Origin of the sequence: Streptomyces sp. NPDC085900 (assembly GCF_044540925.1) — a bacterium.
GTDB lineage: Bacteria > Actinomycetota > Actinomycetes > Streptomycetales > Streptomycetaceae > Streptomyces > Streptomyces gilvifuscus.
Window position 1 is genome coordinate 706,834 of record NZ_JBITSP010000004.1, and the last position, 54,284, is coordinate 761,117.

Below are 54,284 nucleotides of genomic sequence, written 5' to 3' on the forward strand. Positions count from 1 at the left end.
CGGCCGGGACCGGACCACCGCCGGGACCGGACGCACCCCCGGAGCCGGACCGCCTTGAAGGGACCGGACGCACTCCCGTCGCCGGGCCACGCCCCCGGGACCGGACCACATTGCCGGGACCGGGCCGCACTGCCGGGACCGGGCCGGGTTGCCGGTGCTGAGCCTCAGCCGGTCCGCACCGCCGTGTGCACCGTGTGCGCCGCGAGGACGAACAGGTCCCGGCGGTGGTGCACGCCCGCCTTGTCGTCGGGGTCCAGGAGACGGTCGAGGGTGACGCGGTCGTCGGCGTCGAGCCGGTCCCCGTAGGCCTCCCGGAACCGGCCGAGGGAGTCGGCGACGTAGGCACGGGCCCGGTCGGAGGCGGGCGCGGGCAGGTCGAGGAGGAAGCTGCGCGTGCGGGCGTGGGTCAGTCCCGCGCCGCTCAGCAGCGCCGGCCAGTCCTCCACCTCGTCGACCGAGCCGGGCAGGTCGGCCCGCATCCGGGCGAACCACTCCGCTTCCAGCGCGTCCAGGCGCGCCTGCAGGCCGGGGCGGCCGAAGCCGAGGTCGCGCGGCAGGAACCGGGCCGGCAGGCCGCCCTCCATGATCGCCAGCGTCCCGCCGGGCGCCAGCCGCTGTGCGAAGGCCCCGAGGGCGGCCCGCTGGTCACCGAGGTGGTGCAGACTGCGGCCGGCCCACAGCAGATCGGCCGGATAGTCCAACTCCTCCAGCACCTGCGGCAGTTCACCGGTCAGGGTGTCGAACCGGTCGGCGTGGCCCAATCGCTCGGCGCGCTCCCGGGCGCGTTCCAGCAGCGGTGCGGAGCCGTCGACGGCCACGACGCGGGCGCCGGGGAAGGTCTCGGCGAACAGACAGGCGACGACGCCGGGGCCGCTGCCCGCGTCGACGATCAGCCCCGGCTCGGTCACCTCCCTGCCGAGCCAGTTCAGGGCGCGCTCGTACAGCGGCGCGAACAGCTCGGCCTGCGCCTCCAGGTGCGGGGCCATCTCGGCCCAGTCGATGTCGGTGTCGTGGCCGTGCCGGTGACCCTCTTGGTGGTGACCGTGTCCGTGGTGGTGCTCGTGCGCCATGGTCGTCAGCCTCTCGTCCGGGATGCCGCCAGCGTGCTCCGACGCACCGGGCGAGGGCCACTTCTGTTGCCGGGGCGGCAAAAACCGGATGCGGGCCGGACGCCGCGTCTCGCAGGATGGCCCGATGGACGACAGGCTGGTGGAGCGCTTCCTCGCGGACGGTTTCGTGAAGATCGAGGGGGCCTTTCCGCGCAGGGTCGCCGAGGACTGCGCGCGGCTGCTGTGGCGGGAGACGGGGTACGACCCCGAGGACCCGGCCACCTGGAAGGAACCGGTGGTCCGGGTGGGCGACATGGCCCAGGGCCCGTTCGCCGCGGCCGCCAACTCCCCTGTGCTGCATGAGGCGTTCGACCTGCTGGTGGGCGAGGGCCGGTGGCTGCCGCGCTACTCGCTGGGCACCTTTCCGCTGCGGTTCCCGCACGAGCGGGAACCGGACGACGCGGGCTGGCACATCGAGGGCAGCTACCTCCCGGAGGGGGAGAGCTGGTTCTTCACGAACCTCCGTTCCAAGGGCCGTGCCCTGCTGATGCTGTTCCTGTTCAGCGAAGTGACCGAGACGGACGCCCCGACCCGTGTCCGTGTCGGCTCCCACCTGGACGTGCCCCCGCTGCTGGAACCGTACGGCGAGACGGGAGTCTCGGGTCTCGAGATCGCGCCCAAGTTGGTCGAGGCCTCCGCCGACCGTCCCCTGGCGTACGCCACCGGCAGCCCCGGCGACGTCTACCTGTGCCACCCCTTCCTGGTCCACGCCGCCCAGCCCCACCACGGCACCCGCCCCCGCTTCATGGCCCAGCCCCCGCTGATGCCGGCGGTCCCCTACGAACTGGACCGCCGGGACGGCGACTACTCCGCGGTGGAGTACGCGATCCGCCAAGGTCTGTCCGACCAAGGGTGACCCCCGCGCCCCGAAGAGGCGCGGGGAACTGCGCGGCCAGCCACGACCGGCCCCGCAGCCGCAATGAATCCGCGACCTACAACGACCTACAACGGCGGGTACGCGTTCTGCATCAGCTGCTGGAACTGCGCCGAGAACCAGTGCCCCGACAGCGGAGCGTTCGGCAGCGCACCCGACATGTTGTTGCCGTTGCGGGCGTTGCCCGTGTACGTCGGGTCGCACATCCGGTCGAAGCCCTTGCCCTCGTCGTTGGCGATGGCGGTGCTGGAGCCGTCCGACTCACCCGGAGGCTTCATCCACACGTAGGCGTCGATCCCGCTCGCCGGGTTGGCCTGCGGGCGCTCGCCGAGACCGGCACCGGACTGGTTGCACCAGTTGCCGACATGGATCCGGCGGTCGTAGCGGCCGCCGTCGACGTAGGTGTCCACGCTGGTCTTCGCGCCGGGGCCGGTGGGACGCGCGGTGCCGCCCCAGCCGTTCCTGGAGGTGTCGATCAGCATGCCGATACCGGAGTTGAAGCCGACGGAGACCAGTTCGTTCCGCATGGCCTGCGCGTACGACAGCTCGTCCACGTAGCGGTTCCAGTCGACCCACTTCGACTGCCGCACGGAGGTGCCGTTCACCGTGTCGTTGACGGTGAAGTTGTCCTCCTTCAGGGCGCTGTAGTTGGCCGTGTTGGTGATGAAGCCCTGTACGTCGTCGACGGTCGCGCCCTCGCTGGTCGCCGCCTGCTTGAACAGGTTGGCGGAGGGTGCGAAGTTGTCGTCCCAGCCGAGCCAGCCATGGTGGCCGGCGTCGATGTAGTTGTAGACGTTCGGGATCGCGCCGAGCTTGGCGAGCGCGTAGCCGACGCCCTTCACGTAGTTGCCGTTGGCGAGCATGGTGTCGCAGTTGGCGGTGGCGGTGGCGCGGCTGCCGGTGTTGGTGACCAGGTTGGGCAGCGAGTCGATCTCGATGGTGGTGACGATCCGCAGCGAGCTGTACTTGCTGTCGGCGAGGATCGCCGCGATGGGGTCGATGAACTGCGTCTTGTACTTGTCGATCTCCGTCGGGCCGAGTTCGCCGTTGGAGGCGAGAGCCGCGCAGTCCCGTCCGGGGAGGTCGTAGATGACCAGCTGGACGACCTCCTCGCCGCTGCCCTTCTGCTGCAGGGCCGCGTCGAGGTGGGCGCGCAGGCCCATGCCGCCGTTCACGCCGTCGATGGCGGCGATACGGTCGAGCCAGACACCGGTGGGCTGGTTGGAGACGCGGCTGCCGCCCGGTTCGGCGGCCGCCTTCGCGGACCACTCGGGGTTCACGTACACCTTGGCGCCGGCGTAGGGGTTGTCGACGCGGCTGCCGGTGCCACCACCGCCCGTGCCGCCACCTGTACCGCCGCCCGTACCGCCACCCGTACCGCCACCCGTGCCGCCGCCGCTTCCGTCGTCGACGTTGCAGGTCACGCCGTCGAGGGTGAACGTCGTCGGGAGCGCGTTGGTGCCGCTGTAGGAGCCGTTGAAGCCGAAGCTGACCGAACCGCCGGTGGCCAGCGTGCCGTTGTAGGTCTCGTTGGCGGCGGTGACGGCGGCACCGCTCTGGCTGACCTTGGCGTTCCAGTAGCTGGTGATCTTCTGGTTGCCGGCGTACGACCACTTCAGCGACCAACTGCTCTTGGCCGTGCTGTTGTTGGTGACCGTGACGGCGGCGGTGAAGCCGGTGTCCCACTGGTTCTGCACCTTGTAGTCGACGGTGCAGGGGACGGCCTGGATTCCGATGTCCCCGGGGACGACGGCCGTCGCGGTTCCGGCGGTCCCGGCGACCAGCGCCAGGGCGGCGAGTAACGCTGTTCTGGTACGACTCATGAGTGCGGGTTTCCCTCTCCGATACGGGGGTTACGGGTTCACGGCGCGCAGGTGATCGCGCAGCCCGATGCCGTACGACGTGGGAGTTCCGTCGTAGTTGGAGATGAGCGAGGGACCGGAGGAGCAGTCCCAGGTGTTCCAGGTCCAGCCCAGATAGGACAGGTTGTGGTCGTCGAACCACTTCATGGCCTGGTCGATGAACCCGTGCGAGCAGGTGTTCTCGCCTATCTCCCCTGCCACCAGCGGCACTTGGGCCGCGACGGGGGCGAGGGTGGAGTTCCAGCAGCTCTCGCTCGCGCAGGCGTTGAAGTTGTACCCGTGGTAGGCGGCGACGAGGTTGCCCGCCGGATCACTGGGCTTGTACGTCAGCCACTGGCTCAGGTCGTTCGAGTAGGCCAGGCCGCCCGCGAGCACGACGTTCTTTGCGCCGGTGGCGCGCACGGCGTCGACGAGGTCCTGCATGCCGGCGACCTGGTACCCGATGCCGGGGCAAGTGCCGCCGTAGCGCCAGCACTGCCACGCCTGGGTGGTCGTGGAGGTCGCGCGGTCCGGGTAGGGCTCGTTGAACAGGTCGAAGGCGACGGCCTGGTCGCCCTTGAAGGTGTTCGCCACCGAGGACCAGAAGGACGGCGCGTACTGCGCGTCCGGCATCGGCTTCTGGCAGGTGGCGTGGACGTCGGAGCAGCCGGCGGAGTTGCCGGTGTACTGGCCGTAGGTCCAGTGCAGTTCGACGATCGGCGTCATGCCGTGTGCCTCGACGCGAGCCACCAGGTCCTTGACGGCGCTGATGTAGGCGGCGCCGCCGTACTCGGACTTGATGTTGGAAAGCCCCAGCCAGCACTCCTCGTTGAGCGGGATGCGGACCGCGTCGGCCTTCCAGTCGGCGATCGCCTTGACCGCCGCGTCGTCGACCGGGCCGTCCCAGATGCCACGGCCCTGCACGCACATGAACTCGCCGCCGGAGCGGTTCACGCCGAGCAGTCGGCGCGTGGCGCCCGAGGCGTCCACGAGCTTGTTGCCCGAGACGTGCAGCGCGGGTGCCGTGCCCGTCGCCGGAGGGTCCGTCGGGGTGGGTGACGGCTCCGGATCGACGTTGCACGTGGTGCCGTTGAGCTTGAACGACGCAGGTACGGCGTTGCTCCCCGATGCCGGCCGGGAGGCGAGGAACCCGGCGCTGACGCTCGCGCCGGTGGCCAGCGAGCCGTTGTAGCTCTCGTTGGCGGCGGTCACCGTCGTGCCGGACTGGGACCACTTGGCGTTCCAGCCCTGGGTGACCTTCTGGCCGTCGGCGAAGTCGAAGGTCAGGCTCCAACTGCTCAGGGCGGCCGTGTTGTTGGTGATCTTCACGGCACCCTGAAACCCGGTGCCCCACTGGCCGGTGACCGAGTACTCCACCGAGCAGGGAGGCGTGGCTCCCTGTGCCGTCACGACCGGAACGGTCATGGCCCCGACAAGGGCGACCGCGCCGGTGACGGCTAAAAGTACTGAACGCGAGGGGTGTCGCATGAGCGACTCCTTGCAGGTCAGGCGCATCGTGACGGACGCGTCGACTGATGGAATCGCTCCCACTGGTGTCAACGAAGCTAGCGCCAAGTGACAGCGAAGGACAGAGGGGTCGCGGAGTTTCCTGACTTTCCCTCAGCCGAAACGGAGTCGAATCATTTCGACTCTTCAAGCACCTTGACCGCCCCCACCCCCATCCCCACTATGGGAGCGCTCCCACTGGTTCAAGGCTTGTTGCTCCTCCCCCACTTCGCTCGAGCCGCAAGGAGGAACCAGCACCATGCATCCAAGACGCAGACGCCGCGGGACGCGGCGGCTGTGGACCGCCGCAATGGCGGCCCTCGCCCTTCCGCTCACCATGCTCGGCACCGGCACGACTCCCGCCCAAGCGGCGGCACTTCAGTGCAGTGTCGACTACAAGACCAATGACTGGGGCTCCGGCTTCACCGCGGATCTGACCATCACCAACCGCGGCACGGACACCATCGACGGCTGGACGCTGACCTACAGCTACTCGGGCAACCAGAAGCTCAGCAACGGCTGGAACGGCACGTGGTCGCAGTCCGGTTCGGCGATCACCGTGCGGGACGCGGGCTACAACGGGAAGATCGCCGCGAACGCCGCCGTCTCCACCGGCGCGCAGTTCAGCTACAGCGGCACCAACACCGCTCCGACGAACTTCGCGATCAACGGCACCACCTGCGCCGGCGCGCACCAGCCGCCGGTCACCGTGCTGACCAGCCCCACGGCCGGCGCGGTCTACACGCAGGGCACCGCCGTCCCGCTCGCGGCCACCGCCGCCGCGGCCGACAACGCGACGATCAGCAAGGTCGAGTTCTACGACGACACGACCCTGCTGGGCACCGACACCAGCGCGCCGTACACCCTGTCCGCCTCCGCGCTCGCGGTGGGCAGCCACTCCCTGGTGGCGAAGGCGTACGACAGTCTGGGCGCCTCCGCCGCGTCGACGCCGGTCGGCATCACCGTCGCCTCCGGCCCGGCCGTGGTCGCCTCACCCACCCAACTGGGCGTCCAGCAGGGCAAGTCGGGGACGTACGCGGTGAAGCTGTCGTCACAGCCCTCGTCGAACGTGACGGTGACGACGGCCCGCGCGAGCGGCAACTCCGGTCTGTCGGTGACGGGCGGGGCGAGCCTCACCTTCACCCCCTCGAACTGGAACACCGCGCAGAACGTGACCGTCACCGCCGACTCCTCCGGCACCGGTGCGGCGTCCTTCGAGTCGACGGCCACGGGCTTCACCAAGGCGACGGTCACCGTGACGGAGCTGGCGGCCTCGAAGGCGTACGACGCCCGCTTCCTGGACCTGTACGGGAAGATCACGAACCCGGCGAACGGCTACTTCTCGCCGGACGGCGTCCCCTACCACTCGGTGGAGACGCTGATTGTCGAGGCGCCGGACCAGGGTCACGAGACCACTTCGGAGGCCTACAGCTATCTGCTGTGGCTGCAGGCGATGTACGGCAAGGTCAGCGGTGACTGGTCCAAGTTCAACAGCGCGTGGGCCCTCATGGAGAAGTACATGATCCCCACCCACGCCGACCAGCCCACCAACTCCTTCTACAACGCCTCCAAGCCGGCCACCTACGCTCCCGAGCTGGACACCCCCAACGAGTACCCGGCGAAGCTGGACACCTCCGTGTCCGTGGGTTCGGACCCGATCGCGGGTGAGCTGAAGAGCACGTACGGCACGGACGACGTCTACGGCATGCACTGGCTGCAGGACGTCGACAACGTCTACGGCTACGGCGACACGCCCGGCGGCACCTGCGAGGGCGGCCCGACGGCGAAGGGACCGTCGTACATCAACACCTTCCAGCGCGGCGCGCAGGAGTCGGTGTGGGAGACGGTGCCGCAGCCGACCTGCGACGCCTTCAAGTACGGCGGCAGCAACGGCTACCTGGACCTGTTCACCGGCGACTCGTCCTACGCCAAGCAGTGGAAGTACACGGACGCCCCGGACGCCGACGCGCGTGCGGTGCAGGCCGCGTACTGGGCGGACGTGTGGGCCAAGCAGCAGGGCAAGGGCAGTGACGTCTCCGCGACCGTCGGCAAGGCCGCGAAGATGGGCGACTACCTGCGCTACGCCATGTACGACAAGTACTTCAAGAAGATCGGCAACTGCGTCGGCCCGTCCAGCTGTGCGGCCGGGACCGGCAAGGACGCCTCGCACTACCTGCTGTCCTGGTACTACGCGTGGGGCGGCGCGACCGACACCAGTGCCGGCTGGGCCTGGCGGATCGGGTCGAGCCATGTGCACGGCGGCTACCAGAACCCGCTGGCCGCGTACGCGCTGAGCTCCTACGCCGACCTGGAGCCCAAGTCGGCCACCGGCACCTCGGACTGGGCCAAGTCGCTGCAGCGGCAGCTGGAGTTCTACCAGTGGCTGCAGTCGTCCGAGGGCGCCATCGCGGGCGGCGCGACGAACAGCTGGGCCGGCCGGTACGCGACTCCGCCGTCCGGTACGTCGACCTTCTACGGCATGTACTACGACCAGCAGCCCGTCTACCACGACCCGCCGTCCAACCAGTGGTTCGGCTTCCAGGCCTGGTCGATGGAACGCGTCGCCGAGTACTACCAGCAGACGGGGAACACCACCGCGAAGGCGATCCTCGACAAGTGGGTCAAGTGGGCGCTGTCCAAGACCACGATCAACCCGGACGGCACCTACCAGATCCCGTCGACGCTGCAGTGGTCCGGCCAGCCCGACACCTGGAACGCCTCCAGCCCCGGCTCCAACAGCGGGCTGCACGTCACCGTCGCCGACTACACCAACGACGTCGGCGTGGCGGCCGCGTACGCCAAGACCCTGACGTACTACGGCGCCAAGTCCGGTGACGCGAACGCCAAGTCGACGGCGAAGGCGCTCCTCGACGGCATGTGGAACAACTACCAGGACAGCCTGGGCATCGCCGTCCCGGAGACCAGGGCGGACTACAACCGCTTCGACGACAGCGTGTACGTCCCGAGCGGCTTCAGCGGCAAGATGCCGAACGGCGACGCCGTCAACTCCTCGTCGACGTTCATCTCGCTCAGGTCGTTCTACAAGAACGACCCGGCCTGGTCGAAGATCGAGGCGTACCTCAAGGGCGGCGCCGCGCCGTCGTTCACGTACCACCGGTTCTGGGCCCAGGCGGACATCGCCATGGCCATGGGTTCGTACGCGGAGCTTCTCGAATAGCCCCCGCCGGGCGCTCCGCGGGACGGGCGGTGCGCGCGCCTCTTTGGGGCGCGCGCACCCACCGCCCCTCTCGCGGTACCGCCCGAAGGCTTCGCGTGCGTGGCTCCGTCACCTGACGACGGAGCCGTCCCGCCGGGCGGCCCCCCACCCGCACAGGGGGCCGCCCGGCGACTCTCGTATGACATGGAAAGCGCTTGCCCCACCCTTCCGAAACCCCCACCCGGAGAGGAACCCCCCGTGCGAAGAACCCGCATTCTCACGGCCGTGCTGGCGCTCGCGGCCGGCCTGCTGGCGGGCGTCCCGCCCGCCCTCGCCACGGGCGCCGCGCGAACGACGCTCGCCGCCGACACCTACACCTGGAAGAACGCCCGCATCGACGGCGGCGGTTTCGTTCCGGGGATCGTCTTCAACCGCACCGAGAAGAACCTCGCCTACGCGCGCACGGACATCGGCGGCGCCTACCGCTGGCAGCAGTCGACGAAGACCTGGACGCCGTTGCTGGACTCGGTCGGCTGGAACGAGTGGGGGCACACCGGCGTGGTCAGCCTCGCCTCCGACTCCGTGAACCCGGACAAGGTGTACGCGGCCGTAGGGACGTACACCAACAGCTGGGACCCGACGAACGGTGCCGTGCTGCGGTCCGCCGACCGGGGCGCGAGCTGGCAGAAGAGCGACCTGCCCTTCAAGCTGGGCGGCAACATGCCCGGCCGTGGCATGGGCGAGCGGCTGGCGATCGACCCCAACAAGGACAGCGTGCTGTACCTGGGCGCACCCAGCGGCAAGGGCCTGTGGCGGTCGACGGACTCCGGGGTTACCTGGTCGCAGGTGACGAACTTCCCCAATGTCGGCAACTACCAGCAGGATCCGAGCGACACGACGGGGTACGCCGGCGACAACCAGGGCATCGTCTGGATCACCTTCGACGAGTCCACCGGCACGTCCGGGAGCGCCACGAAGACGATCTACGTCGGGGTCGCCGACAAGGACAACGCGGTGTACCGCTCGACGGACGCGGACGCGACCTGGACCCGGCTGGCGGGGCAGCCGACGGGCTATCTGGCCCACAAGGGGGTGCTCGACGCCAGGAACGGCTACCTGTACCTCGCCTACAGCGACAAGGGCGGCCCGTACGACGGCGGCAAGGGGCAGTTGTGGCGGTACGCCACGGCGAGCGGCACCTGGACGAACATCAGCCCGGTCGCCGAGGCCGACACCTACTACGGCTTCAGCGGACTGACCGTCGACCGTCAGCACCCCGGCACGGTGATGGCGACGGCGTACAGCTCCTGGTGGCCGGACACGCAGATCTTCCGGTCCACGGACAGCGGGGGCACCTGGACGAAGGCGTGGGACTACACCTCGTATCCCAACCGCGCCGACCGCTACACCATCGACGTCTCGTCCTCCCCGTGGCTGACCTTCGGCGCGAATCCGTCGCCGCCCGAACAGAGCCCGAAACTGGGCTGGATGACGGAGTCGCTGGAGATCGACCCGTTCGACTCGAACCGGATGATGTACGGGACGGGCGCGACGCTGTACGGCACCGAGAACCTCACCCAGTGGGACAGCGGCGGCCAGTTCACCGTGAAGCCCATGGTGCAGGGCCTGGAGGAGACCGCGGTGAACGACCTGGCGTCCCCGCCCAGCGGTGCGCCGCTGCTCAGCGCCCTGGGCGACATCGGCGGCTTCCGGCACACGGACCTGACCAAGGTCCCCTCGATGATGTTCACCTCGCCGACCTTCACGACGACGACCAGCCTCGACTTCGCCGAGACGAACCCCAGCACCGTGGTGCGGGTGGGCGATCTGGACTCCGGTCCGCACATCGCGTTCTCGACGGACGACGGCGCCAACTGGTTCGCCGGGACGGACCCTTCGGGCGTCAGCGGCGGCGGGACGGTGGCCGCGGCGGCGGACGGCAGCCGGTTTGTGTGGAGTCCCGCGGGCACCGGCGTGCAGTACACGACGGGCTTCGGCTCCTCGTGGCAGGCGTCGAGCGGGATCCCGTCCGGGGCGGTCGTCGAGTCCGACCGCGTGGACCCCAAGACCTTCTACGGCTTCAAGTCCGGCAAGTTCTACGTCAGTTCGGACGGCGGTGCGACCTTCACCGCCTCATCCGCGAGCGGCCTGCCCAGCGGCGACAGCGTCCGTTTCAAGGCGCTGCCCGGTACCAAGGGCGACGTCTGGCTCGCGGGCGGCGCCTCGGACGGCGCGTACGGCCTGTGGCACTCCACCGACGGCGGGGCGAGCTTCACCAAGCTGTCGAACGTCGAGCAGGCCGACACGATCGGCTTCGGCAAGGCGGCGACGGGAGCCTCCTACCAGACCCTCTACACCAGCGCCGAGATCGGCGGTGTGCGCGGCATCTTCCGCTCGACCGACAAGGGCGCGACCTGGACCCGCATCAACGACGACGCCCACCAGTGGGGTTGGACGGGCGGGGCGATCACCGGTGACCCGCGGGTCTACGGCCGGGTGTACGTCTCGACCAACGGCCGGGGTGTCGTCTACGGCGACACCTCCGACACCGGCGGCGGAGACGGCGGCGGTGGCACGGACCCGACGCCGACGCCCACCGGCGCCTGCACGGTCACGTACAAGATCACCAACCAGTGGTCGGACGGCTTCCAGGCGGACGTCCGGCTGACCAACACCGGGACGACCGGCTGGACCGGCTGGTCACTCGGCTGGTCCTTCGCGAACGGCCAGAAGATCGGCCAGTCGTGGAACGCCGACCACACCCAGTCCGGCGCGGCGGTGACCGCGAAGAACGTGAGCTGGAACGGGAACGTGGCGGCGGGCTCGTCCGTGGGCTTCGGGTTCACGGGAACCTGGTCGGGCTCGAACACGAAACCGACGTCGTTCAAGCTGGGCGACCAGAGCTGTACGGTCGCCTGACCCGTTCGGGGGCGCGTGCCGGCGGGCACGCGCCCTCGTCGTTTCCTACGGCGTGTACACGGTCGGGCGCTAGTGCGCGCCGGAGCGGAGGCGGGTGCGGGTGCTGCACGGGACGAACCTCCAGAGAGGACGGACGGGTTCCGCACTCTCAGTCGCCGCCGTGCGAGGCCGGGTTGCCGTACATTCCGGCCAGTTCGGCGACCGTGCGGGCGATGCTCGACCGCAGGTCGGAGGGTTCCAGCACCTCGATCCGCGCGCCCAGGCGCAGGAACTCGCCGTGCGCGTGGCCGGCCGACTCGATGGGCACCCGGGCGACCGTCCAGCCGTCGTCGTCGGTGCGCAGGCCGACCGCTCTGGGCAGCCGCACTCCCGGCGCCAGCCGTACGACCGCCTCGCCCCGGTACAGCCGGTCGTGGAAGTCGCGCTGGTAGGCCGCCCAGTACGCGGCCAGGTCGAAGTCGGTCGGCCGGGTGAACTCCTCGCCCGGGTCGGCGAGCCGCAGGATCTGGTCGACGCGGAAGGTGCGCGGTCCGGGGCCCGCGACGACGTACCAGCGCCCCGCCTTGAGGACCAGCCCGTACGGCTCCAACCGCCGCTCCACGTCGGTGGGTTCGGCCCAGCGGCGGTACCGCACGTGCAGCACGCGGCTGTGCCACACCGCGTCGGCGACCGCCGTGAGGTAAGGCGTCTCCTCCGCGTCCGCGTACCAGCCGGGGGCGTCGAGGTGGAAGCGTCCGCTGACCCGGTCGGCGTGGGCGCGCAGCTCCGCCGGCAGCGCGGCGCGCACCTTGAGCTGTGCGGCTGCCAGGACGGAGCCGAGACCCAGCTCGGCGGCGGGGCCGGGGGCGCCGGCGAGGAACAGGGCCTCGGCCTCGTCGGCGGTGAGACCGGTCAGGCGGGTGCGGTAGCCGTCCAGCAGGCGGTAGCCGCCGGCGTGGCCCGCGTCGCCGTAGAGCGGGACGCCCGCCGCGCTCAGCGCCTCCACGTCCCGGTAGACCGTGCGGACCGACACCTCCAGCTCCTCGGCGAGCTGGGCGGCGGTCATCCGGCCCCGGGTCTGCAGCAGCAGGAGGATCGAGACGAGACGGCTGGACTTCACTGACACATGGTGTCAGTGAAGCGGCTCTAGCGTCACCTCATGCCCTTCACGGAGAAACTGCTGACCGTGCTGCCGCCGATCGAGGTGGCCGGCCGGCACGTCAAGCGCTACCACGTCACCGCCGACCCCGCGGGCATCGCGCCCGACGTGGCGAAGGCGGCGTACGAGGTCCTGCCCGAGCTGCTGCCGGAGCCGGACGGGACGCCGCCGGTGACCTTCGTCGTCGTTCACCGGGGAAACGACGACGGCGCCTACGTCAACGCCTACAGCTGGGTGTGGGACAACGTCCTGCACTACGCGAACGCGGCCGCGGGCCAGCCGGTCCTCGGCTGCCCGGACCGCGATCCCACGCACTTCGTCAGGCCCGAACTCCCCTGGATCGGCTGCGTCTTCGAGCTGCCGCCGATCCAGCACGAGCGGGACGCCTGGGTGCGGCACATGCTCGTGCCCGAAGTCCCGGACCTGGCCGCCTACTTGTCCGACACCCTGCCCGAAGGAACCACGGGAGAGCGCACATGAGCAGTCCGCACGACTTCGACTTCCTGCACGGTGAGTGGGAGGTCGCCCACCGGCGCCGCACCGACTTCCTCGACCCGGACAGCGCCTGGGTGGAGTTCCCGTCCACCAGCCGGTGCCTTCCGCTGTTCGACGGCGCCGCGAACATCGACGAGATCGACATGCCGTACCTGGGCGCGAAGGGACTGACCCTGCGGCTCTTCGACCCGGAGCGCGCGGCGTGGTCGCTGAACTGGTCCTCCAGCCGCAGCGGCAAGCTGTTCCCGCCGGTGAGCGGCCGCTTCGACGGCGACCGCGGCGAGTTCCACGGCGACGACGTCCACGACGGCAAGGACGTGCGCGTGCGGTTCGTGTGGGCGGGCGTCTCCCCCGCCGCCGCGCGCTGGGAGCAGGCGTTCTCCGTCGACGGCGGGGAGAGCTGGCTGACCAACTGGACGATGGACTTCAGCCGGCCTTCCTGAAGCTGCGCAGGTGGAAGACCGGGTCGGGGCGGGGCCGGTCCTGGTCGGGCAGCCGGGCGAGGCGGTCGGCGAACCGCTCGGCGAGCGGTTCGCCCGGCGGCAGGGTGACGAACCAGCCCCGCCGCAGGTCGGCGACGGTACGGCGGGGGCTGCGCCCCTGCCCGTGCCCCTGGAACCGGGTCTGTCCGGCCGGGAGCAGGCCCTGGGCCGCGGCGTACCGGGTGACGAGGCCGGCCGGGTCCCGGGGCGCGCTGCGCGGCCGCTCGGCGAGGACGGCGTCGATGTCGCTGCCGACGTTGTGGGAGGCGCCCTTGTCGACGGTGGTGACGTACACCCCGCCGGGTCTGAGGACCCGGGCGCACTCGGCGACGACGGCGCGGACGTCCTGCGGCCCGTCCAGCAGGTGCAGCAGCCACACGCTGCTGACGGCGTCGAAGGTGGCGTCCGGGAACGGCAGCGCGCGGCCGTCGGCCAGGGCGATCGCGCCGGGCAGGCGGGCGGCGGCCATCCGGGCCATGCCGGGTGTCAGGTCGACGCCCGTCACCCGGGCCGCGGGCCGGGCGGCCGCGAGGCGACGGGTGACGATGCCGGTGCCGCAGCCGACGTCGAGGAGGCGTCCGGCGGTGGGCGGGACCAGGCCCAGTACGGCGGCCGCGGCGGCCGCGGCCCTGGCCTCGCCGCCGCGGGTCTCGTCGTAGGCGCCGGCTTCCTTGTCGTAGTCGAGCACGCGCGTCAGTGGGCGCCGTGTCCCGGTGCGAGCTCCTCGACCCTGCTCGCCAGGCCGAAGTCGAGCTCGGTGATCTTGCCGCCGACGCTGTGCGTGTTCACCGAGAGGGAGACGGTGTTGTAGCCGAGGGTGAGGTCGGAGTGGTGGTCGAGCTCCTCCTGGACCTGGGCGATGTGCACGACCATCGCCGTGGCCGCGAAGTGCGAGGCGAGCCGGTAGGAGCGGGTGAGCCGGTCGTTCTGCGCCGACCAGCCCGGCAGCTCGCCGAGCCGGTCCTCGATCTCCTTCTGGGACAGCGGTTCCACGGGCATGGCCTCGCTCCTTCCTCGGCTGCGGATGCTTCTTCAGCCTGCCACAGCCCGATGACTGCGGTCCTGGTCAGAGGCTGCCCGGGGGTGAGGCGAGGACACCTCGCGGGGGGCGTTCCTCGACTACGGTCGTACACATGACCACTGCCGTGACCGGAACCAACGCCTCCGCGACCGCTCCCGCCGACCAGGGCGTCGGCCCGCTGCTGCGTGCCTGGCGGGAGCGGCGTCGGGTGAGCCAGCTGGAGCTGGCCCTGCGCGCCGACTCCTCGGCCCGGCACATCAGCTTCGTCGAGACGGGCCGTTCCCGGCCGAGCGAGGAGATGGTGCTGAAGCTGGCCGAGCACCTGGACGTCCCGGTGCGGGAGCGCAACGCCCTGCTGCTCGCGGCCGGTTACGCCCCGCGCTACCCGGAGACCCCGCTGGACGATCCGGCGCTGGGGGCCCTGCGCGAGGGCATCGAACGGCTCATCCAGGGCTACGACCCCTATCCGGCGCTGGTGGTCGACGCGACGTACGACGTGGTGGCGGCCAACCGCGGCATCATGACGCTGCTGGACGGGCTCCCGGAGTCCCTCCTGGAACCGCCGCTCAACGCCATGCGGCTCACCCTGCACCCGCAGGGCCTGGCGCCCCGCATCCTCAACCTGCCCGAGTGGCGCGGCCATCTGCTGGCCCAGATGGAGCGGCAGATCGCCCTGCACCGCTCGGCAGCGCTGCGGAGGCTGTACGAGGAGGTCGCGGCCTACCCCGTCCCGGAGAGCGACCACGGCGGCGAACCGGCCGAACCCGTACCGTACTTCGCCCTGCCGATGCGGATCGAGCACGAGGGCCGGACGCTGTCCTTCATCTCCTCCATCTCGACGTTCAACACGCCCATGGACGTCACCGTGGCCGAGCTGGCCATCGAGACGCTGCTGCCGGCCGACCCGGCGACGGCCAAGTACCTCCGGTCGCTGATCTCCTGACGGGCGCCGCCACCGGGCGCCCGTTCGGCACACGTGGCAAGCGCCTCACCGCGGACCCCGTGAGACTGACACCGGAACATGACACACTGCTTCGCGCGGACTTCGGCGCGTAGGGGAGGCGTGGCGTGAGTGAGCGGCGGCCCGCGCCCACGGTGGGCCAGGTGGTGCTGGGCAAACGGTTGCAGGAGCTGCGGGAGGCGGCGGGGTTCAAGCGTGAGGAGGCCGCGCGCGTGCTGCGCGTGGCGCCGGCGACCGTGCGGCGGATCGAGATGGCCGAGGTCGCGCTGAAGATCCCGTACGTCCAGGTGCTGCTGACCACGTACGGCGTGCCGGACGAGGAGGCGGCCGCCTTCGTCGCGCTGGCCGAGGAGGCGAACCAGCCGGGCTGGTGGCAGCGCTTCCACGACGTGCTGCCGGACTGGTTCAGCCTGTACGTCAGCCTGGAGGGCGCCGCCCGGATCATCCGCTCCTACGAGCCGCACTTCGTGCCCGGGCTGCTGCAGACCGAGGAGTACGCGCGCGCCGTCATGGAGGCCGGCACGATCGGTCAGACCGGCCCGGAGACCATCGACCGGCATGTGTCGCTGCGCATGGCCCGGCAGAAGCTCCTGGACCGCCCGGACCCGCCCCACCTGTGGGTGGTCATGGACGAGACGGTGCTGAAACGTCCGGTGAGCATCCGCGGCGAGGTCATGCGGGAGCAGCTGGACAAGCTCCTGGAGTACGCCGAGCGGGACCGGATCACGCTGCAGGTCGCCGAGTTCGAGGACGGTCCGCACCCGGGGACGTACGCGCCCTTCACGCTGTTCCGCTTCGCCGAGCCCGAACTGCCCGACATGGTCTTCACCGAGTACCTGACGGGCGCCCTCTACCTCGACTCGCGGGGAGAGGTCTCCGCGCACCTCGAGGTCCTGGACCACATGACGGCGCGCGCCGCCTCGGCGCAGCGCACGAAGAAGCTCCTGCGGGAGTACCGCGAGACCTTCTGAGTCCGCCGCCGGATTCCCTGTTCCGCGGCACGCACGGCACCCTTCCCACCCCGAGGAGACGACACCGCATGACCGGACCCGACGCCTTACCGCAGATCGACACCAGCCGCCCGCACCCCGCCCGTGTGTACGACTGGTGGCTGGGCGGCAAGGACAACTACCCGGTGGACGAGGAGCTGGCCCGCAACATCCTCTCCGCCGACGGCACCGCGGTGCGCGGGGCGCGCGCCAACCGCCGGTTCATGCACCGGGCCGTACGGGCCGCCGCCGGGGCCGGGATACGCCAGTTCCTCGACATCGGCACCGGCATTCCCACCGAGCCCAACCTGCACCAGGTGGCTCAGGAGGCGGCGCCGGAGTCGAGGGTGGTGTACGCGGACAACGATCCGATCGTGCTCCGGCACGCGGAGGCCCTGCTGACCGGCTCCGCCGAGGGCAGCACCCAGTACGTGCACGCCGACGTCCGCGACCCGGACACCATCCTGGGGCTGGCCGCCGAGTCCCTGGACCTGTCCCGGCCCGTCTCGCTGTCCCTGATCGCGCTCACCCACTACCTGGGCGACGAGGAGGACGACGTCCACGGTCTGCTCAAGCGGTACGTCGATGCCCTCGCCCCCGGCAGCTTCCTGATCCTCTCCCAGGTCACCCAGGACCTCAGCCCCGAGGGGGTGGCGAAGGCCGCGGGGCTCTTCCGCAGGAGCGGCACGCCGTTCCACCCGCGCACGCTGCCCGAGTTCTACCGCTTCTTCGAGGGCCTGGAGCTGCTCGGCCCCGGTGTGATCCCCGTCCACGGCTGGCGGCCGGAACCGGTGGACGTGGAGGCGCAGGCCGAGGGCGTCGTGCCGGTGTACGCGGGAGTGGCCCGCAAGCCCGGCGCCTGAGGCCCGCGGCCCGTACACCCGTACGGGCGTCTGAGCGGGTGCGTTCCCTCGCTCGCCCCTAGCGTCGAAACACGGGGCGAGCGAGGGAGCGAGGGACGTGACCGACACGCGGATACCGCCAAGGAGGCCCGATGCCCTCTGACGCCGTGCTCCATCAGGCGGCAGCGCTCTGCCTGACCTACCCCGACGACGGCTTCCGCGCCCGGGTGCCGCTGCTGCGCGAAGCCGCCCCGCAGCTGCGGGAGTTCACCGACCACGCGGCGCTCACCCCGGCCCGGGAGCTGGAGGCGCACTACGTGCAGGTCTTCGACCGCGACAACCGGCACAGCCTCCGTCTGAGCCGGTGGCAGGACGGCGCCACGCGGCGGCGCGGGATGACGTCGGCCCGCTTCGGGGACGTCTACCGCGCCGCCGGCATGGAGCTGACCGGCGAGCAGCCGCCCGACTTCCTGCCCGCCGTCCTGGAGTTCGCGGCCCGTACCGGCGACACGGACCTCCTCACCGAACACCGCGCCGGCCTGGAACGGCTCCGCACCGCGCTCAACGACTACGGCACGCCGTACGCGTCCGTCCTGAACGCGGTGTGCGCGACTTTGCCGAGGGTGCGCCGCTGACACGTCGGCCCCTAGGCGGCGCCCCCCTTCGTGTCCTTCTCGTCGTCGACGATCTCCGCGTCCACCACGCCCTCTTCCTCGTGGCCCGCCTGTTCGTGGGCCGTGCCCTGGTCGCCGGTCGGGCCCTCGGTGCCGGCGGCGTTCGCGTACATGGCCTGCCCCATCTTCTGGCTGACGGTGGCGAGCTTCTCGACGCCCGTCCGCAGTTCGCCGGTGTCGGCGTTCCGCTCCAGGAGCCCCTTCAGCTCCGTGGTGGCCTCCTGCACCTCGGACTTGGTGTCGGCCGGGATGCGGTCCTCGTTGTCCCGGATGAACTTCTCGGTCTGGTAGACGAGTTGTTCGGCCTGGTTGCGGGTCTCGGCGGCCTCCCGCCGCTTGCGGTCCTCCTCGGCGTACTGCTCGGCCTCCCGCATCATGCGGTCGATGTCGTCCTTGGGCAGCGCGCTGCCGCCGGTCACCGTCATCTTCTGTTCGCGGCCGGTGGCCAGGTCCTTCGCCGAGACGTGCATGATCCCGTTGGCGTCGATGTCGAAGGCCACCTCGATCTGCGGCACGCCCCGCGGGGCCGGCGGCAGCCCGGTGAGGTCGAAGACGCCCAGCTTCTTGTTGTACGCGGCGATCTCCCGCTCGCCCTGGTACACCTGGATGCCCACCGAGGGCTGGTTGTCGGTGGCCGTCGTGAAGATCTCCGAACGCCGGGTCGGGATCGTCGTGTTGCGCTCGATGAGCTTGGTCATGATGCCGCCCTTGGTCTCGATGCCGAGGGACAGCGGGGTGACGTCGAGCAGCAGGACGTCCTTGACGTCGCCGCGGATGACACCGGCCTGCAGGGCGGCGCCGACGGCCACGACCTCGTCGGGGTTGACGCCCTTGTGCGGGTCCTTGCCGGTGAGCTCCTTCACCAGTTCGGTGACGGCCGGCATGCGCGTGGAGCCGCCGACGAGGATGACGTGGTCGACCGCGGACAGCTTGATGCCCGCGTCCTTGACCGCCTGGTGGAAGGGGGTCTTGCACCGGTCGAGCAGGTCGGCGGTGAGCTCCTGGAACTGCGCGCGGGTCATCTTCTCGTCGAGGTGCAGCGGCCCCTCGGCGGAAGCGGTGATGTAGGGAAGGTTGATCGTCGTCTCCGAGGAGCTGGACAGCTCGATCTTCGCCTTCTCGGCGCCCTCCCGCAGCCGCTGCAGGGCCATCTTGTCCTTGCCGAGGTCGACGCCGTACTGCCCCTGGAACCTCTTGACCAGGTGCTCGACGATCCGCTGGTCCCAGTCGTCGCCGCCGAGGTGGGTGTCGCCGTTGGTGGCCTTGACCTCGATGACCCCGTCCCCGATCTCCAGCAGGGACACGTCGAAGGTGCCGCCGCCGAGGTCGAAGACCAGGACGGTCTGCTCCTCGCCCCGGTCCAGGCCGTAGGCGAGGGCGGCGGCCGTGGGCTCGTTGATGATCCGAAGGACTTTCAGGCCCGCGATCTCCCCGGCCTCCTTGGTGGCCTGCCGCTGGGAGTCGTCGAAGTACGCGGGGACGGTGATCACGGCGTCGGTGACGTCCTCGCCGAGGTAGGACTCCGCGTCCCGCTTGAGCTTCTGCAGGACCCTCGCGGACAGCTCCTGCGCCCGGTAGCGCGTGCCGTCGATGGAGCCCTGGTCGGGGAAGCGCCAGTGCGCGTCGCCCATGTACCGCTTCACCGAGCGCGCGGTGCGCTCCACGTTGGTCACGGCCTGCCGTTTGGCGACCTCACCGACGAGCACCTCCCCGTTCTTGGCGAAGGCCACGACCGACGGTGTGGTCCTGGCCCCCTCCGCATTGGCGACGACCGTGGGTTCGCCGCCCTCCAGGACGGCAACCACCGAGTTCGTGGTCCCGAGATCGATCCCGACCGCACGTGCCATCTCCGTCCCCTTCCGCCAGGCACTTCCCAGACTCCAGCACAAAACTTGAGTGCGCTGTTGTCAATGCCGCGTAGGTCCCGGGTACTCCCGGAAAACGGCTCCCGAGTACCCCGGAAAACGACGGTGCCGCGCTCCCGGGCGGGGGCGCGGCACCTGGGGCTCGTGTTCAGGCGAGCTTGGCCGACAGGGTGATCGTCGTGCCGGTCAGGGCCTGGCTGACCGGGCAGTTCTTCTTGGCGTCCTCGGCGGCGGCGACGAAGGCGTCCTCGTCGATGCCGGGGACCGTGCCCTCGACGGTGAGGTGGATGCCGGTGATGCCCTCACCCGGCTGGAAGTTCACGTCCGCCGAGGTGACGAGCTTGGTGGGCGGGGTGCCGGCGCCGTTCAGGGCGTGCGACAGCGCCATGGAGAAGCAGCTGGAGTGCGCGGCGGCGATCAGCTCCTCGGGGCTGGTCTTGCCGTTCGCGTCCTGGGAGCGCGAGGCCCACGTCACCGGCTGCGCCTCGATGGCCCCGGAGGAGTCGAAGTTCACGACACCGCTGCCCTCGAGCAGGTTGCCTTCCCATACGGTGTGTGCGGAGCGCGTGGTTGCCACGGTGAGTCCTTCCGAATTCCTGCTGTTGCTTGCGCTCCCATCCGATCACATTCCGGCTCAGCGCACCCGGAAGACCGGCCCGCGGGGGGTGAACGGCAGCCGTGCTCCCTGCGGGATCAGATAGGCGTGCTCGCGGCGGACGCGCAGCACGTCGCACCAGCCGTCGGTGATGACGAGGACGGGTGCGCCCGGCGGGAAGTCGTCCGCCCGGTGCAGCAGATCGATCCCGGGCTGCAGGACCGTACCGCCGCGGCCGTGCACGCGGACCCGGCCCGCGATCTCGGTCACCGGCAGATAGCCCGCGTCGTGCGGGGCGGCGTCGCAGAAGACGACGCGGGCGGCGGGCACGTCGCGGGCCTCGGCGTACGAGGCGATCGCGCCGAGTGCCTTGCCCAGCAGCGTGTGGTTCATGGAGCCGGAGGTGTCGAGGACGACTCCGAAGGTGCAGCGGGCGATCTCCTCGGGCGGGAAGTAGTGGCCCGCGCGCGGGATGTCCGGGGTGGAGGACTGGCGGCGGGAGGGGCGCGCGTAGGTCCGGACGGGCTGCGGGCTGGGCACGAACTCGTCGAACCAGCGGGCGAGTCGGGCGTCCCAGGGCAGGGGCGGCTGGCTGAGCGCCCGGATCTCCTCGACCAGGCCGCCCGGCAGATAGCCGCGTTCCTGCCGCTGGTGCAGGTCCAGGCCCTGGCCGAGGCCCCGGCGGTAGAACTCGTCGAGGTCGACATGGGTGCAGGGCGGGCCGAGCGGGGCGCCGAGCACATCGCCGACGCCCTTGCCGCGCAGGGTGGCCGGCCGGCGCATGCGGCGCAGGTCGCCGGCGATGCGGTCGTAGACCTCCTCGGCGGACAGGCCGGCGAGCGCGGGGTCGTGGAGCAGGCCCTCGGGCATGGTGCCGACCTGCATCTCGCACAGCCAGCCGTTGATGACGTAGTCGCAGGCGATGTTGAACAGGTAGGGGTCGCGGGTGCCGCAGCGGTCGCCGTGGCGCAGGGCGGCGTGCAGCATCTCGTGGGCGAGGACGAACCGCCACTCCTCGTCGTCGAGTTGGCGCAGGGGGTTGACGTAGATCTCGCCCGCCTCCGGGTTCACCGCGGCCACGGATATGCCGTGGGCGCGGGCGAGTTCGGCGTCGGCGACGAGAGTGATGCCGGCCGCGATGCCGCCGAGCAGCGGGTAGGAGGAGACGAACCAGCTCAGCGCCTTCTGCCACGGGCGCCGCGGGGCCGCCTGACCGTCGAGGGAGTCGCGGCGGCCGCCCGCCATGTCCATCGCCGCGGACACGGTCCTGGTCAGGGCTGCGGCGAACGCCAGCTGGTGGTCCGGTGGGGCGCCGTACCAGCCGTTCCATCCCAGGAGCAGCTGGTCGGGCTCGGCGCCGGCCGTGCCGCAGCGCTCGTAGGCGGGCGGGAGGCCGTCCCGGCGCCAGCGTGCGGCGAGTTGCTCCTCGTCGCCGTCGGGATAGGAGGCGGGGAGGTCTTCGGGGGTCTCGCCGACGGTGAAGTCGAGCAGGAAGCGGTTGACGACGACGCAGCGCGCGGCGAGGTCGAAGCGGTCCGGCTGGACGCGCTCGCCCTTGGCCGCCGGGACGTGCCCGAAGCCGAGGTGGAGGACGGCGTGCGCGAGCGCCCAGGCCCAGGCGGCGGGTTCGGCGAGGCGTTGGGGGTGGACGTGCAGGTCAGCGTCGGAGTCGACGACCACGAGCCCGTCGCGCGGGGCGAGTCGGCACTCCTCGTGCCGGCACACGTCGAACTCGACGGCCGCGAGCGCCGGGTTGGCCTTCACCAGGCGCATCCCCTCGGCGAACGCCTCGGCCGCGGGGTCCCGCTTCTTCTGCCCCTTGCCCTTGGTACGGCTCACCGCCGCGCCTCCACCAGCCGCGGCATGTCCCGGGCCGCCTCGATGAGGAACCACGACGGCAGTACGGGGTTGCCGTCCTCGTCGGAGGCGATGACGGTCTGGGCGACCTCGACGGAGATCTCCGCGAGCTGCACCAGCAGCGACTTGGCGCGGTACGCGGTCTGCCGGCCGTTCGCCGACATGTGCTCCTTGCTGACCGGGAGTTCCTTGACCAGGCGGCCGCGGAAGGACTCGGCGAGGTAGTACAGCAGGTCGCGGTCCTCGACGCGGTTCGGCCAGGGGGCGTCGCCCTTGATGATCGCCTCGATGCCGTACCGGCTGCGCACGATCTTGACGTAGCCGCAGAAGGCGGTGGCGTGCGCGGGCGTCAGGGTGCCGTGCGCGAGCACCTTGAGGGTGTCCTCGTCGAGGTCGCGGCCGAAGGAGTGCAGCGCGTCGGAGAGCATGTGCCAGGAGCGGGGCGTGGAGAACGGCTCCTCGGTTTTCGGCGGCCTGGACCACAGGTGGTCGGGCCGGTCGGTGAGGTGGTCGAGGATCCAGGGGTGGATGCCGTTGCCCGCGGCCCAGGCCAGCCAGTCCTTCGCGGAGGCCTCCAGGTGGACGTGGGTGAGGCGGTTGACCAGGGCGGAGGCGATCGGGCGGGCGAGGGCGCTGTCCGTGGCGCGGTTGCCGGCGCCGATGACGATCGAACCCTTCGGCAGCTCGTAGTCGCCGATGCGGCGGTCGAGGATGAGCGAGTAGAAGGCCTTCTGCACGTCCGGGGTGGCCGCGTTGAGCTCGTCGAGGAACAGGCAGTACGGCTCGTCGCGGGCGATCGCCTCCGGCGGGCAGAACACCGACCGCCCGTCCCGGATCTGCGGCACGCCGATCAGGTCCTCCGGCGCCAGCTGGGTGCCGAGCAGGCTCACGCACTCCAGACCCAGCGAATCGGCGAACTCCCGCACCAGCGAGGACTTCCCGATGCCGGGGGCGCCCCAGATGAACACGGGCCGGACGGTGGCCAGGCCCAGCAGCAGCTCGGGGATACGGGCGGGAGTGACGGTGACAGCGGCCTGCAAGGGGTTCCTTCGCGTTCGGGTGCACGGCGACTCGAACAGTGTGAGCCGGTGCCCGAACCGGCGCAGCCCATTTTCGGGGGCCCTAGGCCGCCCGCTCCCCCTCCTCGAGCAGCGGCACCTGGGGGCCGTCGGCCTCCCGCAGCCAGCGTCGCAGGACGCGGTGCACCCGCTCGGCGCCGACGAGTCCGCCCCCGTCGTCGACCGGTGCCGACAGGGCGACCGGCGACATCAGGAAGGGCCTGCCCTGCGCGCCGCCGAGCCCGCCGTGCGAGCCGATCTGCTCCTCGAAGGCCAGGACCTCCCCGTCGGCCGGGTCGTGGAAGGAGTTGACCATGATGTCGGCGGTGTGCGGGAAGGAGTGCGTGCGCCGCACCGCGTCGGCCGCGCCCGGTCCGAACGCCTCCAACGGGCCCGCCTTGTCCTGGAGTTCGTCGAGCGGGATCTCGGCGCCGTACGCGCCGAGCACGACCCCGCCGTGCTGCTCGCTGCGGACGAGGAGGAAGCCGATGCCGGGGTGATTGGCGAGGGTCGTCAGCAATGCCGGGTGACGGGCGTCGATCTCCTCCTTGCTCATCCGGTGCGGCACGTCCGGGAAGGAGACCAGGCCGAGGTTGCCGGAGGCCAGCACCAGCGGCTCGGCTCGGCGGCCGGATGGGTGGTACCGCTCGCCGCCCTCCACCGGCCTGCGCAGGGCCGCGCGCACGGCGGCGCGGGCCTCGGCGCCGCTGTGGGTGTGCCGCGCCCGGCGCGGCACGGGCAGGCCGCAGCCGGCCCGCACCAGGTCGCCGAGGCTCAGGCCGTAGCGGGAGCGGAAGGTCTCGCCGGGGCTCTGCCCGTGGTCCGACAGCACGACGATCCGGTACGGCCGCGGGGCGTGCTCGGCGACGTTCGCGATGAGGGCGAGCGAGCGGTCGAGGCGTTCGAGGACCTTCCCGGCGTCGCGGCTCGTCGGGCCCGAGTGGTGGGCGACCTCGTCGTAGGCGACCAGGTCGGCGTAGACGGCGGTGCGGCCGGCGAGCATGTCGCCCATCACCGCGGCGACCACGACGTCCCGTTCGACGACGGTCGCGAAGGCGCGGACGAACGGGTAGAGGCCGCCGCGCGACACCCGCGGGCGCTGCCTGCGGATCCGGGCCCCGGTGGACTGGCCCATCTCGCGGCCGACCTCGGCGACGAACGACATGGCGGTGCGCACGGCGTTGGCGGGGTCGGAGAAGTAGGCGAAGTAACCCGCCCGGGAGCGGTTCTCGCGGCCGCGCCTGCGGGTGGCGATGGACAGCACCAGGGCCTGCTCGTCGGCGCCACCGCCGAAGAGGTTGCCGCGGCTGGCCCCGTCGAGGGTCAGCAGGCCGCCGTCGCCGGTGAACTCCACGGCGCGGCGCTGGAGTTCCGCGGCGCTGGTCGGGCGGTTGCAGACCATCACCTCGCCGGTGTCCTTGTCGTACCAGCGGAACGCGGGGACGTCGTGGTTGGTGCCGTGCAGGATGCCGAGCTGGCTGGCGCCGGTCTGGCTGGACCAGTCGGTGCGCCAAGGGGTGAGCCGGTGCGTGGAGTCAAGCCACCGCGCGACGGTGGGCATGATCCCCTTGTCGACCGCGCCCACCAGGACGTCGTGGCCGACGCCGTCGAGCTGCACGAACACGGTGCCGGGCGAGACCGGGCCGGGCGGCAGGCGTCCGCGGCGGCGGTCGGCGAGCCGGTAGAGCCGCCGCCGGTAGGCGTCGTCGTCGCGGACGGCGAGGGCACCGCCGGTGGCGGAGGCGACGGCGGACATCACGGCGGCCACCACCACGGCGGTCTCGGGTGCCGCCTCGGCGCTGCTGGCGGGGTTGAGCCGGAGGGCGACCAGCAGCAGGGAGCCGTTGAGGACGAAGACGAGCAGCCCCAGCACGAGCGCGGGCACGAGCAGCAGCAGCCGCACCAGCAGCGGCCAGACCAGGGCCGACAGCACACCGAAGGCGCCGGCGCCGACGGCGGCGGTCACGGCGATGTGGGTGGCGCTCTCGCCGTCCGGGGACTGCAGGCGGAAGTCCGGCAGGATCCCGGCGAGCACGAGCATGGTGACCGTCGAGACGGCCCACACCGTGACACTCCGGCCCATCTGACTGGCGATCCGTCGCCAACGCCCGCCACGCACGCCCACACACCTCACGTCCCGCCCGTCGTCGATGCGGGCCTGGACCAAGCCTGTCATACGAGGTCCGGCGGGGGCGGGGCGTTCCGTGGGGGCGGTTTCAGCGCCCGTCGTAGCCGGCCGTCGGCATGGACAGCCTGCGGTGCACGCGGGCCTTCATCTGGGCGTCGTAGCAGGGTTCCTCGAAGCCCACCGTCTCCACCCGCACACCGCGCCGCGCGCACTCCGCGGTGAACTCCTCCACGGACGACAACGCGCTCTCCAGCACCCGACGGCTCGGCGCGACGAACAGGTCGAGCCCGGGGCGGACGCCGTCCCACAGCACGCAGTGGTCGGCCCGCAGGCCCCGTACCAGAAGCTCCCGGCTGACGATGTAGCCGCGCTCGGCCGCCCAGCGCGCGCACATCGCGTGCTGACTGCGGGAGTCCACCAGGAAGGGATCGGCGTCCAGCTCCTCGAGCGGCGTCAGACTCGCGATCGCCGTGACGCGCACGCGCATCGGTCCCATGGCGTCCCCCTCACCTCCGGGTTTCGCCGCCGACCCTACTCCAGCCCGTAGGCTTCGGGGAGTCGCGCGAAGGAGGCAAAGAAGGTGCCGGTGGAGATCACCTGGTGGGGTCACGCGACCTGCACGGTCGAGGACTCGGACGTACGGGTGCTCACCGACCCCTTGTTCGCCCGCCGCCTCGCCCATCTCCGGCGCCGCAGAGGCGCGCTGCCACCGCCCGGCGCCTGGCGCGCGGACGTGGCGCTCGTCTCCCACCTGCACGCCGACCATCTGCACGTGCCCTCGCTGGAGCGGCTAGCCGAGGGCACGCGCCTGCTGGTGCCCCGGGGCGCACCCCGGGCGGTACCGGGACTGCGCCGGCTCACGCACCTCCGGCTCACCGAGGTGGCGCCCGGCGACCGGCTGACCTTCGGTGACGTGACCGTACGGGTCGTGCCCGCCCTCCACGACGGGCGCCGGCTGCCGATCGGCCCGCACCGCTCCCCCGCACTCGGGTACGTCGTCGAGGGCCAGGCGCGAACCTACTTCGCCGGGGACACCGGCCTGTTCGACGCGATGGCGCGGGAGGTCGGGCCGGTCGACGTGGCCCTGTTGCCGGTGGGCGGCTGGGGGCCGCATCTCGGTGCGGGCCATCTGGACGCGGGGCGGGCCGCGCAGGCGCTGGCCCGGCTTGCGCCGCGCAGCGCCGTGCCGGTGCACTACGGCACGTACTGGCCGATCGGGATGGACGCCGTGCGCCCCCATGAGTTCCATGCGCCGGGCGACGAGTTCGTGCGCCTGGCGGCCGACCACGCGCCGCAGGTGGCGGTGCACCGGCTCGGGCACGGGGAGAGCGTGCGACTGGAGGTCGCTCGGTGATGTGGCTCGCCGACGCCGTGACCAGGACCGTGGTCCCCGAGTCGACCCAGCAGGCCATCGGCTATCCGTCCCTGTTCCTGCTCGTGCTGTTCGGGGCGCTGGTGCCGGTGATCCCGACGGGGGCGCTGGTGAGTTCGGCGGCCGTGGTGGCCTTTCACCAGACGGCGCCGTTCGCGCTGGCGATGGTGTTCGTGACGGCGTCGGTGGCCGCGTTCCTCGGGGACGCGGCGCTGTACTGGCTCGGGCGGCGCGGGATGAAGTCGAAGAACGGCTCCCGCTGGCTGGAGGCGATCAGGTCGCGGGCGCCGGAGGAGCGGCTGGCGCAGGCGCAGGAGAAGCTGGCCGAGCACAACGTCTCGGTGCTGGTGCTGTCGCGACTGGTGCCGGCCGGCCGGATCCCGGTGATGCTGGCCTGTCTGATGGCGAAGTGGCCGCTGCGGCACTTCGCGCGGGGCAACCTGCCGGCGTGCCTTGCGTGGGCGGCGACGTACCAGGTGATCGGGATCCTGGGCGGGTCGCTGTTCCCGGAGCCCTGGGAGGGTGTGGTCGCGGCGGTCGCACTGACGGTGCTCGTCAGTGCGGCCCCCGGCATCTGGCGCCGCCTCCGGCGGACGACGACCGCGTAGCGGGCTACTCCAGCACCCGCGACGCCCCGACCGGCAGGTCCCACAGGTCGGCGCGGTCCAGTCCGGCCTTCTCCCAGGCCGCGCGTACGCGGGTGAGCGGTTCCAGGACCGGCTCCGCCGACAGCACGAATGTGCCCCAGTGCATCGGCGCCATGCGCCGCGCGCCGAGGTCCTGGGCCGCTCTGACCGCCTCCTCCGGGTCGCAGTGGACGTCGCTGAGCCACCAGCGGGGGTCGTAGGCGCCGATGGGCAGCAGGGCGAGGTCGATGCCGGGGTAGCGCTCGCCGATACGGGAGAACCAGTGGCCGTAGCCGGTGTCGCCCGCGAAGTGGACGCGTTGTCCGTCGGGGGCGGTCAGGACCCAGCCGCCCCACAGGGAGTGGCAGGTGTCGGTGAGGGTGCGCTTGGACCAGTGGTGGGCGGGGACGAAGTCGAAGCGGACGCCGTCCAGTTCGGCCGCCTCCCACCAGTCCAGCTCCGTGACCTCGGTGAAGCGCCGGCGGTGGAACCAGCTGCCGAGGCCGGCGGGCGCGAACACCGGGGTGTCGCGCGGCAGCCGGCGCAGGGTGGGGGCGTCCAGGTGGTCGTAGTGGTTGTGGCTGATGACGACCGCGTCGACGCGCGGCAGGGTCTCCCAGGGGATGCCGACCGGCGTGATGCGCGCCGGGGTGCCGAGGATACGACGGGACCAGACGGGGTCCGTGAGGACGGTCAGTCCGCCTATCTGCACCACCCAACTGGCGTGGCCCGCCCAGGAGACGGCCACCGTGCAGGCGTCGACGCGGGGCAGGGGGGCGGGGGCGAAGGGGAGCCTGGGGATGTCGGCGAGGCCCTCGCGGCCGGGGCGCACGGAGCCTTCGCGAGCGAAGCGTGCCATGGCCTTCAGGCCGGGCAGGGGGGCGGTCAGGCGGTCGTGGAAGGTTCGCGGCCACGCCCTGCGTTCGCCCAGCGGGCGGGGCTCGGCGAGCGGCGGGATGGGGGGCGCCGGCGCGAACCCCGGCGTCGGCGCCGGATCGTCCGCTTCCCGGGTGGTGGTCGACTCGGACTGCTGCGTCATCGAGGAGGCTCCCATCGCTGAGCGTCGTCGCGGAGATCGTCGAAGACCGACTTCACATGACTCAACGCGCGTTGCACGTGTGGCAGTTCCAACGGCGCGGGGGACGTGAGACATTCCGCGCGCTCGTGGTCCGTTCGGCCCAGCAGCGGGCCGGTGGACAACCGGACGCGCAGGGCGCCCAGTTCGTCCCCGAAGCGGTGGCCGCCGGGCGCGGGCATGCCGAGCCGGACGGCGAGGAAGTCCTCCAGTTCCTGGGCGTCGCCGACGCCGTGGGCGGTGAGGGCGGTGCGCAGCGGGGCGAGATCGGCGTAGACGTGACGGCCGGCCTGCGGGGGCAGGGAGAAGGTGCCGGCGCGCGCGAGCACGCCGTGCAGGGCCGCGGCCACGCGCGCGTGCAGGGACACGGCGGCGCCCACGCGCGTTGTGACCGGCAGGGGCTCGCCGAGCGCGTAGGCGGCGGCAGCGGCGACGGGGCCCGCGATACGGGCCCCGAGGGCGGTGAGGATGTCCAGCACGCGCGCGTGGAGGCCGGTTCCGTTCGCGCCCTCCGGGAAGCGGGCCACCGCGGCCGGCCAGCCCGGCGGCAGCAGCGCGCCGGCCAGGTCGGTGACGACGGTGACCCGGTCGGGCAGCATCTCGGCGGGGCTGACCCGCACGGTGTCGCGCGGGGCGTGCAGGGTGTCGCGCCAGGTCTCGTCGCTGACCAGGTACAGGCCCTCGCCCGTGGCGGCCTCCACGCACGCGTGCATCGCCTCGGGCGGGGCCATGGTGGCGGTGGGGTCGTCGGCGACGGACACCACGAGCAACCGCGGGTCACCGCCCTCGTCACGCACCCGCCGGACGGTCTCCAGGAGGGCGTACGGGTCCGGGACGCCGCCGCACTCGGCCGGCGTCGCGACGTGGAAGACGGGTCTTCCCAGCAGGCGTGCGTACGGCGCCCACCAGGCCGCGCACGGCCGGGGCACCAGGACGTCACCGCCGAGCGCGGCGGTCAGCGCGAGCAGCAGCGCGGGGGCGCCGGGCCCCGCGGCGACCCGCTCGGGTGCGGTGGCGAGACCGCGCCGCTCCCAGTAGCCGCAGGCGGCCTCCAGCAGAGCGGGGCCGCCGCCGACCGGTTCGGCGTCGGCGCGGGCGGCGGCCGCGGCGAGGACGGCGGTCAGTTCGGGCAGTACGGGCAGGCCGTCCTCGGGGAGCGGCGGCCCGAAACGGACGGGGCCGTGGCCTTCCGGGTCCGTCCGCGGCATCCCTACCTCCGTTGTGACTGCTCGCTGCGCCGGGCGGCCGACGGTCGCGCCTCCCGGGGCGGTGGTGCCGTCCACTCCCCCGCTCGTGCGGTGCGGGTCGGGTCCCTGAGCTCTGAGTACCCCGTGAGCCGTCGCCTCATGAGGGTCCCCCGGGTCGTGCGGGTCACACCCGTTGATCTTCCGGTCAGCCGCCGGCCCTGGAGTCGCGGTGGCGCAGCCGGTGGGCGGCGGCGCCCAGCGCGCCCGCGATCAGGACGCCGCCCGCGACCAGCGCGGGCACGGAGTCGGTGAAGGTGCCGCCCTCACCGGCCCGGACGCCGCGCTGGACCGGCGCCGTACCGCAGCCGTCGGTGCGCTGTTGCTCACCGCACGTCCGGCTGCCGTGGGCGCCGAGATCGACCTTGAACGTGGCGCTCCAGGCGGCGCCGTGCCCGCCGGGCGCGGCCGGGCAGGTGCCGTTCACGGTCCAGGCCGAGTCCGCGGTCACCGCCCCCGGGGGCACCGAGTCGGGGCGGACCGCGTTCGTGGGCACCGAGTCGGGGCCCACCGCGTCCGGGGCGGCCGCGTCCGGGGCGGCCCCGTCCGGGGGTACGTTGTCCGGGCCCACGGCGTCCGTGGGCACCTGGTCCGGGCCCACGGCATCCGGGTCCGCCGCGTCGGGAGACACCGAGTCCGGGCCCACCGCGTCCGGGATTGCCGTGTCCTCCGGCGCGGCCGCGTCCGGGGCCGCGGTGTCCGGGCCCAGCGGGGCCGGGCCGCCGTCCTGCAGTTCGGTCGCGGAGGCGATGCGGGCGGTGCCGCGGTAGGTGACCCCGGCGGCCCGCTCGTCGTTGCCTGCGACGCGTTGCAGCTGGACGGTGCCCTCGTCGAAGGCCTGCGAGGTGGCCGCCATGGTGGCGGGCGCCTCGCCGCCGGTGGATTCGCAGGAGACCGAGACGGTGACGGTGCCGCCGGGCGAGGCGGTGCCGGGGCTGACCTCCGAGGCCGGGTCCGCGAAGGCGGCCGTCGCGGGGAGGCCGACCGCGGCACCGGCCAGGGCCGCGGCGGAGAGGACTCGGGCGGTGCGGCGCATGGGGTGGGCTCCTTCGAGCGGCGTCTGCGGACGGGTCACGCAGGGCGTGCCTCGTCCCCATCACAGCCCTCCCACCGCCGACCCGCGCGCGGCCGAGCACCATTCGCGTCACACGCTGGGCCGAGCGGGTGACGGTGGCCGGAGGCACCGCGCAACACAAGGGCCGCCCGGAGGATGTGCGCTCCGGGCGGCCCTTGCGTGCGCGGTGCTACGCCGTCCCGTCCAGCACCTGTTCGCGTACGCGGCTGCAGCAGCGGCTGATCAGCCGGGACACGTGCATCTGCGAGATGCCCAGCTGCTCGGCGATCCGGCTCTGCGTCATGTCTCCGAAGAACCGCATGTACAGGATGGCCCGCTCCCGTTCGGGCAGCGCCGCCAGCCGGGGTGCGACGGCCTCGCGGTCCACGACCGTGTCGAGGGCGGGGTCGGACGAGCCCAGGGAGTCGCTGAGGGAGTAGCCGTCCTCGCTGCCGGGCAGTTCGGCGTCGAGGGAGAGGGCGGTGAAGCTTTCCAGGGCTTCCAGGCCGGCCAGCACGTCCTCCTCGCTCATGTTGGCGTGCTCGGCGATCTCGGCGACTGTGGGCCTGCGGCCCGAGACGGTCTGGGTGAGGTCCTGGGTGGCGAACCGGACCCGGTTGCGCAGGTCCTGGACCCGGCGCGGGACGTGCAGGGTCCACATGTGGTCGCGGAAGTGCCGCTTGATCTCACCGGTGATGGTGGGCACGGCGTAGCTCTCGAAGGCGTTGCCGCGTTCGGGGTCGTACCGGTCGACCGCCTTGACCAGGCCGAGGGCCGCGACCTGGCGCAGGTCCTCGTAGTTCTCGCCGCGGTTGCGGAACCGTCCGGCGAGCCGTTCGGCCATGGGCAGCCAGGCCTCGACGACCTTGTCGCGCAGTGCGTCGCGCCGCTCGCCGGGGGGCAGCGTCGCGAGCTGGCGGAAGGCTTCGGCGGTGTCGGGGGCGTCGTCGTGCGGGTGGTGCTTCGCGGTCACTCGGGTGGGCATGGTACGTCCCAACTCCCTAGGTGGTGCTCGGGGATGGACGGTCACCGTGGGAGGAGAGCCACGCGGTCGGGACAGGCGCGGCCGGGGCGGCGCCGACGGGCGCTCCCACGGACGTGCCTCCTGTCCGAAGCACTGATTCTGCGCCTGCCCCGGACCCGCCCCGGCAAACCCGCCGATGTTTTCCACCGGCCCGCCGGGTGACTCGGCACCCAGACGAGTGCTGCCCGTCAAGACGACTGCTGCCCGTCAAGCCGAAGGCCCGGGAGGTCCGCACATGAGCACCAAGGTCTCCGACCAGATCCTGCAGCGCCTGCGCGATTGGGGGGTGGACCACGTCTTCGGCTATCCGGGCGACGGCATCAACGGGCTGCTCGCCGCCTGGGGCAGGGCGGAGAACCAGCCGCGGTTCGTGCAGTCCCGGCACGAGGAGATGTCCGCGTTCGAGGCGGTCGGCTACGCGAAGTTCAGCGGCCGGCTCGGAGTGTGCGTGGCGACGTCCGGACCGGGGGCGATCCACCTGCTCAACGGCCTGTACGACGCGAAGCTCGACCATGTGCCGGTCCTGGCGATCGTCGGCCAGACCCACCGTACGGCGATGGGCGGTTCGTACCAGCAGGAGGTCGACCTGCACACGCTGTTCAAGGACGTCGCCTCGGACTTCATCGAGACGGTGACGGTCCCCGAGCAGCTGCCGAACGTCATCGACCGCGCCATCCGCACCGCGTACGCCCGCCGCTGCCCCACCGCGATCATCGTCCCCGGTGACGTGCAGGAGCTGGACTACTCGCCGCCCACGCACGAGTTCAAGATGGTCCCCTCCAGCCTCGACCGCAGTTCCTGGACGGCCGTTCCCTCGGAGGACGCGCTGCAGCGCGCCGCGGAGATCCTCAACTCCGGTGACAAGGTGGCGATCCTGATCGGCCAGGGCGCCGCCGGAGCACGCGCCGAGGTCGAGCGGATCGCCGAGGTGCTGAAGGCCGGCGTCGCCAAGGCGCTGCTCGGCAAGGACGTCCTCAGCGACGAACTCCCTTACGTCACCGGCTCGATCGGTCTGCTCGGCACGCGGCCGTCGTACGAGCTGATGCGGGACTGCGACACCCTGCTGACCATCGGATCCTCCTTCCCCTACACGCAGTTCATGCCGGAGTTCGGCAAGGCGCGCGGCGTGCAGATCGACATCGACCCGCACATGGTGGGGATGCGGTATCCGTACGAGGTGAACCTGGTCGGCGACGCGAAGGCGACGCTCGAACGGCTCATCCCGCTGATCGACCCGGCCCGCGGGCCCGAGTGGTACGACACGGTGTGCGACAACGTGACGCGCTGGCGCGGGGTGATGGAGCGGCGGGCGCAGCTGTCCGCCGACCCGATCAACCCGGAGTACGTCACCCACGCGCTGGACGCGCTGCTGCCCGAGAACGTGATCATCACCTCCGACTCGGGTTCGGCGGCCAACTGGTACGCACGGCACCTGACGATGCGGCCCGGGATGCGCTCCTCGCTCTCGGGCACGCTGGCGACGATGGGCCCCGGGGTGCCGTACGCGATCGGCGCGAAGTTCGCGCATCCGGACCGACCCGCGATCGCGCTGGTCGGGGACGGGGCGATGCAGATGAACGGCCTGGCGGAGATGATCACTGCGGCCAAGTACCGCCATGCGTGGGAGGACCCGCGGTTGATCGTCGCCGTCTACAACAACCGCGATCTCAACCAGGTCACCTGGGAGATGCGGGCCATGGAGGGCGCGCCGTCGTTCCTGCCCTCGCAGGAGATCCCGGACGTGCAGTACGCCGCGTTCGCCCGCTCCCTCGGGCTGACCGGTGTGCGGGTGGAGAAGCCCGAGGACGTCGAGGCGGGCTGGCGCGCGGGACTCGAGGCGGACGGCCCCGCGGTGATCGAGTTCCTCACCGACCCCGCGGTCCCGCCGATCCCGCCGCACGCCACCTGGGAGCAGATGGAGGCCACGGCCGCGTCCATCCTCAAGGGCGACGCGGACCGCGGCTCCATGATCAAGCAGGGGCTGAAGTCGAAGATGCAGGAGTTCCTTACGGGTCACGAGAAGAAGTAGCCGGGGGCTGCCAGGGCTGCTGACTCAGGGATCTCCACCCACGGGTGGGGCGAGCGCTCTACCCGTGGGTGGGGGGCGGTTCAGCCCGTGGGTGGTGGTGGTCCGTGGGCCCGCGAAGCAGTCTTGAGGCATGGACTCGCTTCGCTCCGCACTCGCCGCGGTCATCGCCGTCTGTGCCGCCGTGTTCGTCGCGGCGTGGCTCCTCGGCGCGGTCTACTTCGGCGCGAAGAGAGGCTCCGGCGCACGGGAGCTGGCCCGCGATCTTCGCCGGACCCTGCCGCGCCGGGTCGCGCTGATCGCCGGTGCCTGGCTGCTGGGACTGCTGGTCCGGCAGACACCGGGGTCCTGGCGGCATCGGCTCGAGTTCTGGCAGCCGGAAATCGCGCTCCTGGGTGCGGCGCTGGCCCTCGCCTCCACCACCTGGCTGCTGTGGGCGCGGTGGGTCCTGGGCACGATGTGGGCGAGCATCCCGATGGTCCGCGAGCACCATGAACTGCGCACCGACGGCCCGTACCGGATGGTCCGCCACCCCATCTACACCGGGATCCTCGGGCTGGTCGCCGGCGCCATGGCGGCCTGCGGCTTCGGGGTGTGGGTGCTGGTCCTCGCCGTCGCCGTGCCCTGGCTGCTGCGCCGGGTCCGGATCGAGGACGGCATGATGGCGGACCGGTTCGGCGCGTCCTACGAGGCCTACCGCGCCCGCGTTCCGGCCCTCATACCCTCGCTCCGCCCGACCCGGGGCGTCCTGCGACGGGCCCACGGCCACCGATAGGGGCACCCGCCGGCGTGCGGTGCGCCGTCATGGCGAGCCGTACGTCCTGGGCGGCGTCCGAGGCCCGGAAAGGGGGGTCTTCTCGTTCCGGTCGGTCTTCTTGGTTTGCAGCAGCAGCTCCTCGTAGCGGCCCAGTGCAAGCACCACGCCGAGCATGAGGAGCGGGATGAACACGGCGATCAGTGCCATGGCCGTTCCCTCCCGGAGATGGGAGTGGGGGGCATCTGCCGGGTCTCCCTGCCCTCGTTGCGCAAACCCTCGTGTCGGCCTCCGCTCATCGGGTACGCGGTGCCCATCCCGAAGATCTGGAGGGAGTCTCATGCAGCGAGGCAGCGATCGGCTGAGCGTCCATCGCGACGAGGAGATGAAGCACGAACTGCGGGGTCTGCTCCGCTCCGGGCACCCGACCCGGACCGAGGAGTGGCACGACCCCGAGCCCACCGCCGACGACGACCCCGAGATCGCCGGCGGCCCGATCGCCCCGGGAGGTTCCGCCGCGTCCCTGGCCTCGGTCCGCACGGAACTGGCCCGGCACCTGAACCGCCACGCGTTCCCCGCGGGCCCCCGCGACCTGGCACGCGCCATGCGCCGGTCGTACGCCCCGGACGCCCTGGTGGAACCGGTGGAGCGCCTGCCGCGCACGGCGAAGTACACCACGGTCCAGCAACTGGCCGAGGCGCTGGTGGAGTCCGGCCGGGAGCAGCAGGGATAGCCCGAGTCGGTGGGGCGAGGGCCCGTGCCCGTACGGCGGGCCGGCCGGGCCCTCGCCCCACGAACGCATAGCCCCCGGCCCCAGGGGTACTGCGGGCGTCGTCATGCCGACGACGGCCGCGGTGCTCCCACCGGCCGGGGAACGGAGAAGGGCCGACTGTGATGGCTGATTTCGTGAGGGAGGTCATGACGCCGGGCGTGGTCGCCGTCCGCCCCGACGCGTCACTGGTCGAAGCGGCGCAGTTGATGCGCACGCAGGACATCGGCGATGTGCTGGTGGCCGACGGACAGACGATCGTCGGTGTGCTCACCGACCGCGACATCACGGTGCGCGCGGTCGCCGAGGGGATCGACCCGCTCACCGTGAGCGCGCGGTCCGTGTGCACGCCGGATCCGGTCGTGATCGGCCCGGACGATCCCGTCGGGACGGCCGTCGCGCTGATGCGCACGCACGCCGTGCGCCGTCTGCCGGTCGTCGAGGACGGGATGCCGGTCGGTGTGGTGAGCCTCGCCGACCTCGCCGTGGCCGAGGACCCGGACTCGGCGCTGGCCGAGATCGGCCGGGCCGAGCCGACGGGCGGTGCCACCGCGTGAGCCGGGGCCAGGCCGCGGAGATCAGTGCCACCGGTGTCAAGGTCGACGTCGGTGACGTGACGACCCGTTACCTGCTGTACGGCCTGCTGCCGAGCTGGTTCGTGCCGGGTCTCGCCGACTGGGTGATGCACCGGCGCACCCGGATCGAGGACACGGCGGGCACCAAGGAGTCGCTGATCCACTCGCTGATGATGGCGGAGGTCGGCCTCCCCATCGCGCTGACCCTGCGCTACGAGGTGAACCCTCTGTTGCTGGCGGTGCAGTTGGGCGGTGCCGCGGTGCACGAGGCGACCGCGCTGTGGGACGTGCGGACGGCGGTGGAGAGCGACCGCGAGGTCAAGCCGATCGAGCAGCACATCCACAGCTTCCTGGAGTCCCTGCCGTTCGGCGCGCTGGCCGCCCTGACGTGCCTGCACGCCGACCAGGTCAGGAAGCTGCTGCGCGGTGGCGACGGCGACCCGGACGCCTGGCGGCTGGTGCCGCGACGGCGGCCGCTGTCCCGTGGCTATCTCGCGGGGATCGCCGCCGCGATCGGTACGTGCGTGCTGCTGCCGTACGGCGAGGAGCTCGTGCGCTGTGTGCGCGCGGGCCGTCGGAACAAGAAGCGTGCCACCGGTGACGAGGCCGAGTGGCGTGCGCCGAAAGGACGTTGAGACATCATGCGTATCGCATTCCTGACCGCACCCGAGGGTGTCGAGCAGATCGAGCTGACCGACCCGTGGCAGGCGGCGAAGGACGCCGGTCACGAGCCCGTGCTGGTATCGACGAAATCCGGTGAGATCCAGGCGTTCAACCACCTCGACAAGGCGGACACGTTCCCGGTGGACGAGGTCGTCGGGGAGACCTCGGCGAACTCCTTCGGGGCTCTCGTCCTGCCGGGCGGGGTGGCGAACCCGGACTTCCTGCGCATGGACGAGAAGGCCGTGTCGTTCGTGCGGGACTTCTTCGACCAGGGCCGCCCGGTCGCCGCCATCTGTCACGCGCCCTGGACCCTGATCGAGGCGGACGTCGTACGGGGGCGGGTGCTGACCTCTTGGCCGAGCCTGCGGACGGACATCCGCAACGCGGGCGGCACATGGGTCGACGAGCAGGTGAAGATCTGCGACCACGGCACCAACAAGCTGGTCACCAGCCGCAAGCCGGACGACCTGAAGGCGTTCTGCGACGCCTTCCTGCACGTGTTCTCCGAGGGCGCCGGCTGAGGGCCTACCGGGCCGGCCGCCGGCGCCCCGGTGAGCGGCGCCGTCAGGAGCGGGGAGTCATCGACTCCCCGCTTCCGCGTTCCCGGGCCCCTTCCCGGGTGCGGCCCGCGGCCACCATGCGCTGCGGATTGCGGCGCAGGAACTCGCCCTCCAGCTCGGCCATGCGGTCGTTGTGGGCCCGCAGCGCGCCGCTGGAGCCGTAGAGCAGCGTGTCGTGGCGTGTGCGGTGGATCGTCTCCAGCTCCTTCATGAGCTGCTGGTCGTCCAGCCTGCCGACGTCGACTCCGGTCATGGTGGTTTCCCGCTCGTCGTGTTCGTCCATGCGGTCCGGGTACCCGCCCGGCGGCAACAACCCCAAGTGGCATCTGGGAGGGAGCCATGGATCTCGCCTTTCTCCACCCACTCTACGAACATCCGGGCCCCTGGGCCTCCGTGTACGTCGACACCTCGCGGCATACGGAGGACACGCCCCACGAGCGGCATCTGACCGCCGTGGCGCTGGCCCGGGACCTGGATCGGCAGGGTGCGGACGAGGCGACCTGCCGGGCCGTCCGGGCGGCCCTCGACGAGCTGCAGCACTCCTCCGAGCCCCACGGCCGCGCCCTGTTCGCCCGGGCCGGCGAGGTGGTCCTCGACCCGCCGCTGGCCCGGCCCCCGATGCGCGACAGCGCCCACTGGGCGCCGCTGCCGCACACGGCACCCCTGCTGGAGCTGGCCGGCGAGGACCCCCTATGCCTGGTGGCGTACGTGGACCGCAGGGGCGCGGACCTGGAGCTGCGCAGCGCCATGGGCCGGGAGGACGCCGGCTCGGTCACCGGCCGCCAGTGGCCGGTGCACCGCACGAGCACGGTCGACTGGTCGGAGCGGCACTTCCAGCTGAAGGTGGAGAACACCTGGGAGCACAACGCGGCCGAGGTCGCGCAGGCGCTGGCCGCCTGCCAGGAGGAGACCCGCGCCGACCTGCTCATTCTTGTGGGCGACGACCGGGAGCGGCGGTCCGTGCACGAGCGGCTGCCGAAGCAGTTGCAGACGCTCGCCGTCGAGGCGCCGCACGGCACGGGCAGCAGGCTGCTGGACGAGGACGTCGAGCGGGCCCGTGGCGAGCATGTGCGGCAGCGGGCCGAGCGGGAGCTGGAACGCTTCCTGTCGGCGCGTGAGCCGGACGGCGAGGGTCACGCCGGCGCGGTGGAGGGTGTCCCGGCTCTGGTGGAGGCCGCCCGCGAGCACCGCATCGACGAGCTGCTGATCCGCCCGGACGGGCCCGACGCCCACCGCGAGGTGTGGATCGGCGAGGACCCGGACCAGCTGGCGGTGCGCCGCACGGACCTGAAGATCCTCGGGGAGCAGCACTCCTGGCTGGCTCGCGCGGACGACGCGCTGATCCGCTCGGCGGTGGCCACGGGCGCCCCGGCCCTGTCGGTGTCACCGGCGCCGGACCGTGAGGCCCCGGTGGGCGGTCTGGGAGCCCTGCTGCGGTGGACGTGAACAGGGCCCCCGCCCCGGGGCCCCCGACCACCGGGCACCGGCCACCGGCCCCCGGCCCCCGGCCCCCGGCCCCCGGCCCCCGGCCCCCGGCCCCCGGCCACGGGGCTACCGCACCCGCTCCACGCGCCGCTCGTCCCACACCGGCTCCGGAGTCTCCCGCACCCGGCCGTCACTTCCGAAGACCAGATAGCGGTCGAACGAACGGGCGAACCACCGGTCGTGGGTGACGGCGAGCACCGTCCCGTCGAAGGCCTCCAGGCCTTCCTGGAGCGCCTCGGCGGACTCCAGGTCGAGGTTGTCGGTCGGCTCGTCGAGCAGCAGCGCCGTGACGCCCTGCAGTTCCAGCAGGAGGATCTGGAAGCGGGCCTGCTGGCCGCCGGAGAGCCGGTCGAAGCCCTGCTCGGCCTGACCGGTGAGCTCGTAGCGGCGCAGCCGGGACATGGCCGCGCCCCGGTCCTGTGAGTATTCCTGCCACAGGATGTCGAGCAGTGTGCGGCCCATCAGCTCGGGGTGGGCGTGGGTCTGGGCGAAGTGCCCGGGCACCACCCTCGCCCCGAGCTTCCACATTCCCGTGTGCGCCACGTCCTCGCCGGCCAGCAGCCGCAGGAAGTGGGACTTGCCGGAGCCGTTGGAGCCGAGGACGGCGACGCGTTCGCCGTAGAAGACCTCCAGGTCGAACGGCTTCATCAGGCCGGTGAGCTCCAGGCCCTCGCAGGTGACGGCCCTGACGCCGGTCCGGCCGCCCTTGAGCCGCATGGTGATGTCCTGCTCGCGCGGCGGCTCGGGCGGCGGGCCCGCCTCCTCGAACTTGCGCAGCCGGGTCTGTGCGGCCTGGTAGCGCGAGGCGAGTTCATGGCTGATGCTGGCCGCCTGGCGGAGGTTCAGCACCAGCTTCTTCAGCTGGGCGTGCTTCTCGTCCCAGCGGCGGCGCAACTCCTCGAAGCGGGCGAAGCGTTCGCGCCGGGCGTCGTGGTACGTGTCGAAGCCGCCGCCGTGCACCCAGGCGTCGGCGCCGGCCGGGCTCGGCTCCACGGACACGATCTTCTGCGCCGCCCGCGCGAGGAGTTCACGGTCGTGGGAGACGAAGAGGACGGTCTTGCGGGTCTCCTTCAGCCGCTCCTCCAGCCAGCGCTTGCCGGGCACGTCGAGGTAGTTGTCGGGCTCGTCGAGCAGCAGCACCTCGTCGGTGCCGCGCAGCAGCGCCTCCAGCACGAGCCGCTTCTGCTCACCGCCGGACAGGGTGCGCACCTGCCGCCACTGCGCCTTGTCGTACGGCACCCCGAGCGCGGCCATGGTGCACATGTCCCACAGGGTCTCCGCCTCGTAGCCGCGTGCCTCGGCCCAGTCGGCGAGGGCCTGCGCGTACTTCAGCTGCGCGGCCTCGTCGTCGACGGTCATGATGGCGTGCTCGGCCCGGTCGACGGCCTGCGCGGCGTCGCGGATCCGGGGCGGCGCCACCGACACGAGCAGGTCGCGCACGGTCGTTTCGTCCCGTACGGAGCCCACGAACTGCCGCATCACGCCCAGGCCGCCACTGACGGTGACGGTCCCGCCGTGCGGTTTCAGCTCGCCGGAGATCAGCCGCAGCAGGGTCGTCTTCCCTGCCCCGTTGGGTCCGACGAGGGCCACCACGGCCCCTTCGCCGACCCGGAAGGACACATCGCCGAGCAGCGCCCTCCCGTCGGGGAGGTAGTACTCGAGGTGCGCGGCTTCCAGATGTCCCATGAGGCGGCATTCTCCGGGCCGCGGCGCGGAGACGGCAAACCCTTATCGGTCGGTGGCAGGTCGGTCACTCGGTGTCGACGGGGCGTCCGGCCGGTCCGCCCTCTCCGGCGGGAGCCACCAGGGCCCCCGCCCACGACAGCGCCTTCCACCCGTCCCGCGGGGAGCCGTCCAGGATCACCACGCCGGTGTTCCGCAGCGGATGGGCGGCGGCGAAGGGCACGTCCACGTTGTCCGCGCGAGCCGCGGTCCACATGCGGATGGCGGCGCCGTGGCTGACCATGGCGACCGTGCCGGCCCCGCTCGCGGCGGCCTCCGCGACCACGGCGTCGTACCGCGCCAGCGCCTCCGTGCCGCTCTCGCCGCCGGGCATCCTCAGCTCGGTCTCCCCCGCCGCCCAGGCGAAGACCGTCTTCATGTACAGCAGTCCGTGCTCGGAGTCGCCGGGCAGCATCTCCAGGTCGCCGGCCGACACCTCGCGGATGCCGTCGCGCACCAGCGGCTCGAGCCCCCGGGCGGCGGCCAGCGGGGCGGCGGTGAGCCGGGTGCGCACCAGGGTGGAGACGTACAGGGCCTCGATGTCCTCGTCGCCCAGCGCCTCCGGCAGGGCCGCCGCCTGCTGCTCGCCGAGTTCGGTCAGGGCCGCTCCCGGTACGGCGGTGTCCAGCAGCGCCTCGACGTTGGACGGGGTCTGGCCGTGGCGTATGAGGAGCAGACGCATACAGGGAGCCTTCGTGTGTCGGTCGCCGCCCGCCGGACAGGAAACGGGCACTTCAGGGTACCCGCCGACATATGAGCCCAGACCTCGACCGCTGCGTCCCGAAGCTCGGACTCCACCCCCTGCGCGACCGGTTCCTCGCGCTCGACTGCCGTCTTTTCGAATCCGTCGCCGAGCGGCACTGGCCTTACGCCCAACGGGTTCTGCCGCGGCTGAGCCGGAGCGCGAACCACGGTGTGCTGTGGTTCGCGACGGCGGCCGCGTTGGCGGCGAGCCGCACGCCGCGGGCCCGCCGGGCCGCCGCCCGCGGTGTCGCCTCCCTGAGCCTGGCCTCGCTGACGATCAACACGCTCGGCAAGCGCTCGGTGCGCAGGTCGCGCCCGGTCCTTGATCCCGTTCCGCTGGGGCGGCAGCTGAAGCGGCAGCCCGGCACCACGTCGTTCCCGTCCGGCCACTCGGCGTCGGCGGCGGCCTTCGCGGCCGGCGTGGCGCTGGAGTCGCCCGCGTGGGGCGTGGCGGTGGCTCCGGTCGCGCTGGCCGTGGCGCTGTCCCGGGTGTACACGGGCGTGCACTTCCCGAGCGACGTGTTCGCGGGCGCGGTGCTGGGCGCGGGCGCCGCGTTCGCGCTACGGGGCGTGGTCGCCGTGGCGAACACCGCCTCGGGCACCGTCGAGCGGATCCGGGCGCGGCGCGACGGCCTCCCGGACGCCGAGGTCGCCGTGGTCCGCGAGTCCACATAGCAAGACGTGGGTCTCATCATTCGACATGCAGGCGTACGGTGAAGCGCACCGACGAAGCGTCGAACAGGGGAGTTCAGCCATGTCGCAGCCGCAGGAGACCGCCGTCTACACGCACGGGCACCACGAGTCGGTGCTCCGCTCGCACACCTGGCGGACCGCCGCCAACTCCGCGGCGTATCTCCTCGGCTCGCTGAAGCCGCACATGAGGATCCTGGACATCGGCTGCGGCCCCGGCACCATCACCGCGGACCTGGCGGCCCTGGTCCCGGACGGCCATGTCACGGGCGTCGACCACGCGCCCGGCATCCTGGACCAGGCCAGGGCGACGGCGTCCGAACGCGGCCTGACGAACATCGACTTCGCGGTCGCGGACGTGCACGCCCTGGACTACCCGGACGACACGTTCTGCGTGGTCCACGCCCATCAGGTGCTCCAGCACGTCGGCGACCCCGTGCAGGCGCTGCGCGAGATGAGGCGGGTCACGAAACCGGGCGGGTTCATCGCCGTCCGCGACTCGGACTACGCGGCCATGACCTGGTATCCGGCCTCTTCGGGGATGGACGACTGGCTGGAGCTGTACCGGCGGGTGGCCCGGGCCAACGGCGGTGAGCCGGACGCCGGGCGCCGGCTGAAGTCCTGGGCGCTGCGGGCGGGGCTCACCGACATCACCGCCACCTCGGGCACATGGACCTTCTCCACGCCGCAGGAACGGCAGTGGTGGAGCGGGCTGTGGGCGGACCGGACGCTGGCGTCGGCCTACGCCGAGCGCGCCACCGCGGGCGGGCACGCCACGCGGGAGCAGCTGAGGGCGGTCTCGGAGGCCTGGCGGGAGTGGGGGGCGCGGGAGGACGGCTGGTTCGCCGTCCTCCATGGGGAGATCCTGTGCCGAAAGAATTAGGAAGATCACTCGCGCGGCAGCAGCGGTCCCAGCGGCCCGAGGTCCAGGTTCAGGTCCTCGGGCCGCAGGCCGTAGCGTTCGCGCAGTTCGGTCATGCGGTCGTCGAGGAGCATGAGCGTGAGCCCGATCCGCTCCTCCTGCTCCTCGCTGAGGTCGCCCGTGTCGAAGCGGCGCAGCGCCTGGCGTTCCATGAGCTGACGCAGCAACTCCACCACGGTCAGGACGAGTTTGACCAGATCGCGTTCGACCGTGTCGGGTTCCAGGTCCAGCCGGTTGCGCTGGGCTGTCATAGCAACTCTCCCCAGGGCGAGGGAACTTGTTCGTTCACCGAGCTGATCAGGGCGTTGAGGTCGATGCGGACCAGGTCGACGTCCGCGATGCGCAGGGTGATGTCGCCCTTGATGACGACGCCGCCGGCCAGCAGCCGGTCGAGCAGGTCCACGAGGGCGATCTCCCGGCGTTCCACCACGGTCATGCTTCTTCCCCCGCAAAGGAATAGGCAGCCCACGGTCCGGTGAGTTCGACCCGCATTCCGACGCTGTCCACGTGGGTTTCGTCCTTCGTCCGGTCGACCAGTTCCACGAATTCCTCGGAATCCTGGCGGGGTACGAGATAGGCGGCGTTCAGTACGTTGCGGCCGGAAACCCCGGACAGCGCGGGATTCTGCGGGGCGTGCATCCGCGAGTCCTCGGCATAGGCGGAGAGCGTGGCGTGCAGCCGGTTCGCGAACTCCTCCGTGCGCTGCCACATGTCCTCGTTCGCGTGCACGCGCATCCGGCGCTGGCGCAGATAGTCCCGGCCGGACGCCGGCTTCGCCGTGGGGGCGGCCTCGCTCTGCTGCGGCTCGGTCTCGGCGTACACCTTGACGCCCCACTCCACCCGGCCCTCCAGCCGGTCGAGGGTGCGCCGGAACTCGTCCTCGCGCTCTTCCAGCATCACCCGGACCCCGCTGTCGTCGCGGAAGACGGTGGCCATCCGCAGGGGCAGCGGGGTGGTGACGACGGTGAGCGCGTCGATCACGCTCTGGTGGGCCCGCGCGGTCTCGGTCAGCCAGTCCAGGTCCTCCAGACGCCGGTGGAGCGGCTCCTCCGCGAAGTCCCGCTCCGGCACGTGGCTGACCACGGCGATCAGGCCGTGGTGGGACAGCATTCTGGGCGGATCGCCGGCGACCCCCTTCAGCTGTGCCTGCAGCGGCGTGCCGAAGGGGCGGCAGACGGCGTAGACGTAGCGCAGTCCGCTCATGCCCTGTCCTCCTCCTCGCGCTCCCGGTCCGCGACGGCGGCCTCCAGGGACTCCAGCCGGGCCAGCCGTTCGCGCAGCTCGGCGTTCTCGCGGGACAGTTCGTTGCGTCGGGCGCGGGAGGACAGCGCGGGGTCGTCCTCCCACCAGTCGATGCCCATCTCCTTCGCTTTGTCCACCGAGGCGACGATCAGCCGCAGCTTGATGGTGAGGAGCTCGATGTCGAGAAGGTTGATGCGAATGTCACCGGCGATCACGATGCCCTTGTCGAGCACGCGCTCCAGGATGTCGGCAAGGTTGGCGCCCGAACCCTGACCGTAGGGTTCGGGCATCCGGCCGGCCATGCTCATCGGCGGCTCCCGCCACCGGCGTGCTCGTACTCGGGCTCGGGCTCTTCCTCAGCCTCTTCCTCGTCCTCGTACTCGCCCTCGGGCTCCTCGCCCTCTTCTTCCTCCTCGTCGTACTCCTCTTCGCCGCGAGGCTCCTCGTCCTCTTCGGCGCCCTCTTCTTCCTCGTCGTACTCGCCCTCGGGCTCCTCTTCGCCCTCTTCGCCCTCGTAGGCGTCCTCGCCTTCCTCGGCGCCCTCCTCCGAGCTCTGCTGCGCCTCCTCCTCTTCCTCGGCTATCGCGTCCTCGTGGCTGCGTACGACCTCGCCGTCGCGGATCTCACCGCGCCAGCTGTCCTCGGTCTCGCCCTTGAGGGTGATGAAGCGGACGTAGTTCTTGAGGTCGAGCCGGGCGCGGCGGCCCTGGGCGCGCCAGATGTTGCCGGTCTTCTCGAACAGACCCGAGGGGTAGTACTCGATGACCAGCAACACGCGGGTCAGGTTGTCGTCGAGCCGGTGGAAGGAGACGACGCCCTTGGTGGTGCCCTTGGCGCCCTCCGAGGTCCAGGCGATCCGGTCGTCCGGCACCTGCTCGGTGGTCTTCGCCTTCCAACTGCGGTTGGACCAGAAGACCTTCAGCTGCCAGTCGGACTGGGTGTCGTCGGAGCGGCTCGCGCTCTTGACGCCCTTGGCAAAGGTGCTGAAGTCCTGGTACTGGGTCCACTGGTCGTAGGCGGTGCGCCGGTCCACGCCCACGTCGACGGACTCGAGGATCACCGTCGGCTTCTTGCCCGCCGCCTTCTTGCGCTTGCCCTTGCCCCCACCGAGGCTCTTGAAAGCGCCCATGACCTTGTCCTTGGCGTGAGAGGCCCCGAGTTCCAGGGCGGAGCGCAGCGGCCCCTTGCCCTCTGCCAGCTTGCGACCGCCGTCCAGGGCGAGCTTGGCAAACCCGGGGCTGTTGCCCTCGGCTATGTCGTTGAGCTTGCCGGTGGTCTGGCCCAGCTTGCGGCCGACGCCCGTGAGCAGGCGAGTGGCCTGTGCGGCGAGGTACTCCTGAGCCTCGGCCTTGAGCCGGTCCGCAGCCTCGCTGTGGGCCAGGTCGGTCAGCGGGGAGGCCTTGTCGGTCGCTCCACGCGCGGTCGAAGTGGCTGATCCGACTGTCTCGGTCATCACTCACCGCCTCCCTTCGGCCGACGGGAACGGGCTGCGCGCGCGCCGCCTCCGGCCGATGCCGTCTTCTTGGCGGTCTTCTTCGCCGGTGCCTGCTTGCTCGCGGTCCGCTTGGCCGCCGTCTTCTTGGCCGGAGCCTTCTTGGCCGGGGCCTTCTTCGCGGCCGTCTTCTTGGCCGGGGCCTTCTTGGCCGGTGCCTTCTTGGCGGTCCGCCTCACCGGCTCCCGGTCCTCGTCGGATTCCGAGGACTCCTCGTCCTCCGCCTCCGGCTCCTCGTCCTCGGGCTCCTCGTCCTCGGGCTCTTCGTCCTCCTCCGGCTCCTCGTCCTCCTCCGCCTTCGGCTCCTCGTCCTCCTCCGGCTCGGGTTCCTCGTCGTCGTACTCCTCGCGAGGTTCCTCTTCCTCAGTGTCCTCCCGCCCGGCGTCCTCGTCCTCCTCGTCGGAGGCGAGGCCACCGGTCGCCTTGCCGGCCACGCCCGTCAGCTGGTCGCGGACCTGGGCGGTACGGCCGTGCAGGCGGTCGGCGAGGGCTTCCATCTGCCGCTCCACCATCGCGCCGGAGGCGGCCTTGCCGACACCCCGCATGTCCTCGCGCAGCTGATCCCCGATCTCCTTGAACTGCGGATTCTTCTGCAGCTGCTGGGACATCAGATCCGCGATCGCCCGCGGGCTCAGATGCATCCGCTTGCCGGCCACGATTGAGCCCAGCGCGAATGCCATCTTCATTTTCTTGGTACGTCCCAGGACGTACCCGGCCCCTACCGCGAGGCCCAGTCCTACTCGGTTCATAGCGCCGTCCCGTTGCCTGTGGCCCCGCTTCTGCGGAGGCCGGTCTCAAGCCGGTCCAGGAGTTCGTCCTCCTGCCGGTCGAACTCCTCCTCGTCTATTTCTCCGGCCTCCAGCTGCTCCTCGAGCTTGGCGAGTTCGGCCCTGATCGTGGAGGGGTCGTAGTAGATCCGCTCCGCCTCCTGCACGACCTGCTTGATCACCCACCCGCTGCCGCGCACCGGGGCGAAGGGAAGCAGGACCAGCTCACTGATCAGTCCCATGTGTGCTCACTCCTGGGCGATGCCCGGACCCGCTGCTGTGCCCGCGTGCTCGGCGGGGCCCGGATCGACGAAGCTGTACGGGGGCAGCGGCCCGTTGACGCGCAGCTCGATGTGCGGATGGCTGTTGCGGACCTGGTCCACCGTCGCCAGGAAGCTGTCGGCGTCGTCGCGGTCCACCAAGAAGGACACGTTGAACAGCCAGCCGCTGGACTCGGGGCCGGCGGCCACGGCCGCGGCGACGGGTTCGAGGGCCTGCTGCAGTTCGGTGGCGTCCTCGCCCTCGCGGGCCTTGACCGCGGCCACCACCATCTCGCCGAGCCTGAGCCGGTCGTCGTAACTACCGCCGCCCGCCTGCCGGTTGGCCTCGGTCATGGCGCGGATGTCCGGGTTCCCGGACATCACGAGGTGCAGGACGGCCTCTTCCTGGTGGGAGGCCTTGACGTTGTACTCGACCTTGCCCTCCAGGGCGCCCAGCCGCTCCGTGTAGTGGTCGGAGCGCTCGGTGAGGACGTCCCTGACCGTGTCGTCGTCCGGTGCGACGCTGCCGAAGCGCATGGGCAGCACCACCCCGCCGGCGCCCGCCTCGGCGAGCACCGCCTGATGGGCGAGCAGATCCTTGCGCTTGGGCCGCAGCCCCTCGGGCGCGTCGCTCACGACGGCCGCCAACTCCCCGGCCTGCAGGACCCGCACCTGGCGGGGCGGATCACCGACGCCCACCAGGTCCTCCGGGAGCGCGGGGTGCGAACTCGCGGTGATGCCGTACACGTACGTGCTCACTCCTGCTCCTCCTTCCTGCGCGAGGCAGTGGTCTTGCGGGTGCGCGGACGGGACTGGGTCTCCCGCTCCTGTCCCTCGTCACGCGCCTGCTTGAAGGCGCCGGACACGGTCTCGGCGGCTCCGGAGAGCGCGCCCTTGGACTTGCCGCGCGCGCCGGACTCGGTCACCTCACCGACCAGGTCGGGCAGGCCGGGGTCCTTGTGCGGACCGGACTCCAGGTCCAGCCGGTTGCACGCCTCGGCGAAGCGCAGGTAGGTGTCGACGCTGGCCACGACGACACGCACGTCGATCTTCAGGATTTCGATGCCGACCAGGGATACCCGTACGAACGCATCGATGACCAGACCCCTGTCGAGGACGAGTTCCAGAACGTCGTAGAGGCCGCTGGAACCGCCCCCACCGCCGGTCTGCTGTGCCGGGACAACGGTCATGCCGACCGCGCCTCCTTAGTCTGTGGTTTCGGGAATGTGAGCGGGTCGGCGACCTAACGGCCACCGGGCCGGGCATCGGCCCGCCCGCGTTCGTAACGGCGGACTCGTCGGTATCCGGTCAGTTGACCGTCGGGGTCGAGGTCGACCTGATAGCTCGCCATCAGGCTCATCGTGTCCGGCACCCGGGTCAGCTCCAGAACCTCGATCTCAAGAGACCAGCCGTCGTCGGTCTGCTCGAAGGACGAGACGCTCTCGGCGGTCATGCCCGTCAGCTCCGCGAGCTGGGTGCGCGCCTGGCGCAACACCTCCATCGGGCTCGACCGCTTGCTCGTCCCACTATTCGCTTTGTCCGAATTCTGTGACTTCTGTGAATTCTGGGATTCTTGTGAGTTTTTTGTGTCAGACATGGCCACCTCTTGTTTGCGGGTGGCCGCAATATCAGCCGCCAAACATTCATGCGCCCCGCAAGGCGTCCAGCCTGCGACGGGCGGGCCCGAGTGCGCGTTTTCTGCTCATGAGGCCGGCCCACGGGTCGCCGCGGACCTGTTCCACCGCGTCGGCGATCGTCCAACGGCGCGCGTGCAGGCCCGGATCGTCGAGCTGGGCCCAGTCCATCGGGGTGGCCACCGGCGCCCCGGGCAGGGCACGGACGGTGAGGGGGGCGACCGCGGTCTGCGCGTAGGCGTTGCGACCCACGTCGAGGTAGAGCCGGTCGCCGCGGTCCTTCTTGCGGGCGGCGGTGGTGAGCCGGTCGGGGTGGGCCTCGACGAGGGCGTCGGCGACGTCCCGGGCGAACTCCCGGACCTCGTCGAAGTCGTGCCGGCCGTCGACCGGCACCACGACGTGCAGGCCGCGCGAGCCGGTGGTCATCAGGGCGCTGGGCAGCTTGAGCTCGTCGAGGAGCTCACCCAGCCACCGGGCCGCCTCCCGCACCGCCCCGAAGTCGTCACCCGCCGGGTCCAGGTCGAACACCATCCGGTCGGGCCGGTCCACCGCTCCCACCCGGGACAGCCAGCGGTGCAGGGTGACAGCGGCCTGGTCGGCCAGGTACACGAGGGTGGCCACGTCGTCGCACACGGTGTGGCAGACGGTGCCGCCCTCCTTGGCCAGCTCGACGCGGGTGATCCAGTCCGGGTAGTTCTCGGGGGTGTTCTTCTGCATGAAGCGCGGGCCGTCGATGCCGTCCGGGTGCCGTTCCAGCATCAGCGGACGGCCGCGCAGGTGGGGCAGCATGAACGCGGCGGCCGACCGGTAGTGGTCGACGAGATCGCCCTTCGTGTACTCCTTCGCGTCGCCGCCCCCGGGGAAGAGCACCTTGTCCGGGCGGTGCACCTCCACCCTCCGGCGCCCGGCCCGCACGGTCCGTACACCGTCGTCCCGGCTCACGACACGACCGCCTCCTCCACCAGAACCTTCCCGGCCGCCGCGATCGACTCGGCGTCGATGCCGGCCGCGTGCAGCTGCTCGTCGGGCGAGGCGGAGCCGGGCATACCGCGCACGGCGAGCCGCACCAGCCGCGGCACTGGCCGGCCGTCGAGGAACGCGTCCAGGACGGCGTCGCCGAGGCCGCCCTCCTCGTGGTGGTCCTCCACGGTGACCAGGCAGCCGGTCTCCTCGGCGGCCCGGCGCAGCGTGAGCCGGTCGACGGGCTTGACCGAGTACAGGTCGACGACCCGGGCCCGGATGCCGTCCCGCTCCAGCGCGTCGGCGGCGGCCAGCGCCTCGTGCACGGTGACGCCGGCCGCGACGAGGGTCAGCCGGTCGTCGGCGGAGGAGCGCAGCACTTTGCTGCCACCGATCGGGAACTCCTCGTCGGGGCCGTAGATCACCGGGCTCTCGCCGCGGGAGGTGCGCAGGTACCGGACGCCCTCGCAGCCCGCCATCGCCGCGACGAGCTGGGCGGTCTGGTTGGCGTCGCAGGGGTACAGCACGGTCGAGCCGTGCACGGCCCGCATCATCGCGAGGTCCTCAAGACCCATCTGGGAGGGCCCGTCCTGACCGATGGCGACCCCCGCGTGCGAGCCGACGAGGTTGATGCCGGCCCCGCTGATGGACGCCATGCGCACGAAGTCGTGGGCGCGGGTCAGGAACGCCGCGAACGTGCAGGCGTACGGCACCCAGCCGCGGGCGGCGAGGCCGACGGCGGCGGCGACCATCTCCTGCTCGGCGATGTAGCACTCGAAGTAGCGCTCGGCGTGTTCCTTGGCGAAGGCCTCCGTGCGCGTGGAGTCGCCGACCTCGCCGTCGAGCGCCACCACGTCACCGCGGCCGCTGCCGAGCGCGGCCAGCGCCTCCCCGAACGCGTTGCGGGTGGCGACCTCCTCCCCCTTGTCCCAGCGGGGCGCTTCGTAGTGGCCGGCGCGTACGGCGTGCAGCATGCGCGCGGCGGGCGGTTCCTGCACCTGGACACGGATGTCGCGGGGGCCGCCGAGCTCGGCGATGGCCTCGTCGGCGTCGGGCAGCGGCTTGCCGTGCAGGCCCTCGCGGTCCTGGACGGCCTCCACGCCCTTGCCCTTGAGGGTGCGGGCGAGGATCGCGGTGGGCTGGCCGACGGTCGAGGCCGCCTCGCCGTAGGCGCGGTCGATCGCGTCGACGTCGTGCCCGTCCACCTCGATGGTGTGCCAGCCGAACGCCTGGAAGCGGCGGGCGTAGGCGTCGAGGTCGTGCCCGTGCCGGGTGGGTCCGCGCTGGCCCAGCCGGTTCACGTCGACGATCGCGGTGAGGTTGTCGAGATGCTCGTACGCCGCGTGCTCGGCGGCCTCCCACACGGACCCCTCGGCCAGCTCGCTGTCCCCGCACAGCACCCACACGCGGTAGCCGCTGCGCTCAAGTCGCTTGCCCGACAGCGCGATACCGACGCCGACGGGGAGCCCCTGGCCGAGCGAACCGGTGGCCGTCTCGACCCACGGCAGCCTGCGGGGGGTCGGATGCCCCTCGAGCCGGCTGCCGAGCTTGCGGAAGCTCAGCAGTTCGTCGTCGTCGACGGCGCCGACCGCCTTGTAGGCGGAGTACAGCAGCGGCGAGGCGTGTCCCTTGGACAGCACGAAGCGGTCGTTGCCGGGGTGGGCGGGACGGTCGAAGTCGTAGCGGAAGTGGCGTGCGATCAGTACGGCCACCAGGTCCGCGGCGGACATCGAGGACGTCGGATGCCCGGACCCGGCGGCAGCCGCGGCCCGCACACTGTCGACCCTCAACTGCTGTGCCAGCTCGGTGAGTTCGGCGGTGTTCATGCGTCTCCTTCCGTGGGGGTGTCGGAACGGCGAACGGATCCGGGAGCCTGCGCGCCCTCACCATCACGCGCCTTCCCACCCGACTCGCCGCCGGCCGGTGGGCCTGGCTGATTCTTCGCGGCCTCACCGCCGGGCTGATTCTTGGCCGGCTCGGCGCCCGGCTGGTTCTTGGCGGCCTCGCCACCCGGCTGGTTCTTGGCGGGCTCAACGCCCGGCTGGTTCTTGGCGGGCTCAACGCCCGACTGGTTCTTGGCGGCCTCAACGCCCGACCGTTCGTCCACGACTTCGGCCTTCTCGGTCGTGTCCGTGGTGTCCTCGGCCGTGGCCGCGCCCGGGCCGGAGCGGGCCTCGGACTGTGATCGGTCCTCCGGCCGGCCCGCCACGCGCGCGAGTTCCGGGGAGGCCGTGTCGAGGGGCACCGACCAGGAGCGTACGAGGCCCAACTGGACCGCCTGGCGCGGCAGTACGGCGTCCAGGAGCCAGTCGGCGGCGACCCGGACGCGGTTGCCGGGCATCGCGGCGAGGTGGTAGCCCCGGGTGACCGCGCCCGCGATCGGGCCGGACAGCGGGACGCCGAACGGATTGGCGGCGGCCTTGACCCCGCCCAGGTCGACGACGAATCCCAGGTCCCGGTGGCTGTAGGCCCGCTGCTCGCCGTGGCCCAGCGACGCGGCGACGTTGCGGCCCGCGACCTTCCCCTGCCGCCACGCGTGCTGTGCCGTCATCGGGGTGTACTGGCCGGGCTTCTCCAGATCGGGTACGGCGGCCGCGTCCCCGGCGGCGAACAGCTCGGGCCGGCCCGGCACCCGCAGGTGCGGATCGACCAGCAGCCGGCCGCGTTCCATGGGCAGCCCCAGGGACTCGGCGAGCGGATCGGGCCGTACGCCCACGCACCACACGAGCGAGCGTGTCGGCACGAACTCCCCGTCGGTGAGCAGCACCCCGTCGCGCGTGGCCTCCTTGACGGAGGTGCCCATGCGCACGTCGACGCCCCGCTCGCGCAGCACGGCGTCGGCGGTGCGGGAGAGGTGTTCGTCGAGTTCGGGCAGGACCCGTTCGGCGATGTCGAGCAGCAGCCAGCGCGGCCGCATGCCCCGCCGCAGCGGGTGCTTGCGGACCTGCGCGTCGGTGAACAGCTGCCCCTGCGCGGCGACTTCGGTACCGGTGTACCCCGCGCCGACCACCACGAAGGTGCAGCGCGCGGCGCAGGTCTCCGGATCGTCCGCGGTCGCGGCCAGCTCCACCTGCCGGGTCACGTGGTCGCGCAGGTACAGCGCCTCGGGCAGCCCGCGGAAGCCGTGCGCGTGCTCGGCGACGCCCGGGATGGGCAGCAGTTTGTTGACGCTGCCGGCCGCGAGCACCAGCCGGTCGTAGGCGAGGGTTCCGCCGTCGCCCTCCGGCCCGGTGTAGTGCACGGTGCGCCCGTCGAGGTCGATCGCGTCGGCCTCGCCGAGGACCAGCCGGACGTGCGGCAGGGTGCCCGAGAGGGAGACGGTGACCCGGCGCGGCTCCAGGATGCCGGCGGCGACCTGGGGCAGCAGGGGCAGGTACAGGAAGTAGTCGGTCGGATTCAGCAGGGTGACCTCGGCCTCGTGCCGCATCGACCGGGACAGGGTGCGGGCCGTCTGGTACCCGGCGAAGCCGGCTCCGACGATCAGGATGCGGGGTCGAGCCACGGTTCGCCTCCGGCGCTGTCGCGTACGTCGTGCGGAAACTTCCGCGTCCCCCTGGTCAGGGCCGCCAAACGTGCGCCGGTTGCCGCTCCGGCCCCCGGGTACCCGGACCCGGACCACAACCGCCGACGTCGCGGAGGCACTCCCCCATGCCCGAGTACGGCTATTTCCTCTCGTGCGAGCAGTACGGTCCCGCGGAGCTGATCGAGCAGGCGCGGATGGCCGAGCAGGCCGGGTTCCAGTCGTTGTGGATCTCCGACCACTACCACCCGTGGAACGACGAACAGGGCCAGAGCCCGTTCGTGTGGTCCGTGATCGGCGCACTGTCCGAGGCGGTGTCCCTGCCGGTGGAGACGGCCGTGACCTGCCCGACCGTGCGGATGCACCCGGCGGTGGTGGCGCAGGCCGCGGCCACCAGCGCGGTGATGACGAACGGCGCCTTCCGGCTGGGCCTCGGTTCGGGCGAGGCGCTCAACGAGCACATCCTCGGCGATCACTGGCCGCCCGCGCACGTCCGCCTGGAGATGCTGGAGGAGGCCATCCAGATCATGCGCCGGCTGTTCGGCGGCGAGGAGGTCAACCACCGCGGCCCGCACTACACGGTGGAGAACGCCCGGCTGTACACGCTGCCGGAGGAGCCCGTGCCGATCGACATCTCCGGCTTCGGACCGGCCGCCACCAAGCTGGCGGCCCGGGTCGGCGACGGCTACATCACGATGACGCCGGACCCGTCGATGGTGGAGCAGTACCGCAAGGGCGGCGGCGGCGGAAAGCCGGTCAGCGGCGGCACCAAGGTCTGCTACGACGCCGACCGGGACGAGGCCGTACGGACCGTGCACCGGCTGTGGGCGAACGAGCAGCTGCCCGGCGAACTGAGCCAGGTGCTGCCCTCCCCCAAACACTTCGAGCAGGCGCAGCAGCTGGTCACCGAGGACATGGTGCGCGAGAACCGGGTGTGCGGAGGCGACGTCGACGAGCACGTGGCGGAGCTGAAGCAGTTCGCGGACGCCGGTTTCGACCGGGTCTACGTCAACCAGATCGGCCCCGACCTGCGCGGCTTCTTCGACTTCTACCGGACGAAGGTGCTGCCGCAGCTCCAGCAGACCTGAGGGGGCCGGCGATGAAGCTCCAGCGGCCCGTCGTCTCCGTCTACACCGTGCCCACGGACGCCCCGGAGGCCGACGGCACGCTGTCCTGGGAGTCGACGACGATGGTGATCGCGGAGGTGTCGGCGGGCGATGCGACCGGCACGGGCTGGACGTACGGTCCGCCCGCCGTCGCCGATTTCCTGCGCGGACAGCTGACCCCGCTGGTCGAGGGCCGGGACCCCCTCGACATCCCCGCCACGCACGACGCGATGTGCCGCTCCGTGCGCAACGCGGGGCGGCCGGGCGTGGCCGCGGGCGCGATCTCGGCGCTCGACATCGCCCTGTGGGACCTGAAGGCCCGTCTGCTCGAGCTGCCGCTGGCCCGGCTGCTGGGCGTCTGCCGGGAGGAGGTCCCGGTGTACGGCAGCGGCGGTTTCACGACGTACCACGACACGCATCTGGCCGCCCAGGTCAACGGCTGGGTGCACGGACAGCACATCCCGCGCGTCAAGATCAAGATCGGTGA

General features: G+C 71.7%; 54 protein-coding genes and 1 pseudogene (1 of these 55 running past the window's edge). 22 read left to right on the forward strand and 33 right to left on the reverse strand.

From position 1 onward, the window contains the following. Positions 1 to 164 precede the first annotated feature (164 nt). Positions 165 to 1,070 carry a class I SAM-dependent methyltransferase gene (locus tag ACIGDI_RS17235; protein ID WP_399896901.1) on the reverse strand — a complete coding sequence of 302 codons (906 nt, stop codon included), beginning with the start codon at positions 1,068 to 1,070 and terminating at the stop codon, positions 165 to 167. Positions 1,071 to 1,194: 124 nt separating this feature from the next. Between ACIGDI_RS17235 and ACIGDI_RS17240 the strand changes: the two genes are divergently transcribed. Then, a complete protein-coding gene (locus ACIGDI_RS17240; protein WP_399896904.1) occupies positions 1,195 to 1,965 on the forward strand; it encodes a phytanoyl-CoA dioxygenase family protein in 771 nt (256 codons plus the stop codon). A gap of 86 nt (positions 1,966 to 2,051) precedes the next feature. Here ACIGDI_RS17240 and ACIGDI_RS17245 read toward each other — a convergent pair whose 3' ends face one another. Together ACIGDI_RS17245 and ACIGDI_RS17250 are read right to left on the reverse strand one after the other, a co-directional pair. Then, positions 2,052 to 3,806, reverse strand: coding sequence for a glycoside hydrolase family 6 protein (locus ACIGDI_RS17245; protein WP_399896907.1), 1,755 nt, complete (start codon positions 3,804 to 3,806; stop codon positions 2,052 to 2,054). Positions 3,807 to 3,836: 30 nt separating this feature from the next. Further along, positions 3,837 to 5,312 carry a cellulose binding domain-containing protein gene (locus ACIGDI_RS17250; RefSeq protein ID WP_399896910.1) on the reverse strand — a complete coding sequence of 492 codons (1,476 nt, stop codon included), beginning with the start codon at positions 5,310 to 5,312 and terminating at the stop codon, positions 3,837 to 3,839. Between the two features lie 277 nt (positions 5,313 to 5,589). Between ACIGDI_RS17250 and ACIGDI_RS17255 the strand changes: the two genes are divergently transcribed. Continuing rightward, on the forward strand, positions 5,590 to 8,508 hold the full coding sequence (locus ACIGDI_RS17255; protein WP_399896913.1) for a glycoside hydrolase family 48 protein: 2,919 nt from the start codon (positions 5,590 to 5,592) through the stop codon (positions 8,506 to 8,508). A gap of 237 nt (positions 8,509 to 8,745) precedes the next feature. Continuing rightward, complete coding sequence (locus tag ACIGDI_RS17260) at positions 8,746 to 11,406, forward strand: cellulose binding domain-containing protein (protein ID WP_399896916.1); 2,661 nt, start codon at positions 8,746 to 8,748, stop codon at positions 11,404 to 11,406. A 148-nt stretch (positions 11,407 to 11,554) separates the two neighbouring features. On the opposite strand, the gene ACIGDI_RS17265 is transcribed toward ACIGDI_RS17260, so the two are convergent. Beyond that, entirely contained in the window at positions 11,555 to 12,505 is a 951-nt protein-coding gene (locus ACIGDI_RS17265) for a helix-turn-helix transcriptional regulator (protein WP_399896920.1), read from the reverse strand. 39 nt (positions 12,506 to 12,544) lie between these two features. Here ACIGDI_RS17265 and ACIGDI_RS17270 point away from each other — a divergent pair, with 39 nt between their 5' ends. Both ACIGDI_RS17270 and ACIGDI_RS17275 read left to right on the forward strand, forming a co-directional pair. Next, entirely contained in the window at positions 12,545 to 13,024 is a 480-nt protein-coding gene (locus ACIGDI_RS17270; protein ID WP_399896923.1) for a hypothetical protein, read from the forward strand. Continuing rightward, the gene (locus tag ACIGDI_RS17275; protein WP_399896926.1) at positions 13,021 to 13,482 is read left to right on the forward strand and encodes a hypothetical protein; all 462 of its coding nucleotides are present in this window, start codon (positions 13,021 to 13,023) and stop codon (positions 13,480 to 13,482) included. The genes ACIGDI_RS17270 and ACIGDI_RS17275 overlap by 4 nt, the downstream gene beginning before the upstream one ends. Here the strand turns inward: ACIGDI_RS17275 and ACIGDI_RS17280 are convergent. Beyond that, positions 13,466 to 14,209, reverse strand: coding sequence for a class I SAM-dependent methyltransferase (locus ACIGDI_RS17280; protein WP_399896929.1), 744 nt, complete (start codon positions 14,207 to 14,209; stop codon positions 13,466 to 13,468). The genes ACIGDI_RS17275 and ACIGDI_RS17280 overlap by 17 nt on opposite strands. A gap of 5 nt (positions 14,210 to 14,214) precedes the next feature. After that, positions 14,215 to 14,520, reverse strand: a complete 306-nt coding sequence (locus ACIGDI_RS17285) for a 4a-hydroxytetrahydrobiopterin dehydratase (protein ID WP_399896932.1) — start codon at positions 14,518 to 14,520, stop codon at positions 14,215 to 14,217. Positions 14,521 to 14,654: 134 nt separating this feature from the next. On the opposite strand from ACIGDI_RS17285, the gene ACIGDI_RS17290 reads away from it, so the two are divergent. The 4 genes from ACIGDI_RS17290 (at position 14,655) to narJ (ending at position 17,969) form a co-directional block, all read left to right on the forward strand. Then, complete coding sequence (locus tag ACIGDI_RS17290) at positions 14,655 to 15,485, forward strand: helix-turn-helix domain-containing protein (RefSeq protein WP_399896934.1); 831 nt, start codon at positions 14,655 to 14,657, stop codon at positions 15,483 to 15,485. Between the two features lie 125 nt (positions 15,486 to 15,610). Beyond that, entirely contained in the window at positions 15,611 to 16,474 is an 864-nt protein-coding gene (locus tag ACIGDI_RS17295) for a helix-turn-helix domain-containing protein (RefSeq protein ID WP_399896937.1), read from the forward strand. A 68-nt stretch (positions 16,475 to 16,542) separates the two neighbouring features. Beyond that, positions 16,543 to 17,355, forward strand: coding sequence for an SAM-dependent methyltransferase (locus ACIGDI_RS17300; protein WP_399896940.1), 813 nt, complete (start codon positions 16,543 to 16,545; stop codon positions 17,353 to 17,355). Positions 17,356 to 17,486: 131 nt separating this feature from the next. After that, positions 17,487 to 17,969: a nitrate reductase molybdenum cofactor assembly chaperone gene (gene narJ / locus ACIGDI_RS17305; protein WP_399896943.1), complete on the forward strand. Its 483-nt coding sequence runs from the start codon at positions 17,487 to 17,489 to the stop codon at positions 17,967 to 17,969. A gap of 11 nt (positions 17,970 to 17,980) precedes the next feature. Here narJ and dnaK read toward each other — a convergent pair whose 3' ends face one another. The 6 genes from dnaK to ACIGDI_RS17335 all read right to left on the reverse strand — a co-directional run bounded on the left by dnaK (position 17,981) and on the right by ACIGDI_RS17335 (position 26,007). Then, positions 17,981 to 19,855, reverse strand: coding sequence for a molecular chaperone DnaK (gene dnaK, locus ACIGDI_RS17310; protein ID WP_399896946.1), 1,875 nt, complete (start codon positions 19,853 to 19,855; stop codon positions 17,981 to 17,983). Positions 19,856 to 20,021: 166 nt separating this feature from the next. Beyond that, on the reverse strand, positions 20,022 to 20,450 hold the full coding sequence (locus tag ACIGDI_RS17315) for an OsmC family protein (protein WP_200697819.1): 429 nt from the start codon (positions 20,448 to 20,450) through the stop codon (positions 20,022 to 20,024). A 57-nt stretch (positions 20,451 to 20,507) separates the two neighbouring features. Next, positions 20,508 to 22,241, reverse strand: coding sequence for a hypothetical protein (locus ACIGDI_RS17320; RefSeq protein ID WP_399897668.1), 1,734 nt, complete (start codon positions 22,239 to 22,241; stop codon positions 20,508 to 20,510). A 62-nt stretch (positions 22,242 to 22,303) separates the two neighbouring features. After that, positions 22,304 to 23,365 carry an ATP-binding protein gene (locus tag ACIGDI_RS17325; protein WP_399896950.1) on the reverse strand — a complete coding sequence of 354 codons (1,062 nt, stop codon included), beginning with the start codon at positions 23,363 to 23,365 and terminating at the stop codon, positions 22,304 to 22,306. Between the two features lie 82 nt (positions 23,366 to 23,447). Continuing rightward, positions 23,448 to 25,466 (reverse strand): phage holin family protein, encoded by a 2,019-nt coding sequence (locus ACIGDI_RS17330; RefSeq protein ID WP_399897671.1) that lies wholly within the window; start codon positions 25,464 to 25,466, stop codon positions 23,448 to 23,450. Positions 25,467 to 25,599: 133 nt separating this feature from the next. Further along, positions 25,600 to 26,007: a hypothetical protein gene (locus ACIGDI_RS17335; RefSeq protein WP_200697823.1), complete on the reverse strand. Its 408-nt coding sequence runs from the start codon at positions 26,005 to 26,007 to the stop codon at positions 25,600 to 25,602. A gap of 84 nt (positions 26,008 to 26,091) precedes the next feature. Here ACIGDI_RS17335 and ACIGDI_RS17340 point away from each other — a divergent pair, with 84 nt between their 5' ends. Then, positions 26,092 to 26,865, forward strand: coding sequence for an MBL fold metallo-hydrolase (locus ACIGDI_RS17340; RefSeq protein ID WP_399896954.1), 774 nt, complete (start codon positions 26,092 to 26,094; stop codon positions 26,863 to 26,865). Further along, the gene (locus ACIGDI_RS17345; protein WP_399897674.1) at positions 26,865 to 27,491 is read left to right on the forward strand and encodes a DedA family protein; all 627 of its coding nucleotides are present in this window, start codon (positions 26,865 to 26,867) and stop codon (positions 27,489 to 27,491) included. Before ACIGDI_RS17340 ends, ACIGDI_RS17345 begins: the two co-directional genes overlap by 1 nt. Positions 27,492 to 27,495: 4 nt before the next feature. Here ACIGDI_RS17345 and ACIGDI_RS17350 read toward each other — a convergent pair whose 3' ends face one another. From ACIGDI_RS17350 to ACIGDI_RS17365, 4 genes are all read right to left on the reverse strand, one after another. Further along, entirely contained in the window at positions 27,496 to 28,548 is a 1,053-nt protein-coding gene (locus tag ACIGDI_RS17350) for an MBL fold metallo-hydrolase (RefSeq protein WP_399896957.1), read from the reverse strand. After that, positions 28,545 to 29,792 (reverse strand): aminotransferase class I/II-fold pyridoxal phosphate-dependent enzyme, encoded by a 1,248-nt coding sequence (locus ACIGDI_RS17355; RefSeq protein ID WP_399896960.1) that lies wholly within the window; start codon positions 29,790 to 29,792, stop codon positions 28,545 to 28,547. Before ACIGDI_RS17355 ends, ACIGDI_RS17350 begins: the two co-directional genes overlap by 4 nt. Positions 29,793 to 29,976: 184 nt before the next feature. Next, a complete protein-coding gene (locus ACIGDI_RS17360; protein WP_399896963.1) occupies positions 29,977 to 30,864 on the reverse strand; it encodes a hypothetical protein in 888 nt (295 codons plus the stop codon). 208 nt (positions 30,865 to 31,072) lie between these two features. Then, positions 31,073 to 31,867, reverse strand: a complete 795-nt coding sequence (locus tag ACIGDI_RS17365; protein WP_399896966.1) for an RNA polymerase sigma factor SigF — start codon at positions 31,865 to 31,867, stop codon at positions 31,073 to 31,075. A 274-nt stretch (positions 31,868 to 32,141) separates the two neighbouring features. Between ACIGDI_RS17365 and ACIGDI_RS17370 the strand changes: the two genes are divergently transcribed. Together ACIGDI_RS17370 and ACIGDI_RS17375 are read left to right on the forward strand one after the other, a co-directional pair. Further along, entirely contained in the window at positions 32,142 to 33,935 is a 1,794-nt protein-coding gene (locus ACIGDI_RS17370) for a thiamine pyrophosphate-requiring protein (protein WP_399896969.1), read from the forward strand. A gap of 130 nt (positions 33,936 to 34,065) precedes the next feature. Beyond that, complete coding sequence (locus tag ACIGDI_RS17375) at positions 34,066 to 34,707, forward strand: methyltransferase family protein (RefSeq protein WP_399896973.1); 642 nt, start codon at positions 34,066 to 34,068, stop codon at positions 34,705 to 34,707. A 27-nt stretch (positions 34,708 to 34,734) separates the two neighbouring features. Here the strand turns inward: ACIGDI_RS17375 and ACIGDI_RS17380 are convergent, their stop codons facing one another. Then, positions 34,735 to 34,896 (reverse strand): hypothetical protein, encoded by a 162-nt coding sequence (locus ACIGDI_RS17380; RefSeq protein WP_399896976.1) that lies wholly within the window; start codon positions 34,894 to 34,896, stop codon positions 34,735 to 34,737. Between the two features lie 130 nt (positions 34,897 to 35,026). Between ACIGDI_RS17380 and ACIGDI_RS17385 the strand changes: the two genes are divergently transcribed. The 4 genes from ACIGDI_RS17385 (at position 35,027) to ACIGDI_RS17400 (ending at position 37,214) form a co-directional block, all read left to right on the forward strand. Next, positions 35,027 to 35,419: a DUF2795 domain-containing protein gene (locus ACIGDI_RS17385; RefSeq protein WP_399896979.1), complete on the forward strand. Its 393-nt coding sequence runs from the start codon at positions 35,027 to 35,029 to the stop codon at positions 35,417 to 35,419. Between the two features lie 161 nt (positions 35,420 to 35,580). Beyond that, on the forward strand, positions 35,581 to 36,012 hold the full coding sequence (locus ACIGDI_RS17390; protein ID WP_399896982.1) for a CBS domain-containing protein: 432 nt from the start codon (positions 35,581 to 35,583) through the stop codon (positions 36,010 to 36,012). Next, positions 36,009 to 36,665, forward strand: a complete 657-nt coding sequence (locus tag ACIGDI_RS17395; protein WP_399896985.1) for a diguanylate cyclase — start codon at positions 36,009 to 36,011, stop codon at positions 36,663 to 36,665. The genes ACIGDI_RS17390 and ACIGDI_RS17395 overlap by 4 nt, the downstream gene beginning before the upstream one ends. Positions 36,666 to 36,671: 6 nt before the next feature. Beyond that, positions 36,672 to 37,214, forward strand: coding sequence for a type 1 glutamine amidotransferase domain-containing protein (locus tag ACIGDI_RS17400; RefSeq protein ID WP_399896988.1), 543 nt, complete (start codon positions 36,672 to 36,674; stop codon positions 37,212 to 37,214). Positions 37,215 to 37,257: 43 nt separating this feature from the next. On the opposite strand, the gene ACIGDI_RS17405 is transcribed toward ACIGDI_RS17400, so the two are convergent. Continuing rightward, positions 37,258 to 37,536, reverse strand: a complete 279-nt coding sequence (locus ACIGDI_RS17405) for a DUF6158 family protein (RefSeq protein WP_399896991.1) — start codon at positions 37,534 to 37,536, stop codon at positions 37,258 to 37,260. A gap of 56 nt (positions 37,537 to 37,592) precedes the next feature. Here ACIGDI_RS17405 and ACIGDI_RS17410 point away from each other — a divergent pair, with 56 nt between their 5' ends. Beyond that, positions 37,593 to 38,699 carry a Vms1/Ankzf1 family peptidyl-tRNA hydrolase gene (locus tag ACIGDI_RS17410; RefSeq protein ID WP_399896994.1) on the forward strand — a complete coding sequence of 369 codons (1,107 nt, stop codon included), beginning with the start codon at positions 37,593 to 37,595 and terminating at the stop codon, positions 38,697 to 38,699. A 105-nt stretch (positions 38,700 to 38,804) separates the two neighbouring features. Here the strand turns inward: ACIGDI_RS17410 and ACIGDI_RS17415 are convergent, their stop codons facing one another. Together ACIGDI_RS17415 and ACIGDI_RS17420 are read right to left on the reverse strand one after the other, a co-directional pair. After that, the gene (locus ACIGDI_RS17415; RefSeq protein WP_399896998.1) at positions 38,805 to 40,424 is read right to left on the reverse strand and encodes an ABC-F family ATP-binding cassette domain-containing protein; all 1,620 of its coding nucleotides are present in this window, start codon (positions 40,422 to 40,424) and stop codon (positions 38,805 to 38,807) included. Positions 40,425 to 40,488: 64 nt separating this feature from the next. Continuing rightward, entirely contained in the window at positions 40,489 to 41,142 is a 654-nt protein-coding gene (locus tag ACIGDI_RS17420) for a histidine phosphatase family protein (RefSeq protein ID WP_399897001.1), read from the reverse strand. Between the two features lie 71 nt (positions 41,143 to 41,213). Between ACIGDI_RS17420 and ACIGDI_RS17425 the strand changes: the two are divergent. Together ACIGDI_RS17425 and ACIGDI_RS17430 are read left to right on the forward strand one after the other, a co-directional pair. Continuing rightward, positions 41,214 to 41,855: pseudogene (locus tag ACIGDI_RS17425) on the forward strand (phosphatase PAP2 family protein); the annotation flags it as partial. A 103-nt stretch (positions 41,856 to 41,958) separates the two neighbouring features. Then, a complete protein-coding gene (locus tag ACIGDI_RS17430; RefSeq protein ID WP_399897004.1) occupies positions 41,959 to 42,777 on the forward strand; it encodes a class I SAM-dependent methyltransferase in 819 nt (272 codons plus the stop codon). 5 nt (positions 42,778 to 42,782) lie between these two features. Here the strand turns inward: ACIGDI_RS17430 and ACIGDI_RS17435 are convergent, their stop codons facing one another. Genes ACIGDI_RS17435 through ACIGDI_RS17495 form a run of 13 tightly spaced genes read right to left on the reverse strand, consistent with a single transcriptional unit; the run spans position 42,783 to position 52,673 of the window. After that, the gene (locus ACIGDI_RS17435) at positions 42,783 to 43,067 is read right to left on the reverse strand and encodes a gas vesicle protein K (RefSeq protein WP_399897007.1); all 285 of its coding nucleotides are present in this window, start codon (positions 43,065 to 43,067) and stop codon (positions 42,783 to 42,785) included. Next, positions 43,064 to 43,252, reverse strand: a complete 189-nt coding sequence (locus ACIGDI_RS17440; protein WP_058922134.1) for a gas vesicle protein — start codon at positions 43,250 to 43,252, stop codon at positions 43,064 to 43,066. The genes ACIGDI_RS17435 and ACIGDI_RS17440 overlap by 4 nt, the downstream gene beginning before the upstream one ends. Next, on the reverse strand, positions 43,249 to 44,019 hold the full coding sequence (locus ACIGDI_RS17445; RefSeq protein WP_399897010.1) for a GvpL/GvpF family gas vesicle protein: 771 nt from the start codon (positions 44,017 to 44,019) through the stop codon (positions 43,249 to 43,251). Before ACIGDI_RS17445 ends, ACIGDI_RS17440 begins: the two co-directional genes overlap by 4 nt. After that, the gene (locus tag ACIGDI_RS17450; RefSeq protein WP_200697843.1) at positions 44,016 to 44,366 is read right to left on the reverse strand and encodes a gas vesicle protein; all 351 of its coding nucleotides are present in this window, start codon (positions 44,364 to 44,366) and stop codon (positions 44,016 to 44,018) included. The genes ACIGDI_RS17445 and ACIGDI_RS17450 overlap by 4 nt, the downstream gene beginning before the upstream one ends. Further along, entirely contained in the window at positions 44,363 to 45,511 is a 1,149-nt protein-coding gene (locus ACIGDI_RS17455) for an SRPBCC family protein (protein ID WP_399897014.1), read from the reverse strand. The genes ACIGDI_RS17450 and ACIGDI_RS17455 overlap by 4 nt, the downstream gene beginning before the upstream one ends. After that, positions 45,511 to 46,299: a DNA primase gene (locus tag ACIGDI_RS17460; protein ID WP_399897017.1), complete on the reverse strand. Its 789-nt coding sequence runs from the start codon at positions 46,297 to 46,299 to the stop codon at positions 45,511 to 45,513. The genes ACIGDI_RS17455 and ACIGDI_RS17460 overlap by 1 nt, the downstream gene beginning before the upstream one ends. Beyond that, positions 46,296 to 46,559 (reverse strand): gas vesicle protein GvpG, encoded by a 264-nt coding sequence (locus tag ACIGDI_RS17465; RefSeq protein ID WP_351567627.1) that lies wholly within the window; start codon positions 46,557 to 46,559, stop codon positions 46,296 to 46,298. Before ACIGDI_RS17465 ends, ACIGDI_RS17460 begins: the two co-directional genes overlap by 4 nt. A 6-nt stretch (positions 46,560 to 46,565) precedes the next feature. Next, complete coding sequence (locus tag ACIGDI_RS17470) at positions 46,566 to 47,336, reverse strand: GvpL/GvpF family gas vesicle protein (RefSeq protein WP_399897020.1); 771 nt, start codon at positions 47,334 to 47,336, stop codon at positions 46,566 to 46,568. After that, on the reverse strand, positions 47,333 to 47,767 hold the full coding sequence (locus ACIGDI_RS17475) for a gas vesicle structural protein GvpA (RefSeq protein ID WP_399897023.1): 435 nt from the start codon (positions 47,765 to 47,767) through the stop codon (positions 47,333 to 47,335). The genes ACIGDI_RS17470 and ACIGDI_RS17475 overlap by 4 nt, the downstream gene beginning before the upstream one ends. A 53-nt stretch (positions 47,768 to 47,820) precedes the next feature. After that, positions 47,821 to 48,174, reverse strand: coding sequence for a gas vesicle protein (locus tag ACIGDI_RS17480; RefSeq protein ID WP_399897026.1), 354 nt, complete (start codon positions 48,172 to 48,174; stop codon positions 47,821 to 47,823). 46 nt (positions 48,175 to 48,220) lie between these two features. Beyond that, a complete protein-coding gene (gene ligD, locus ACIGDI_RS17485; RefSeq protein ID WP_399897029.1) occupies positions 48,221 to 49,153 on the reverse strand; it encodes a non-homologous end-joining DNA ligase in 933 nt (310 codons plus the stop codon). Further along, positions 49,150 to 50,997 carry a transketolase gene (locus ACIGDI_RS17490; RefSeq protein WP_399897032.1) on the reverse strand — a complete coding sequence of 616 codons (1,848 nt, stop codon included), beginning with the start codon at positions 50,995 to 50,997 and terminating at the stop codon, positions 49,150 to 49,152. Before ACIGDI_RS17490 ends, ligD begins: the two co-directional genes overlap by 4 nt. Then, positions 50,994 to 52,673 carry an NAD(P)/FAD-dependent oxidoreductase gene (locus ACIGDI_RS17495; RefSeq protein ID WP_399897035.1) on the reverse strand — a complete coding sequence of 560 codons (1,680 nt, stop codon included), beginning with the start codon at positions 52,671 to 52,673 and terminating at the stop codon, positions 50,994 to 50,996. Before ACIGDI_RS17495 ends, ACIGDI_RS17490 begins: the two co-directional genes overlap by 4 nt. 146 nt (positions 52,674 to 52,819) lie before the next feature. Between ACIGDI_RS17495 and ACIGDI_RS17500 the strand changes: the two genes are divergently transcribed. After that, positions 52,820 to 53,779 carry an LLM class F420-dependent oxidoreductase gene (locus ACIGDI_RS17500; RefSeq protein ID WP_399897037.1) on the forward strand — a complete coding sequence of 320 codons (960 nt, stop codon included), beginning with the start codon at positions 52,820 to 52,822 and terminating at the stop codon, positions 53,777 to 53,779. Between the two features lie 11 nt (positions 53,780 to 53,790). Then, positions 53,791 to 54,284, forward strand: the 5' portion of a protein-coding gene (locus tag ACIGDI_RS17505) for an enolase C-terminal domain-like protein (protein WP_399897040.1). The gene runs 598 nt beyond the window's last position; 494 of the gene's 1,092 nt are visible here — the first part of the coding sequence; it begins with the start codon at positions 53,791 to 53,793; the stop codon falls past the right edge of the window.

What these genes read in the sequence shown, in the direction of transcription:
- ACIGDI_RS17440 (WP_058922134.1), bottom strand. Translation starts at nt 43,252, where the DNA reads ATGACCGTGGTGGAACGCCGGGAGATCGCCCTCGTGGACCTGCTCGAC.
- ACIGDI_RS17360 (WP_399896963.1), bottom strand. Translation starts at nt 30,864, where the DNA reads ATGCGCCGCACCGCCCGAGTCCTCTCCGCCGCGGCCCTGGCCGGTGCC.
- narJ (WP_399896943.1), top strand. Translation starts at nt 17,487, where the DNA reads ATGCCCTCTGACGCCGTGCTCCATCAGGCGGCAGCGCTCTGCCTGACC.
- ACIGDI_RS17455 (WP_399897014.1), bottom strand. Translation starts at nt 45,511, where the DNA reads ATGACCGAGACAGTCGGATCAGCCACTTCGACCGCGCGTGGAGCGACC.
- dnaK (WP_399896946.1), bottom strand. Translation starts at nt 19,855, where the DNA reads ATGGCACGTGCGGTCGGGATCGATCTCGGGACCACGAACTCGGTGGTT.
- ACIGDI_RS17390 (WP_399896982.1), top strand. Translation starts at nt 35,581, where the DNA reads ATGGCTGATTTCGTGAGGGAGGTCATGACGCCGGGCGTGGTCGCCGTC.
- ACIGDI_RS17385 (WP_399896979.1), top strand. Translation starts at nt 35,027, where the DNA reads ATGCAGCGAGGCAGCGATCGGCTGAGCGTCCATCGCGACGAGGAGATG.
- ACIGDI_RS17445 (WP_399897010.1), bottom strand. Translation starts at nt 44,019, where the DNA reads ATGAGCGGACTGCGCTACGTCTACGCCGTCTGCCGCCCCTTCGGCACG.
- ACIGDI_RS17300 (WP_399896940.1), top strand. Translation starts at nt 16,543, where the DNA reads ATGACCGGACCCGACGCCTTACCGCAGATCGACACCAGCCGCCCGCAC.
- ACIGDI_RS17320 (WP_399897668.1), bottom strand. Translation starts at nt 22,241, where the DNA reads ATGCGCCTGGTGAAGGCCAACCCGGCGCTCGCGGCCGTCGAGTTCGAC.
- ACIGDI_RS17475 (WP_399897023.1), bottom strand. Translation starts at nt 47,767, where the DNA reads ATGACCGTTGTCCCGGCACAGCAGACCGGCGGTGGGGGCGGTTCCAGC.
- ACIGDI_RS17335 (WP_200697823.1), bottom strand. Translation starts at nt 26,007, where the DNA reads ATGGGACCGATGCGCGTGCGCGTCACGGCGATCGCGAGTCTGACGCCG.
- ACIGDI_RS17290 (WP_399896934.1), top strand. Translation starts at nt 14,655, where the DNA reads ATGACCACTGCCGTGACCGGAACCAACGCCTCCGCGACCGCTCCCGCC.
- ACIGDI_RS17255 (WP_399896913.1), top strand. Translation starts at nt 5,590, where the DNA reads ATGCATCCAAGACGCAGACGCCGCGGGACGCGGCGGCTGTGGACCGCC.
- ACIGDI_RS17415 (WP_399896998.1), bottom strand. Translation starts at nt 40,424, where the DNA reads ATGGGACATCTGGAAGCCGCGCACCTCGAGTACTACCTCCCCGACGGG.
- ACIGDI_RS17380 (WP_399896976.1), bottom strand. Translation starts at nt 34,896, where the DNA reads ATGGCACTGATCGCCGTGTTCATCCCGCTCCTCATGCTCGGCGTGGTG.
- ACIGDI_RS17240 (WP_399896904.1), top strand. Translation starts at nt 1,195, where the DNA reads ATGGACGACAGGCTGGTGGAGCGCTTCCTCGCGGACGGTTTCGTGAAG.
- ACIGDI_RS17435 (WP_399897007.1), bottom strand. Translation starts at nt 43,067, where the DNA reads ATGACAGCCCAGCGCAACCGGCTGGACCTGGAACCCGACACGGTCGAA.
- ACIGDI_RS17275 (WP_399896926.1), top strand. Translation starts at nt 13,021, where the DNA reads ATGAGCAGTCCGCACGACTTCGACTTCCTGCACGGTGAGTGGGAGGTC.
- ACIGDI_RS17270 (WP_399896923.1), top strand. Translation starts at nt 12,545, where the DNA reads ATGCCCTTCACGGAGAAACTGCTGACCGTGCTGCCGCCGATCGAGGTG.
- ACIGDI_RS17460 (WP_399897017.1), bottom strand. Translation starts at nt 46,299, where the DNA reads ATGAACCGAGTAGGACTGGGCCTCGCGGTAGGGGCCGGGTACGTCCTG.
- ACIGDI_RS17350 (WP_399896957.1), bottom strand. Translation starts at nt 28,548, where the DNA reads ATGACGCAGCAGTCCGAGTCGACCACCACCCGGGAAGCGGACGATCCG.
- ACIGDI_RS17370 (WP_399896969.1), top strand. Translation starts at nt 32,142, where the DNA reads ATGAGCACCAAGGTCTCCGACCAGATCCTGCAGCGCCTGCGCGATTGG.
- ACIGDI_RS17345 (WP_399897674.1), top strand. Translation starts at nt 26,865, where the DNA reads ATGTGGCTCGCCGACGCCGTGACCAGGACCGTGGTCCCCGAGTCGACC.
- ACIGDI_RS17420 (WP_399897001.1), bottom strand. Translation starts at nt 41,142, where the DNA reads ATGCGTCTGCTCCTCATACGCCACGGCCAGACCCCGTCCAACGTCGAG.
- ACIGDI_RS17410 (WP_399896994.1), top strand. Translation starts at nt 37,593, where the DNA reads ATGGATCTCGCCTTTCTCCACCCACTCTACGAACATCCGGGCCCCTGG.
- ACIGDI_RS17250 (WP_399896910.1), bottom strand. Translation starts at nt 5,312, where the DNA reads ATGCGACACCCCTCGCGTTCAGTACTTTTAGCCGTCACCGGCGCGGTC.
- ACIGDI_RS17285 (WP_399896932.1), bottom strand. Translation starts at nt 14,520, where the DNA reads ATGCCCGTGGAACCGCTGTCCCAGAAGGAGATCGAGGACCGGCTCGGC.
- ACIGDI_RS17245 (WP_399896907.1), bottom strand. Translation starts at nt 3,806, where the DNA reads ATGAGTCGTACCAGAACAGCGTTACTCGCCGCCCTGGCGCTGGTCGCC.
- ACIGDI_RS17235 (WP_399896901.1), bottom strand. Translation starts at nt 1,070, where the DNA reads ATGGCGCACGAGCACCACCACGGACACGGTCACCACCAAGAGGGTCAC.
- ACIGDI_RS17405 (WP_399896991.1), bottom strand. Translation starts at nt 37,536, where the DNA reads ATGGACGAACACGACGAGCGGGAAACCACCATGACCGGAGTCGACGTC.
- ACIGDI_RS17490 (WP_399897032.1), bottom strand. Translation starts at nt 50,997, where the DNA reads ATGAACACCGCCGAACTCACCGAGCTGGCACAGCAGTTGAGGGTCGAC.
- ACIGDI_RS17365 (WP_399896966.1), bottom strand. Translation starts at nt 31,867, where the DNA reads ATGCCCACCCGAGTGACCGCGAAGCACCACCCGCACGACGACGCCCCC.
- ACIGDI_RS17450 (WP_200697843.1), bottom strand. Translation starts at nt 44,366, where the DNA reads ATGAGCATGGCCGGCCGGATGCCCGAACCCTACGGTCAGGGTTCGGGC.
- ACIGDI_RS17480 (WP_399897026.1), bottom strand. Translation starts at nt 48,174, where the DNA reads ATGTCTGACACAAAAAACTCACAAGAATCCCAGAATTCACAGAAGTCA.
- ACIGDI_RS17375 (WP_399896973.1), top strand. Translation starts at nt 34,066, where the DNA reads ATGGACTCGCTTCGCTCCGCACTCGCCGCGGTCATCGCCGTCTGTGCC.
- ACIGDI_RS17355 (WP_399896960.1), bottom strand. Translation starts at nt 29,792, where the DNA reads ATGCCGCGGACGGACCCGGAAGGCCACGGCCCCGTCCGTTTCGGGCCG.
- ACIGDI_RS17400 (WP_399896988.1), top strand. Translation starts at nt 36,672, where the DNA reads ATGCGTATCGCATTCCTGACCGCACCCGAGGGTGTCGAGCAGATCGAG.
- ACIGDI_RS17430 (WP_399897004.1), top strand. Translation starts at nt 41,959, where the DNA reads ATGTCGCAGCCGCAGGAGACCGCCGTCTACACGCACGGGCACCACGAG.
- ACIGDI_RS17465 (WP_351567627.1), bottom strand. Translation starts at nt 46,559, where the DNA reads ATGGGACTGATCAGTGAGCTGGTCCTGCTTCCCTTCGCCCCGGTGCGC.
- ACIGDI_RS17500 (WP_399897037.1), top strand. Translation starts at nt 52,820, where the DNA reads ATGCCCGAGTACGGCTATTTCCTCTCGTGCGAGCAGTACGGTCCCGCG.
- ACIGDI_RS17330 (WP_399897671.1), bottom strand. Translation starts at nt 25,466, where the DNA reads ATGGGCCGGAGTGTCACGGTGTGGGCCGTCTCGACGGTCACCATGCTC.